This window comes from Achromobacter spanius, assembly GCF_002812705.1.
Taxonomy (GTDB): domain Bacteria; phylum Pseudomonadota; class Gammaproteobacteria; order Burkholderiales; family Burkholderiaceae_B; genus Achromobacter; species Achromobacter spanius.
In genome coordinates, this window is sequence record NZ_CP025030.1 from 4787489 (window position 1) to 4844739 (window position 57251).

The following is a 57251-nucleotide window of genomic DNA, read 5'->3' on the forward strand; positions in this document are numbered from 1 at the left end:
CAATCAAGTTCGCAAGCAAATTCCCTTAGCCAAACACAAGGTGCTGCAGTGAAAAAGTTTGATCTCAATCCTATGCCAGCCCCGCTGGACTCGAAATACGTCGACCTGCTTTCCGAGGTCGAAACAGCGACTGTCGGGCACTTTCGTCACTGGGGCTTTATGGCCCCCGATATCAAGCCGATCAACCACTCGCGCAAAATCATCGGCACAGCAGTGACCTTGTCCCTGCCGGGACAAGACTCGACCTTGCTGCATCACTCCTTGAGCCTGCTACGTCCCGGGGACATTCTGGTCATCGATCGCCTCGGCGACCAGAAACACGCGTGTTTGGGCGGTGGCGTAGCACTAGGCGCCGTGCTCGCCGGCGCACAGGGTGCAATCATCGACGGCATGTGCACCGACCCATCTGAACTCGAGGCCTACAACTTCCCCGTATGGGCGCGCGGCGTTTCACCCATCACCACTCGCATCTACAACATCGGCGGCCAACTGAACAAACCAGTGGCCTGCGGCGGGGCGGTTGTCAACGCCGGCGACATCATCCTGGCAGACGAAAACGGCGTGCTCGTGCTGCCTCCCGATGAAGTCGCGGAAGTCTCCAGAATGGCGCTGGAAAAACAAGCTCGCGGCAACTCGAACGGCGAACGGATGCGTGGCGGCGAGCGCCTCGGCGACCTGTCAGGCGCCAGCAAATACGTTTTAGAACAAGCTTAACAAGCGCTCTATAAGGGGAAAACGCATGAGACTCTGCAAGCTTATTGCTACCGGTATTGCCGCGGGTTATCTGGCTTTAATGGCTACCGTCGCGCACGCGGCGTGGCCAGAACGGCCGGTCAAGATCGTAGTGCCATTCCCACCTGGCAACTCTTCCGATGTCTCAATGCGTTTGCTAGCCGAATTGCTGGCGCCCCGTTTGGGGCAGGCAGTCGTTGTCGAGAATAAAGTTGGTGCAGGCGGCACGATCGGCACGGGTTTCGCCGCCAAACAGCCCGCGGACGGCTACACCTTGGCCATGGGATCAACAGGCCCTCTGTCGATCGGCCCGTGGCTGCGTCCAGATTCCATGACCTACGATCCGCTCAAAGATCTCGAGCCCATCGCTGCGGTAGCCTGGGCGCCGCAAGTCATGGTGGTGCGTACCGACGAACCCTACGACACGATCAACGGGCTAATCGAACAGACGAAAAAAAGCGGCAACCCCTTGACCTATGGAACACCCGGAGTCGGCACGACACCTCACCTAGTGATCTCGAAGTTTCTGCATGATGCCGGGATTCAAGGCCAACATATTCCCTACAAAGGCGGCATGCAAAGCCTTGCGGACCTCATCGGTGGTCAGGTCAATTTCATGTCCGATAACGTACCGGTTTTCAGTGCGGCCCTGGACGGCAAGCGCGTCAAACCTATTGGAGTGACCTCTGCGCAACGCATCCCCACGCTGCCCGACGTGCCCACCCTCGCCGAACAAGGCTTGAAAGATTTCAGCATGCAAGGCTGGATCCTGCTCATGGCACCCGCCGGGGTGCCCGCTGACGTCAAAAAGCGCCTGGAGACGGAGGTTGCTGCCGTCATGCAGGATAAAAACATGCAGGAACGTCTGTTGGGCTTCGGTCTGGTCCCGATGAACATGCCCCAATCGGAGATCCCGGCTTTCCTCAAAGACGAATCGCAAAAGTGGAAAGAGGTCGTCGATATTTCCGGCGCCAAAAACTAACGCATCCCGTCATGCGCCCGGTTGCTGCGAGCAGCCGGGTTGCACGCTCTTGAACCGGCGCCGAAAACTCTTTTACACCGCGCTTTAATGCATTGACCATCCGCGGTTAGGTCGCTGAGTTCGATACACCAGTGTCATAAGGCGGTACACGGCGACAGAAATCGGACGCACGCAGCCATTGTTCAATCGCCGTAGGTGACAACGGCTTGTAAGCGCCCGGCGAACACATATTGAGCGCGTGCGTTGTGCTCGATAGTGTCCACCACTTTTAGGTGGACACCATGTCGAAGACAGAGTTAGCACCGGTGCCTAAGCGCCGGTCGTATCCGAAGACGCTGAAGGCCCAGATTGTGGCCCAGTGCAGTCAGCCAGGAACATCTATTGCCGGCGTGGCGCTGTCGCACGGCGTGAACGCGAACCTGGTGCATAAGTGGATTCGCCAGGCCGAACGGCAGGCCCCTGTAGCGCCGGCGTTCGTGCCGGTCGCGTTGCCTGCGGTGCCCTCGTCAGGCCGTCACATCGAGATTCGCTTGTCGCGCGGCCCCGCGCAAGCGACGGTGCAATGGCCCGTGAGTGAAGCGGGCGCATGTGTGGCGTGGCTACGCGAGTGGCTGCGGTGATCCGTGTCGATGCGATCTGGCTGGCCACCGAGCCGCTGGACATGCGCGCCGGCACCGAGACGGCACTGGCCCGGGTGGTGGCCGTGTTTGGTTCGGCACGTCCGCACCATGCCTATTGCTTCGCAAACCGGCGCGCCAACCGCATGAAGGTGCTGGTACATGACGGAATCGGCGTGTGGCTGGCCGCGCGCCGGCTGAACCGCGGCAAGTTCGTGTGGGCCGATGCGCTGCGTGGCCCCCACATCGCGGTCGACAGTGAGCAGTGGCAGGCGCTGGTGCTGGGCCTGCCCTGGCAGCATGTGGGTGCGGCAGGCGTGATCTCGGTGTTGTAGCGCCCGACAATCCGGCAAGACGCCAATACCGCCGCGGGGAGCCCTGCGGCATACTGGCGGCCATGAGTAACGCATCCCTGGACCACCTCGACGCGCAGCAACTGCGCGCCTTGGCCGAACGCCTGATGGGCGAGGTGGCCGCGCGTGACGCCCAGATAGCGGCGCACGATGCGGTGGTTGCCGAGCGGGATCGCGTACTGCACTTCAAACAGACGCACATCGACCAGCTCATGCAGGAGCTGGCGCTATACAAGCGCTGGCGCTACGGCAAGCGCAGCGAGCAACTGAACCCGGCGCAGGCAAGCCTTCTGGAAGAGACGATGGATGCCGACATGGCGGCTATCGAAGCGGAAGTGAACGCGCTGCGCGAAGCGATCGCCACCAAGCCTGCGCCGTCGCAAGCGCCGCGTCGCATGCGGCTGCCGGCCGAGTTGCCGCGCACCGACATCCACCACGAACCGGCGTCCACGACGTGCCGCTGCGGCTGCGGCTTGAAACGCATCGGCGAGGACGTCAGTGAGAAGCTGGACTATCTGCCGGGCGTCTTTACGGTCGAACGTCACATCCGTGGCAAGTGGGTGTGCGAGCACTGCGAGACGCTCACGCAGGCGCCGGTCCCCGCGCAGGTCATCGACAAGGGCATCCCGACGGCGGGCCTTCTGGCGCAGGTGCTGGTGGCCAAGTTCGCTGATCACTTGCCGCTATACCGCCAGGAAGGCATCTTTGCGCGCGCCGGCCTGGCGCTGCCGCGCTCGACGCTGGGCGAGTGGGTCGGCGTGTGCGGGCTGCGGTTGCAGCCGCTGGTCGATGCGCTCAAGGCCGAAGTGCTGGGCAAATCCGTGCTGCATGCCGACGAGACGCCGGTGCAGATGCTCAAGCCGGGCGCGGGCAAGACGCATCGGGCCTACTTGTGGGCGTACACACCGACCTCTTATGAATCGCCCCGGTTTTGAACTGAGACGGGCCGAGCGCGACGCTTGGACAGAACTACCTCACGACCAGGTGCTCCTCGCTCACCGGGAAGACGACTGGTTTAAGTCTGACCCACGACCAGTAAAACGGTGGTTCCTCGGCGAGGTAGATCGACACGGCGAGCAGTTCCGCAGAGTTGTTCGCTATCTCAAGTCTTTTAGGGACTGGCAGTGGGTGCAGGGTGGCCCTTCATCGATCCTTCTTATGGCTGCGGCGGCTCCTTTATTCGAGTCTCGTGATCGCAGAGACGACCTTGCCTTGCTCGACCTGCTTGATAACCTGCCAAGGGCCCTGCGACAAGGCGTTCTTTGCCCGACAGACCCCAATGAGTCGCTAACGGATCGCCTCGGAGCGCCTGGAGTTGAGGATGCCGCCCAAAAGCTGGAGCAGCTTGAGAAGTCGCTGCGAGGCGCGATTCATGCCAGCTCGCCAAGCCAGGCGCTTATCTGGGCACGTGAGCAGTTCGGGCCAAGGTTCCCGAATACTCCTGAGCGCGTCAAAGTAAGCTCCGCTACAGCAGTGGTCCAAGCCACTCCGGCAGCAATCGTTTCAACGCCACTCGTAGGACGTACGCAGGCAGGCTGATGAACGACGAGACACAGCTTTCTAAGCTCACCCGCGCGATGAAATCGCGAGGGTTCACCTACATAGGACGGGATGCGGGCGATTGGCTAGCGTTCAAGGGCGCATTGACAGCAGCAGGCGCCACTCATGCAGCGCATGTAGCTGTTGATCCGACTGGGGTGGATCTTCCTAGGATTGGTGTAGAGCTGCCACTGGGAACACCGAATGTTTTGGCCCATGTCGGCGCTAACGGCCAAATCTGTTACGCCGCTCAAGGGAGCGTCGCACTGGATATTTTTGACATCGCTGGCCAGGCGCTGGGCTGCATTGATCGGGCCGAAGAAATCTTGGATCTTTCGTTGAGAGGCAAGATGGATCAGGGCCTAGAGGACGAGTTCTTCGCGTTCTGGCACGGTGATCTCTGCTTTCTCGACATCTACCCCGGCGATCCTGGGGCACTCGACATCCTGTTTGCCAAGCGCGGCAATGCTGGAACAAGCGTCGTATTTGTCACAAACGATGTAACCCTAACTCGAGAGAAGCTTCAGGCCATGTCGCTCCAAGAGCGAGAAGTACTGAAGGGAGCTGCTTTCAGGGTAAGCACTTCCGCCAAACCAAAACCGTCACAAGGTGTGTGGCCCCCTTCAACGGTAGCTGCGCTATTGAAATGGCAGGGACTGCTTGATCCGTCGGCAAAGCGCAACATAGAACGCCGACTGCTTCAATCGATTGCCTCCAGGCGAAACGCATCACTGTGCGTCATAGATTCGCCACTTACACAGTACGCTTTCTGGACGGATTTCGAAACCGTTGATGATCAGGTCAATCGATCACGGCAAGATCCAAGAGTAAAGCTCTATTCCTCGAAAGTGTATCCAATGATTTCGATCAGAATGGACGACAAATACGTCGCCGAACGCAACGTGCCAGAGAGTCCGACTCTCGCCGGCAAGCGTGTCGCCCTTATTGGGTGCGGAACCATAGGAGGCTTCCTGGCGGAATTGCTTGTAAAGGCTGGCGCCGGCCTGAATGATGGAGACTTGGCTCTCATTGATCCAGATATCCTGCTCCCTCAAAATGTCGGCAGACACCGTTTAGGCCTAAATCGGGCACTGCAGTACAAGTCCAATGCGCTTAAAGAAGAGCTTTCCCTCGCAGCTCCGACAGCCAAGGTACGAAGCTTACCCGTGAAAGCGGAGGAAGCCGACTTGAACTCCTTCGATTTGATCATCAATGCAACCGGAGAAGAGGCCTTAGGTCACTACCTCACACGTACGGCCACTGATTCGGGGAATTTTGTCCCGACTTTGTCGGTTTGGGTTGATGGTCCCGGAGTCGCAGTACGAGCACTGTTTCGGGACACTACTCAAGCAGCATGTACTCGCTGCCTTTCCGACACCCATCGAGCCTCGCTTTATCCCGTAGTGAACGAGCCAGTGCCTACTGAGTTGGCGGGGCACGGATGCGAAAGCTTGTACGTACCTTTCCCTGCCAGCGTCTCGGTTCAGGCCGCTTGCCTAGCGATCGAAATGGCAACCAGTTGGGTGGCGAACCAATCTAGCCCACGGCTGCGTACCCGAGTGACTCGACACGGATTCAGTCAAGCAGCACCAGATGGAGATCCAGTGAGGCAACCCACGTGTGCAGCATGCCATTCGTAACTGAATGGTCCACCACGGATCAACGAAACCTGGTGGTTTTTGCACCAGATGTTCTCAGGATTTTCAAACATTATCGGCAGCGGTTCTTTTGGCAACCGGAGGGCGGAGGCATTCTTTTAGGGCGCCGGCGCGGCAAGCATCTGGAGGTCACGCTTGCAACCGAACCAAGTCATAAAGACAACCGCTCAGCATTTTCCTTTGTGCGTGAAGCTGATGGGCATGCAGAACTTGCTGAACAAGCTTGGCGCCAGGGCGAAAAGCAGATCGACTATCTTGGAGAGTGGCACACTCATCCGCAGAGGGTACCTACTCCATCAATCGTCGACCGGCGCGAATGGAGAAAGCTGATACTTCAACGCCCTGACTCAACGCCCATTTTAGTCGTTGTGGTCGGTACTAAATCAATACACGCAGAGCTGATTAGTAGCATTCAGGACAAAGTGCTATTGCCGCTCGAGCGATATCCATAACTCCGCCTATCACTCCGCGACGTTCACGGGCACCATTGACGTTGTGATGTAGCCAGTGCCAAGCTGGCCCCAGTTGTTTGCTCCCCAGCACTTGGCTTCCGAGTTCTGCAATACGCACGTGGATGCCTGCCCCGCCGCCACGGCGGTCACGCCAGAACTCAACCCAGGCACAGCCCAGGGAGTCGCCGAATTCACCGTCGAGCCATCTCCCAACTGTCCAGAACTGTTGGAGCCCCAGCATTTCAGAGCCCCCGCTTGGATTGCGCAGTTGTGATTGGCGGTTCCCGAGAGGGCGGTCACTCCTGCCATTAGACCGATGACCGGGGTCGGCTCGGAGGCTGTGTCAACCATAAAGGCATCGCCCAGTTGTCCCACACTGTTGGCTCCCCAGCATAGAACGCCTTGGCCCGAATTCTGAAAGGTCTGCAATGAGCAAGTATGCGAGGTACCGCCAACCACGGAAATTACACCCGATCCCAGCCCAATGACGCCTACCGGCGTATTGCGGTGGGTGTTCGTGCCATCGCCAAGTTGACCATACGAATTGCGTCCCCAACATTTCAAAGCGCCGGCTTGGATTGCGCAGTTGTGGGTTCCGCCGGCAGACGCCAGATAGGTCACACCTGACCCCATCCCAGCCACAGCGACCGGAGTCGTGCGGTTCTCATTGGTCCCGTCACCAACCTGCCCGTATTCGTTGATCCCCCAGCACTTGACACCTCCCGACTGGAGAGCGCAGTTCGTGGTGTAACCCGTGGAGACCGCTGTCACCCCTGACCCGAGACCCGACACAACCGCGGGTGTCCTACGATCAGTGGTTGTACCATCGCCCAGCTGACCTTGAGCGTTTTGGCCCCAGCACTTCAACGCGCCGGCTTGAATAGCGCAGGTATGCGAGTACGCCGTCATCGCTCCTGCCGAAATCGCCGTCACCCCGGATTCCAGCCCTACCACCTGCACTGGCGTCAGGCTACGAAAGCCATTGGTGCCGTCCCCGAGCTGTCCGCTGGCATTCGAACCCCAGCACTTCGCAGCCCCTTCCGTGGTCACGGCACATGCATGATTGTGGCCCATGCTGATCTGCACCGCGTTCAACACCGCGCTGCCAACGCGGATCGTATAGACCTGCTGGCCGCTCTTGCTCTTGTAGGTCGCCACCACCTCGAAGCTCGAGCCTGAATCGCTCGTGAGCGCCGACGGAGTCCCCGTGATGGTGCCGTCAACACCAAGCGCCAGGCCCGCGGGCAGAGATCCATTAGCCAAGTGCCAACTTGCGACCGAGGGATCAAACGTCGCATCACCCGTGACCGACAGATACGTGCGCAAGCTCTCGCTATAAGCCTTGCCGAGCTTTGCCTTGGGCAGCGTGGCACCAGCCAGGGACACAGTGATTGCAGACTCCACGGGCGCTTTGGCAGCGGTAGGGATGGGCACCACAAGGAAAAAACTGGAAGCGGCGAACGCAGGTGCTACACCAGCAACCAAGGCTGCGGCGCACGAGAGGGAGAGAACTGTCTTCTTGAACATGAGCATACCTTTTGAACAAGGGTGTCCAAGGTATAGCTCCGGCGACTACCGATAAGGCGCCTCAATTTCGCTACGGCATGCCGCCTGGCTAGTTCTTATCGAGAACAGCGGAGTCGACTTTCGTGTCGATATCCACAGATTCGACCCCGATCGCCTTCATACACTGCAAAAAGAACACGAAGGAAAACTTGCCGCGTGCGATCTTGTTAGAGAGGTTGGCTTCACTTTCTTCGATGCCGAGCGCAGCCAGCCGGACAGCAAGAGTCTTGTATCCGACGCCGGCGCGCGCAAGCTCCGCTCTAAGTATACGGCGGGCCTCAACTTCCCAAGTAAGCATTGATCTAGGTATCTCGTAGGTATCCGACTCATTTTACAGCCCACGCATGTAGTGAGAAAGCGGCCCTATAGTTGCCAACGATCCACAAATAATGTATTTTCATCACAAATGATGATTACAGGTCTATTAGGGTTATTTTTCGATATACGTGATTACTACTTTACTTCTAGCAGTTAACACCGCTTAGCCGGCTCACAGATTTTCTTATACACGCTGGCTCGCATTGAGCGTACGGAATGAGGAGGTCAGTATGTCTCGGATTAAGTGGACCGAGAAGAAAATCGCAGAACGCCAAAAAGCGGGATATGGGGAAGGCTCGGGCTCAGCTTACAACCCGTGGCTTGAAGTGTTCGATCTCAGTAGCACCGGTCGCTCTCGCCGCGTCTGGAGCTCCAAGACCGGTCGCGCTCACCATCTCTTCTCCGACGTAGAGCACGACATCTTCATCGCGGCCGAGTGGTCGCGTTCCGTAATTGATATCCGCGAGCAGTATCCGCTCGATCGGGAGATCACCCAAACGGTCGCCCACGATCTCAAAATCCGCCACCCGCACTACCCAGGCACCCAGGTCCCGACAGTGATGACCGTTGATTTCCTACTGACGGTTCGCACCGCTGATGGGGAAGACTACATTGCGCTGAATGCCAAGCGAGACGAAGAGGCGGAGGACGAGACATCCCTGGAGAAGCTGGAAATTCAGCGCAGCTACTTCCAAGCACTTGGGATACTTCACCACCTCATCTATCACTCGCGCATACCCAAACAGAAGATCGCCAACATCTACTGGATCAGGGACGCGCAACTCAAAACTGGCGAGACCGAGCCACACGCTGGATTCTATGACCAGCTAAAAAGTCGCATGGCGGGCGAACTGGCTTCATATGACGCTTCGGAGGCCACTCCGCTGGCGGCGTACTGCGCCTCCTTTGATGCGCGATACGGCGTCGAGCCAGGCACAGGCCTTCGCATCGCACGCATGCTCATGCAAGAGCGCGCTCTTCTCGCCAACCTCAACTCTCCAAACTTGGCTAACGATCCCATTGGATCCTTCCTAATGACATCCAGCGCTGGTCGACTGCGTGCGGTAGGTGGCAAGAATGCTGTTTAGCAATGACCTTTTCATGCTGGACGGGATGCAAATGCGCCTGCTCCAAGCCGACACCTCCACGAATAAAGCCTGGGTCATAGCGCTGCACCCGCATGCCTGGCCTGAGTGCCTTCCGTATTCCGAGATTCGTGATCTTGAGCGCGTCTCCCCGCCGACGACGCCTATCCATGGCCACAGCCAAGCGCGCATTCGCAGATGCGAGGCGGCATGGAAACGCCTCGATCCGCTTCTGTCTGCGCATGGAATGGCGCTATTCGAGCCAAAGACCCGAAAGCACGCCATCGCGGAACATGCGAGGAAGACAGGTTGCGCGCCGACCACGCTTTACAAAGACCTGCGTCGCTACTGGCAAAGGGGGCAGACCAAGTACGCGCTGCTTCCGGATTACGACAAGTCTGGCCGCACCACGCCTGCTGCTGACGATGCGAGCGAGGCCTGCGCGATCACAGCTGGGCGAGGACGCAAAGCCAAGAATGGCTATGATACCTACCAGATCACCATGGCGGACAGTTCATTCTTCCGCAAAGTGATTGAAAAGGAATACCTGCCAAACGCACAGATCTCCGTCCCTGCGGCTTATCGATCATTGGTCGAGCAGTTCTACCGCCACCCTGACGGCAACGGCGAGCTACACGTCAATCCCTTGGGTGCTCGACCGAGTCTGCGCCAGTTTCGCCATTTTCTCCTCAAGGCCTACGACATTGAGACACGGCTGCGCGGCCGCCAGGGGAACTCAGACTTCGAGCGGGAGCATCGAAAGCGGCTCGGAACCATCATGGCGGACTGCCAAGGTGTCGGACACTATTATGAGATCGACGCCACCATCGCGGACATCTACCTGGTGTCAAGCGAAGACGTCACCAAGATTATCGGCAAGCCGACGCTCTACCTCATCATTGACCGCAAATCTCGTCTCATCGTCGGGTTTTACTTTGGCCTGGAGAATGCCAGTTGGAACGGAGCGATGCAGGCCATCCTGAGCATCGCCGAGGACAAACGCGCTCTCTGTGGTCGGTACGGCGTACCTTACGCGCCTGAAGACTGGCCGGCACACCAAGTATTCCCGTCTGAGTTTCTCGCTGACCGCGGAGACATGATATCGCACGCCAGCAGCAATATCGCCGAAGGTCTGCATGTCACCGTCACTAACCTGCCCAGCAAGCGGCCGGACTGGAAGCCACTGGTTGAATGCGGCTTCCGGCTGCTTCACAACAGTATCCAGCCCATCGCTCCCGCGTATGACCCGCCATCCAACGCCACTCGGCGCCGGGGAAAGCACTACGAAAAAGACGCCTGCCTCACGTTGAGAGATTTTGGCCATCTGATCCTTAACACGATCATTGCGTGCAACCAAAGGGAGATGCTTGGCTACGACATGGACACCAAGGAGCTTCTGGACAACGTCCGTCCAAGCCCGATTGAACTATGGAACCACGGCATCCAGTCCCGTGCGGGCCTGCTGACGCGCTACGAGGAATCCGTGGTCCGGTTTGCACTGCTGCGCAAGAAAAAGGCGATCGTCACCGACAAGGGAATCGAGTTTGAAGGCTGCTTCTACAGCTTCCCTGAGGCCATCGCACAAAAGTGGTTCGAGACCGCCCGCAAACGTCGATTCTCGGTGACGGTCTCCTACGACACTCGCCTTGCCGACTCAATCTATGTGCATCCCTTGGATGGCAAGCGCGAGCCCTACGTGGCGACGCTGACGGAGCGAAGCGCCAAGTACAAGGGAATGAGCTTTGATGAAATTGCGTACTACGAATGCCTGCGTGCAGTGCTTCGCATCGATGCCGAGCACTCTCGCCTGCAAAACAGCATTGATCTTTCCACCACAACCCGTCCGGTGATGAATGCCGCTCGAGAACGCCTGAAATCAGCGCCCAAAGTGTCGCGTTCAGCCCGCCGTGCCGACATCAAGGAGGTGCGCGAGGAGGAACGCAAGCTCGAACGCAAGACCTTGGCCAAGATTGAAGGGGGAAAGCGCAGCGAGGCGCCCGCTCTGCACCCAGAGCCGCAGAACTCCAGCCCGACAACGCCAACTCCAACGGCAGCTTCCGGCTCCCTTGCAGAGCGCATTGAAGCAGCACGCGCCCGGATGCGCTCATGACAGAACACAGCTTAGAACTACATATGCACGATACCTCTCACATCGTCTCGGCGAAGTACGCCCAGCAGTTGATTCCTCAGTTCCGCGGCAACCCGCTGATTGAAGCGCTGCCGCCAACCATGAGCGACGATGCGCTTATTGACGCCCTTACGCTGATGCCCGAATTTGATCCAAGCCAGCGTCAGTGGTCGACCGCTGACCGGTTCATGATGCTCAAGAGCTTGCAGAACTTCATGATCCCGATGCAAAACCATGTCGAGTTGAGCCGGGCCATGGATTCAATGATGCGGACCGGCTACGTCGGCCGCGCTCCAAGGACGCCGGGACACGCAAAGATATTCCAGTCGATCTACGAAAAGCAGCTTGCCGGCCTAGGATTCAGCCAGACCGCATCGTCCCGAACACCTCAGATCTCGACGTCCCTGGTCGGCATTTCAGGCATGGGAAAGACGACGACCGTAAATCGATGGTGCGCTCACCTACCTAAAGTGATCTACCACGAAGAGTACAACCTCTATCAGATCCCTTACCTGCACGTCGAGATGCCGAGCGACGGTTCATCGATCAAGGGCCTTGCTCACGGCATTCTGCAAAAGATCGATGAGCTAATCCCTGGCGCCGACTATTACAGCCAGTATGCGTTAAAGGGGAAGGCAGGCGCAGACACGATCATGCGAAGCGTTGCCCGCCTGATGAATCTGCACCTGGTTGGCCTGCTTATCTGCGATGAGGTACAGAACCTGACCAATGCGACTAAAGGTGGTCAGAAGGTCATGACAGAGCTCGTGTCAGCCAGCAACGACTTAAAGGTCCCGATTCTTTTCATTGGCACGAACAAGGCATCCAAGGTCTTGGGTATCGACTTTCGACAGGGTCGCCGCTCGAGCGGGCACGGCATCTCGACGTGGGATCGATTGCACCCAGGGACAGCGGGCCAAGAAAGCGAGTGGGATGCTTTCCTGGACATCCTTTGGCAGTATCAGTGGACACGCAATCCCGTCCCGCTGGATCCCATTCTCAGCAAACGCATGTACGACTGTAGCCAAGGCGTGATCGACCTGGCCATCAAGCTGTTCGCATCTGCGCAGGCACGGGCAATGCTCAATGGCACAGAACAACTGACGCCGGAGCTCATCCTCGATATCTTTGAGGACGAGTTCAAGTTGATGCATCCGATGGTAGAAGCCTTGAGCCGCGATGATTTGGAAATGCTTTGCCAGTATGACGATATCGCACCGTTGAATCTTCAGCAGCACATCGATAACGCCCACCGCAAGTTGAACCACCTGAAGTCTCCGCTTTTCAGTGTTCGGGCAACAGACAACACATTCACGCCTCGGCTTGCCGCCGGCCTGACCGCCCTGGGGTTCAGCGCTGAAGAATCCAGCGAGGTGGCTGATGCGGTAGCCCAAGCAGATTCAAGCATCAACCTTGCACAGGGCGTGAAGCAGGCGGTTTCCACCTTGACGAGCACCCCGTCAGCGAAGAGGAAGCGGCGGACGAAGATACAGGAGGAGCTTGCGCCAGACAGATTCGATGAACGGCTGGAGGACTACCGGCGAGCCATCTCACATGCCAGGTCGAGAGGAGTTCCAGTCTTGGAGCAGCTACAGGAGTTTGGAATGGCCCCGCTGCTCGAGGAAGTCATCGATATCTGACCATGCACCTCCTTCGCCCATACCCTGATGAGCTTTTAGGCAGCTTGTTGAGTCGGGCGATGAGGCAACTGGGCCTGTCGCAAAAGCGCTTAATGCGGCACCTGACCGGCCGAAACATCACCACGATTTCTACGGTAATAACGGGCCACGAAGGGATTGCGAAAGCTTTCGGGATGGACCTGGAGGAATTCATCCATAGCCACACCTTGCTGCCCTACGCGGTTGCATTCATGGCGCGACGGGACAAAGAACGTATCCTGACCTCGCTCTTGAGCGGTAGCTCGGATCTCTGCGTCGCGGCGGTCGCTCAAAACGCAACGAAGTCGACGAGCCTGCTCAAGCTTTGTGTGGCCTGCAAAGCGCAGGATCTGCTGCGATACGGTGAGACGTACTGGCGGCGATCGCATCAACTCCCTGGCGTTTTGCTGTGTGCCGTACATGAGCAACCTCTGCGCTTGAGCGATGTTGATATCCGTGCGAAGCGGTTCATGGTGCCGCCCAATGAGGTGCAGTCAGTTCGGGCCTGCGCTTACGAGGTTTCACGAGTTGTTTTGATGGATATTGCAAGGTTCTCGGACCAGGCATTGAGGCTTGGCCTTTCGTATGGTGATTGGGCGGAGCGCTACCGAGACCTTGCCGCGAGCCATGGATATTCTTTCACCAGTGGTCAGATATTCGGGGAGGTTCTTTCGGCGGACCTCCGTTCGTTCTACGGCGACGCCTACCTGTCCTCCCTGGGTGCCAATATCGACCTCGCTCGGCGCAACGCCTGGCCGGCACTATTGGTGCGCTCTTCAGGGGCCAGCACCACAGCGTTGAAGCACGTTTTGCTGAACATTTTCCTGCTGAACGCTCCGCGCCCATCTCGATCCCCTTCGGAGTACGAGCGCCGCAAGAAAGCAAAACCCAGGGATTGGGACCTCATCCAACGCAAGGCAATAGCGGTCATGGATAAAGAGGTCGCTCGGTGCAAATGGGAGGGTCGAAGGATCACCGTCAGGGGGCTGGCACAGAAGGCAGGGATTGTGTCGCTCCTGCATCACTTCCGCCATGAAATTCCAACGATCTTGCTGTGGATCGAGAGATTCAAAGCCACGCCGCAGTCCGAGCGGCAGGCAGGCAAACGGCCTCGAACTTACCCCAAAAAAAGATAGCTGAAGGCCCAACATGGGCCTGGTGTTTTTCCTATACGAATTCCTATTATTGGAGTCGTCTATGGAATGGGCACTCGGTGTTTCTCTGGACACCAGCAGCATTGAAGTTTTTACGTCGAACGAAGGTATTGAGCACAGGCGCATCGAGGAGATCGCGAGCGAGCGGCTCAAGGTGCCTCGCACTACGAAACCTTATCGCGTCCTGTACGAGGGCGGCCTATCGTCGTGGTCCCTTTCAGATCCTGATGAATACCTTGCAGGGATAGGTATTGAGCTACCCGAAGGATGTCTGAATCGCCACGAAGTCTTCAAATTCATGGGGAACGACGACCTGACGGTGCATGTGCCGGCGCTGGTATTGATGCGGGCCTTCTTTAAGCCCAGCGCGCTATTGTTTCCAGCAGCTTTCAAGATCACTGGCCCAGACCTCCTCGCTTACGTGGACTACGGCCAGACGCCACCTACTGTCGTCGTCGACAATCTGGCGTACACACGACACTATTCCCGCTGTAGGGAGAGCGCAGCGCCTAACAAACCCGTGGAATGGTTGCAGCTCTCAAAGTCAGCCAGAAAGGCGATGCACAGCGTCTATCTAGCCGCTTCAACTGGAGCACTACGACTGCATCTTCCACTTGGTGATTTTCGCATTGCCTTGCATGGACCAAGGCTTGGCAATCGGGTATTTGTGACGACTGCAGCGTTGATCGCGATGACCATACCAGCAGAGGACAGCGTCACGGGCATGAGCGAAACGATGATTTTTCACTCGATGGCGGACCCTCAACGAAAAGCCAAGGCATCAGTAGCTGGCATCAAGGTCCCGTTGCAGTTGGACGGTACCTCATCGGTCAGCGACCAGGAGTGGCAGCTGATCGAGCCGATTCTGACTCCAAGACGCAAAGCCCAAAGTGTCATCCACTCACGCAGGGATCTACTGGACGCCATCCTTCTAAAGCTTTCCTCAGGCATCTGGTGGGCGAAGGTGCCTACCAAGGGGTTCAAGACAACAGACTTGAGTTGGACATTCCGTCGCTGGAAGGCCGATGGCCTCTTTGATCAGGTTCTTGAAGTATTGAGGATCACAAGGGCCGACGGCCCACTAGTGGAGTCCGTCGCCCGAAGAGGACGAAAGCCAGTTATGGCTAACGAAAAGGTCTGATTGCAGCCAGTGCTCGCAGAGATGTCAGAGCAGGTTGCCGCGCGCAGAGGATTGAAGCGAAACGCTGTCTGTCAGTCTGCAAAGAGCCAAGGCCGCTATTCTCTGGCGCAGTTCAATTATCGCGAGCACTTGGAGCTATACCTTTGACATCCAAGTTCAAAAGGTATGCCCATGTTCAAGAAGACATTTCTCTCCCTCTCCTGCGCCCTCGCACTTAGTGCCGTTGCAGCGCCTGCGTTTGCATCCCCGAAGTTTTTCCTTGTGGTACCCATCCCTACCGCTGCCAAAGCGCCCGTGGAGTCTGCAATCACTGTGTCCCTGGCGGGCGCCGCGTTGTCCAAGGCGACGGTCAATCAGGCCTACAGTGAGTCTTTGCGTCCGTACTTGAGTGTGACGGGTGATGCGGACTTTGACCCAGCGGCCGCGCGCTGGAGCCTGGCCGGCGGAACCTTGCCTGCAGGCCTGGCGCTGGACAACGTCACGGGCCAGGTCGCGGGAACCCCATCCAGTCTGAATGAAGCCGGTGCCAGCTTTGATGTCGCTGTGACCTACAAGGACAAGAGCGCAAAACAGACGTACCCGGTACGAGTCGGCGCCTTCTCAGGGGGCTGTAATGCGTATCTCCAAGCTAACCCTGGAGCGCCCAGCGGCTGGTACATCTTGGCCGTAGACGGCGCGGGTCCAGCGCCAGCTCAGAGCTATTACTGCGACATGACCTCGGCCGGCGGCGGCTGGACGCGTATTGTTCGACAGACGGAAGCGAATCCGGTCACCAACTGGACGGGTGGTGTGAACGGTGATTCATACGTGCTGGCGGCGAATGCGATCCCGGCGCATACCCAGGTAGCTTTTGGCAAAGACGAAAATGCCACCTTTGTCACTTACGTGACTTGGCAGTACACCACCGGGGACATTGCCCCTATAACGACAAGTAATCCGACCACTGGCGCCCAGTACATGATCTACCGCTACAAAGACAAGTTCTACGGAAGCCACGATCCGCGCTCAACGCTCTACAACGCCATGGGCTACGGCGCCGAGGGAACATGGGCTAATAGCTTGTCGATTGTGGCCACCTCATCCCCTCTTGGAGGCTGGGCATTTTCTCCGCTGAACGAAACCGACTATCGCCGCGGTTTCCGTATGCAAACCGAAGTTGCCCCAACCTCCGAGTCGTACGCCTGGACGGTCTGGGTTCGCTAAGCGGCCGCGTAACCGGTATCGATTTGGTGGTGACCTGTGGCTACGGAAGCCTGAAACCGCTGATGGGCCTCCAGGTCGCTGCGAGTCGCAAACACCTTGGGGGGGTGGCTGGAAGTAAGTACTGCCCGGCGCCTGATCTTCATTACGCTCAATAAGCGGCTATGTAGGCCAGAACTTCCTGCTCCAAGGGAGTGAGTTCTTTCCCGATTTTCTCCCCGAGACGCTCTACTGCATACAAGCCCTTGAGTAGCGCTATCCCCTCCTTGGTTCGTGCTATTTCGTCAACGATGGTGAACGCTTCATCTTCCGTACTTGCTTTGAGAGGATTTCGTGCCGATTTCAAGGCTAGCACCCTGATTTCTTCGCCAGTGCTATTTAAGCTGCACTGGGCAATTTTGTAACCTTCGCTGGGGTTGTTGCAGTGCACTTTCGATCGTTCTTCATCTATTTCACGGCCCAGCGCAGCATCTATCAGATTCACTTTTGTTTTGGCTTGCTTTAGGTATACCAAGATGATTTGGTCCTCTGGATTTGTCTCGTCCAGTTTCGCAAGGCACTTAATCGCATCCTCTATTCTTAACTTTTGCCTTAAGCCGGAATCATCGATGAAGATGGCAAGGTCCCTTTTATCTATTTTTATTGCTTTGATTCCTGTTTGCTTTGCAAAAAATACCGTTGACATTTTGACTCTTACAATCTGGAAATTCGGGGATTTCTTAAAGCTCACGGCCCACGGAGGGCACGTCTCCAGGCCCAACTGCGCAGATCCGCTTCTGGCACCTTCCGTAGTTTAATTGCTACCTAGATGCCGTGGAGCATGACGTATACCAAGATATTGCATTTTTGCCGTATATGGTTGAGCTTCGAGTACTATCCGTCATGCCTGCCCCCAGGACCGAAACTGCTGGTCCCTGCTTCGGGTTTTCCTTTAGCTGCCCAGATGATCGCCCATGTCGCCCATCGCAGGTCCAGCTCCCTTGTGGGAGCTGAGGGTTTTGATGAGGGCCTCCAAGGGTACTTCGACCGTAGAGGTAGGTGCCCCTTGATGTCTGAAAACCACTCGATTACCCTGCGATGCTGGGTAAAACTGTCTGAAAAGTAGTCACTTACCGCATGTTTTGTCGGAAAAGCAGTCGATTACTGCCTGATCTGTCTGAAAACTAGACGATTGCTGCGTTGCGATAGCCCCTACGTTAAGACATAAGTCCTTTGACCTTCTCTGTCGCAGCCTTCAGGAATCGCGGCAAGTGCACGACAGCTTCCCAGGAGCCATCATTCTCAGCTCCGACCAAGAAGACAAAAGCGCCGGTCATCAAGAAGTTCTTTCCATCCGCTCGACTTGCTCCACTCAAGACCATGTCGTAGTACGGCGCCTCCCAAACCGACTGCAAATTCCCCTCGGCGGGGTCCTTCCACTGGATGCTTTCCCCGTGCATGATGCAGTTGCAAGCTTGGCGAAGACCAAAGTTCAGAGAGTCCTTGGGCGGGTTCTTTGCATAAAAACCAATGCTTTCTTCATCCGACAACGGAATCGTTCCATAGTGCTTGCGCTCCTGCGGAGACATCGCACTCCATTCTCGATCTTGAACCCGTCGAATCGCCGCAGCGATAGAAACCAAAAGGTGCCCGGCCTCATTCCGAAAGAATTCATCGTGTAGGCCGCCCAGCCAGCCAACATCGTCGAAGCGAGCGCTATGTCTGCTCGCTCCGAACTCCAGCATTAACGCAAGACGATAGACGTCTCTCAGAACCAGATTGTGATCGAACCAGTGCATTTAAACGTCCTGCTAACCTAAAGGAGCTTGCGCCATTTGAACCAAAATCAGCCGTAGGCTGGGTTTTTCATTACAGCTAGAGAATCACGATCAGATCGAGGTCTTGACGAGCTCTGGCCGTGCTTGAACTGGCCTCCATAGTGTTCAGCAAGTAAAATCTCAAGCATGGCATTGTCGAAAACTTATCATGCCATCTGACGTACGGAAGGCCCTCGACTAAGCGGCCACAAAGCCTGCCGGCCTCTCAGATGGACAGATTGGCCCCATCTCGTTCCGCTAATCAAATGAAAATAACACCTACTACCTTAAGCCTTCAGCAGTTTTTCTCAGTTAGCAACGAGCAATTTTTAATACCGGCATATCAACGCCGCTATGCGTGGGGCGTGAAGCAACAACGTGAGCTTTTCGATGACTTGCGCCTGCTGCCGGCTGGAGACACCCATCTTCTGGGTACAGTGCTATTCCTGTCTGACACCCATAAGCCGGGCGTTAACCAGTTGGAGCTCGTGGACGGTCAACAACGCGTCACTACGATCACGGTACTAATGCAGGTATTGGCACGCCGCTTTGCTCGCGAGGAGGATACTGACACCGCACAAGAACTCTCCAAGCTTCTGCGATGCAAGGGGCTAGATCGCAAGGAACAACCTAAGTTGCAGCTCGGCGATCTAGATCATGCAGATTATATGCGTGTGATGCAAGACGGAGACCTTTCAGAGGTAGAGAACGAGTTTTTACGCGCTGCCCATGAGAATTTTTGCAACTGGGTTGACGCCTTGTCGCTGGAGCAGGTACACGAGTTCGTTCATAAACTACTGAACAGCGCCTCCATCATTCGACTGGATGTAGGAGCAGCCAAGGACGCTTACAAACTGTTCGAGACAATCAACAACCGTGGCTTGCGGCTAAAGCCTACGGACATAATCAAGAACTTCCTACTTGGTCATGCATCGTCATTGCCGGCAGGTACGCTGGACAAGGTTAAGGAGGACTGGCGCAAGCTGATCATAGCGCTGGATGGTCTGGATAGTGATGCCTTCTTCCGCCAATGGCTTGCGGGCAAGCTACACCGTAAGGTGACCCAAACAAAGCTAGTGGCCGAATTCAAGTCCTACTATCTCCGTCATGTTAAAGAAGCAGAACGCATGACGGAGTTCCTGTCAGCCTCCATCAAAGGTGATGAAGATGACGAGGAAGACACTGAAGATGTAGCCATCACAGGTGAGGAAGAGGAAGCCATTGAGGCATCCCCTAAGGTCAAACTCACCTCATTTGCAAAGGCGTTGCGGCAATCCGCCGAGCTCTACGCTCGCCTGCTGTGGTGTGAAACTCCGTCTAGCAAGGTGAATCGTCACATCGCGAATCTCTGGCGCATTAAGGCATTTCAGGCGTTCACCTGGTTGCTGGATATGTTTGGCAGAGAACACCTGGATGAAAAAACTCATATCCGATTACTAAAGGCTTTGGAGGCTTTCATGATGCGCAGGCACATCTGCGAGAAGCGCTCCAATGAATTGGAAACCATCTTTGCGAGCCTGACTGGTTTGGCCAATGAAGGCTACGAAAAGGCTGTTTTCGCAATCTTAAGAGAGCACACACCTGAGGATGAGGAATTCGAGTCCTCCTTTGCTTCGTTCCCCTTCGTCCCTGCCGTGATAGATAGGGCCAGGTATGCGCTAGAGATGTTCGAGTACCAAGCAATCGGGCACAAAAACGAGTATTACCTTGCCGATCCAGACGAACTGGAGCTTGAGCACATCATCCCGAAGGCCGCTGACAAAGCTAGCACGAAGAAGGAATTCGGAGACTGGCCCAGCTATTTGGGTGAAGGCTGGAAGGTCAAACACACCAAGATGCTTCATCGCATCGGCAACATGACTCTGCTGGCCGATGAACTGAATGTAGTGGCATCGAACAACCCATTCAAAGCCAAATGCGTGGAATACGCTCAATCAAACATCCTGTTGACTCAGGAGCTGGCAAGCCTTCCCAACTTTAAGTTCAAACAGGTGGAAGATCGATCCAAGAGGTTCGCCGAGCAAGCAGTTGTGTTGTGGAAGGTTTAAAGCACCGAATCCAGCAAGAAGCTTAAGGATCTTCGCTACCTAGGCCCGAAGCGTTCGTAGCTTCGGGCCTAGCATTACACTTGGTCACTCACATCTAAACTCGGAACGTAAGGGAACAAGCCATACCGTCCACTGTGCGGATTCTTGCTGAACATCTCGACTTGCTCAAGGGTCTTGATGGCCTCGGGAGGATCTGTGTTCTCTACGACAATAACTTGCCGGTCCTCCGGTAGACCTTGCAAATAGCTGTAAAACTGCTCCTTCAGGTCAGTGCCGCGCAGATCATCCTCTTTCCCGTCAGGCTCACGATAGGCAAGCAGCGGTGAATCAAGAATGACAAACCCCGGATGTGGTGTGCTGCTTGCTCGACAATGGGCGAGCAAGCCGAGGGTAAAGGCGGCATGCGTAATCGCCCGTAGGCCTTTCCCGCGAGCTCCCCTTGGCTTACCAGCAATGACAAGATCGCGAGTATTGGGGTCAAAATGGACTCGACCAGCCTCTGGGAAGTGCCAATCGGTGAGAATGGTTTCCACACTTTGAGCAAATGCATCGGCAGCCGCAGTCGGGACAGCGCTCGTGACGGTCTGTGGTTTAGCGGTAGCATCCTGATCCTTCTCAAGATCAGCACGTCTGCGCTCCATATCCTGAACCGTCGCATAGAGGCCCAATGCTTCGCGCACCTGTGCCCGCTTGTCGTTAAGTTCCGAGTATGAAGCTCTCAGCTTGGCAAGTTTCGGTACTATCAGGCTATCAACCGAACCAGACAACTTCTCTAGCTCTTCCACTACCGATGGCATCCGGCGATCAAAGCTTGCGCCCTCGCGGGTCAGCTCGCGAACCGTAACGGCAAGCTCACTGCGGAGTATTTCGATCTTGCCGATTTCCTTCCTCGCCGCTTCAACAACAGCGTCGGTATTTCCTTCACAGACATCGCCATTTTGATGATGTGCAGGGTCTGACCCACATAAGGGGCAAGCGGACTTACCAAGGACGCCGAACAATGTTCCACCTTCTTCAATGGCTCGCAACCTCTCGATATCAGAGGCGTAATGCTGATCGAGAAGGCTGAACCTTTCCAGCAAGCCGGCGATGTCGCTTCGACGGTCTCGACCTTCCTCTAGCTTTTTGCGCAATTCGCGACGACGCGCCGCCTTCTCCTGAAACGAGGCTTCGGTGGCATTCAACTGCGCTGCATGCTGATTGAGTGAGGCTTCAATCTTCTCCAGCTGCGCTTCGAGCTCATTCGGATGCTTGGCTATTTCCTTGAGTCGGTCCTTGTAGTCATCTAATAGCTGATCCAGGAGTTGAAGCTGCGCCTCCCGAGATAGCTCTTCAGGTTCGCGAGCAGCAGTACTCACTAGGGCGGAATCGTCAACACCTGTCAGCAGGAGCTTGAACGTCGAGGTGTTAGCCGTATCCGCTGTGTAATTTCCGTCCAGTAAGGGCGACCGCTGCTGGGTAATCTCAGTTTCAGTGACGATCAGCAGGCGTGCAATATTTCGAAAGCTGAGGCTGTTGGTTTCACCACGCGCGTTCTTCCGAACCCGTTTTCCAGAGAGCCCTGACATTTCAAGCAGAAACGATGAAAGGTTCGCCTCGTTGCGTTCGCTATGGATTTCAGAGAGGGTTTTAGCCGCTACATCGCCCTCGGGGGGCTGCTCGTGCAAACCCTCGTACAGCATGAAACTGCCACCGTCCGTGCTGCGATGAATGGTGAACAGCTCTCCCGCTAGGGTTTCGATCCCTAGAAGAATGCGGTCATATCCGAGGCGCTCCGTGATTTCACGTAAAGGCGGCTTTCCACCCAACATGAAGTCGACGGTTTCTACAATAAAGGACTTACCGGTATCCGACGCACCATAGAGAACATTCAAGCCTGGGCCGAACGTAACCGTGGCAGGTTCTTTTTGCGGGCCGAAATAGCCGAGAAAGCGTAATCGAAAACCCTTGATTGGCATGGTCATCACGCGCCTCCCATGCTGCGTTCAATGCTTTGAAACTCTTCAACCCAGTCATCGAAGAATTGGCGAAGCACCGCCCGAAACTCTTGATCTGAATGATGACCGAAGGTCTCGACAAGCCAGGATGCGCGCTCTTTCATTGCCAAAAAATAGTTCGTAGATAATGAAGCCAAGAATGTTGCAGCGTTTTCTCCCGCACCGTACTTGATGCCATCTGGGGTGACCTCCCTTTGCACAAGGTCACGCGTCATCATCAATAGCAGCGCGTCCTCCACCAGCTTTCGCCGAACCAGCAACTCTGCCGAGCGATACGGCGTAGGCGGATGAAGGCTATCTGGCCCACCAACATCCCCTGTGTGGACAAGAAGGAAGTCGAACGCCACCAGCCGTTGTAAGTCGTAGGTTTTCGGAAACGATGTGCCCAGTAGTGCCACTGCTCGCATGCCGGCCTCGAGGGGGCTATTGAAGGTCGCGGGGTGCCCAGGTTGTTTCATGATTGGGTCCAGTTCAGGCGATCCTCATTTGCGAGCTGATGGCAGATGCCGTCGCGGTCCTTTGGCTTGACGCAGGCAATTAGCGCATTTGCTGTGATTTGAAGGTCGCGTGCTGCCTTGGTCACAGCGCAGACTCGGACATATCCATCAGGATGACCGGCGTCATGCACATCAACCACGCCATCATAAATATCCTCTTGAAGTGATTCGAAGACACCAACAGGCACCGAATCACGAGCAAACAACCGCAGCGCTTCTGCGTGGTAAAACGCTTCTCGCTGGCGATGAAAGTGATCTTTCAATCTTGCGGCCGTAGCCAAATCATCTGGGCTGCCCACAGGTTTTTTGAGATAGTCCGCATAGGCACCAAGCAACTGTGTGACGTATCTACTTTCTTCAGTGGCAATCGCCGCGGGCGGTTTGGCCGCTTCTGGACGCGGCTTTAAGCCTCCGCCAAAGCGCGCCGCATGAGCGGGTGAAGTTCGATGATCTGCCACCAGTTGCATCGATGTTTTGGCGTCAAAAATCGAGAAGTCAAAGGCTTTCACGTACGCAAGAAGTGGCGCGTCCAGCGGGATCTCTTGTGATTTCGTAATCGCCTTCTGAACATACTTCTCCCAGTTGGCAATCAACTCGGCGCGCAGTTTCACCGCATCTGCTAAGAGAGCTGTCAAGGATGTGCCGGCGCCCTTGGGTGCGACAAAGTAGTAGCGTCGAGGAGGTGTGTACTCTTTCTGGTACGAGTACCAAATCATCTTCCCGATTTCGACCCAGACATTAGTCGGGCGTAGCGCGTTATCGTAGTGCTTGCACTGATAGTTGTCCCAAACTCCTTGCAGCTTCTTGTCGTCTGTGAAGCCGGCGATATCGATACCGCGATCGCCAGATCCGGTAAAGCGCTGAACTTGACTGTATTGCTTCTTCAGGCAGTAGTGAGCCCACTCCTGAACGAAGTCTTCCCATTGATCAGGCGAGTACAGGAGTAGCTGTTGCTGTGGTGGAATAACTGGTCCTTGTGCAACGACGGCTGCGGTGACTGACGTCGATGCCGCTGGCACGGCGATTTCGCTCCAATCCGCAGTCATGCAACAATCCCTACCATGTCATCCGTCCCCTTACTGCCCACAGTTATTTTTATTCCCTTTGGTCCTGGAGGACCGGGCCCCTTGGTAGCGAGCTAATCGCTTCACCCGCTTCGGTTTCGGCAAGATCCAAGTCGTACTTGGCTTGCAGATTCAGCCAGAACACTGGTTCCGTTCTAAACCAATGAGCAAGTCTCAAGGCTGAGTCACCGGTAATCCGCCGTTTCCCGTTGATGATCTGGGTGAATCGATTTGCCGGAACATCAAGCTGACGAGCCAACTCAGTCGGCGAAATGCCTGTAGCTTCAAGCTGCTTGGCTAGCACCACACCAGGATGACAAACCGCAGTATTCACATAGGTTCCGTGTCTGTTGGACTTTGGTTTTTTGCAATCAGCATTATTTGCAAGCTTACAATTGGAGACGATGTACGTCAAACGTACATCTGGCGCTGCGGGGTAGTCGGGTCAGACTAGAACTTTAATGTCATGCGCTGAAACAGCGGTGCAAATCTGGACCAGAACTTTAATGGCACGGGATTTTCCGCTTTTTCCAAAAACCCTTTGAAATCAAAGGTCCGTCAGAACAAGACTTTATTGTCATTCACCAGTGCCACCCCCGCCTGATCCCCAATCGCCAACGCAATCAGCACCGGCGCATAGCGATGGTCCCCCAAGGCCTTGTGCATGCCCACGCGCACATGGTGCCGCGCCCGTTCAATGGCCACGCCCGCCGACGCCCAGGGCCGATCGTCCAACAACTGCGGCCGCCCGCGCACCGTGCCCACAGCCCGCAGGCCCCGCGCGAACATGCGCGCTTCCCCATCCGGCCCCGCCGGGTTCAGCACGCCATGCGGCCGACGCAAGACAAGTGCCATCCGCCAGATCTGGCCGGGCAACAATGCGGGCATGAGTGCAGTGGTGCCGGGCGGCGCTTGCCAGGTGACCTGGATGCGAGACGGAATGCCCGGGCGCGCGGGCTCGGCCAGTTCGGCGATGAAGCGATGGTGTCTGTCGTCGCCATCCGGTAATTCGGCCACGCGCAGGATCAGGCGCGAGACTTGGTCTTGATGCAAGTCCGCCAATGAGTCGTCTAGCCGATGGTGTGCTTGAAGGCAGGCGTTAAGCGTGCCGGCGCAAAGGCCCAGCACCAGGGCGGACGCGATGCGAGCAACATCGCCGCGGCATCGCATGCAGACAGCCGCCGCGACAAGGCCTGTAATTGCAACCACGGCCAAAACCATCGCCCCCGGCAATACCGCAAAGCACTGCACCCACGCCGCGCCACCCACAAAGGCCAGGCAAAAACAACGACCGGTGATGTCCCTCTCCTAAAACCAGGAGCGTAGGACGCGCGGGTAGTCTGCCCATCAACGAATGAACGGATTTATCCACCTCGGCATGCCGCAAGCGTGAAATCTCTGGACGGCTCGTCTCTGCAAGTACGACCCGCTGGCCTCAACCGCGGACTCGCTTACCCATCGCCTGGCGCTCCGACGGGATCCCAACCAAGTTGCGCGCCTTGCATACCGCAAATTAGGTATGTCCGAAGAAAACGAGGCCTTCCATAATTTCGCGACGATGATGGCGCAAGTCGGAACTAACACAACGACGTTCTTTGACTTCAAAAATTGGAGGCTGGCTCATGGGCAGCATCAAATTCATTCCAAGCGCCGACGCGTCGGTAGTCAGCGCGCGTTCCCGATCTATTCTGAGTTCGATCCTTGATTCTGCGGGCCTGGCATCCTGCGTCGTCACCAGCACGGTACGATCGCCAGCAAGCCAGGCCCGCGCCATGTTCGTGAACCTCGAGGCGACAAGCGTCCAGAAGCAGCTCGGTCTGTACGGCCAACCCGGAAAAAAGGTCATACGGGAGTACGAACGACTCAAATCTGCCGGCCACGGCAAGCAGACGATCCAGGACGCGATGGAAGCGAAAATTCTGGCGTTGGGGCCAGGCACAGTCAGCCGCCATTGCGCTGACCCCGCCCAGCTCAATGTTGTCGATATCGCGCCCTCGTCCATCGCGAACCGGGATGCCTTTATGAACGCGCTCGACGAAGCGCTAGCCGCGGGCGATATCTCCAAATACTTGTCGCCCATCAACGGCGACCCTGCGTTTCACGTTGAGATTCCACAAGGGTAGGACGCGTCGGGTCGCAATTGCAGCTTGGCTCAATTTGCCGCGGCATAAGCGCCAGCTTTGTCCGCGCCTCCTGACAAGAACCCTTCGCCTCTCTCCGCGTCCATCAACAAGCCGTCCAACATTCCGACTTCCCGTCCGCCACCTTGATCCAAGCACTCGTCAATCCTGCCGCTTTGGCTTTATTGGCCATGGCGGCTGGACCGAATTCTTCATACTGAATATGAAGTACGTCAACCGTTCGAATGCATCCGATACTTAACCCCATGGTCGCCCGATTCGGCCCCCGGAGGGGACAATGACAGATCAACAAGACATGCTGGATCAGCTCGTCTCTCACCGTCGTGAGCAGCTTCGAGAACTTGAGGCTGAGTCCATTGAGCAATCGTCCGGACGCCGCGACTTTCCCGATGGCAGCCAGCGAAAATGGGGATTGGCACTTTCCGGAGGCGGCATTCGTAGCGCCACGTTCAGTTTCGGAGTGCTGCGCTCGTTAGCCGCGAACCGACTGTTGCTGCACTTTGATCTACTTTCTACGGTATCGGGCGGCGGATACATCGGGGGCATGCTGGGCCGCCTGTTCGATCGCACCAACACGCCGGCCGACGCCCAGCACGTACAGACCGCCATGGCGCGCGGCGAGTCAACCTGGTTTGGCTGGTGGTTGCGTTCCAACGGAAACTATCTGGCGCCGGGAGGCGCGAAAGATCGCTTGTTCGCGATCGCGCTGTACCTGCGCAACCTCATCGGCGTGCATTTTGAGTTTGCCTTGATTGGCCTGCTGGTGGGCCTGGCCCTGGCCGCGTTCGACTTGCTGGTTTGGGAACGCCTGATGGTCCTGGGATACCGCAACCCGGAAGTGTTGGATCTAGTCGAGGTGATCCAGCCTTGGTTTGCCACGCCTTGGATTCTCGTCCCGTTGGTGCTGTTTTTTACAGCTAACTATGGTTTTGCATATTGGCAATTGCCTTGGGCAAGGTCTGCAAGTTTGGCAAAGGTCATCGTGCAGGCCGTCGTCACCGCGGCGATTCCTTGCGCTACGGCCTTGGTAATCTGGAATTTCAACGGCGACGTCACTCCGATCGGGCAGCCCGCACGGAATCTCGTGGCCATCGTGGCGGCGGCAATCGGCTTACTAGTCTTCACCTCAACGTGGACTGCAAGGCGCACAACGACAACAACGTCCTCGAAGAAAACCGCCCAAAGCGCCCCGACGGGATCGCATATCGATGAAGAAAGAAATCGACTAACGCGACGCTTGGCGACATCCCTACGTTGGCTGGCCGTGGTGTTGGTTGCTGGCGCAATAGATCGCATCGCCTGGTGGATCGCTTTTGAATCCTTTGCCACGCTGGATGTCGGCATCACCTTGGGCGTGACAGTCGCCGTGCTTCGGACCGTCTTATCTATCGGCGGAGCCGGTCAGATTCCCAATTCAAAAACGGCGGCAAAGCTCGTCGAAGCCGTAGCAAAGTGGACGGGCATCGCGCTGACGATCATCCTGATCATCTGGTGGGTCGCCGTGGTACAGAAAGTGGTGCTGGGTTCCATATTCATTCAACTGAAGACTTCTACCGGTCCAACCCCGCTCGTTCGAGAATTGTCATTTGACAATGGATGGGTATTCCTAGGGGGCCTGACGATCCCCATCATCATCTATGCCCTATGGACTGGGCGCAACCTGGAATTTCTTAACTTATCCTCGCTACATGCGTTCTATCGGGCAAGGCTGGTACGCGCGTACCTGGGGGCGGCGAACGGCCATCGAGTCGATCCCTGTGTCAATGCGCTAGACGATATTCCGCCTTCCGCGCACACAACGACGAAGATCCAGAACGTCGGAGCGGTGCACGCGGACGACGACGTGCTGCTTTCTGATTACCGGCCCCACAAACATGGAGGGCCCGTACACATCATCAACACATGCGTGAATCAAACCGCGGACCCCGAAGGCAGACTGTTCAATCGGGACAGGAAGGGGCTAATTCTCAGCGTCGTGGGCTCGGGAATTTCGCAACTTAGCCAAGAAGGCTGGCGAAGAATACCGGGTATCGGCAAGCGCAGCCTGGGCACATGGTTAGCCGCCTCGGGCGCCGCCGTGGCGCCCGGATTGGGCTATAGAACGCAGCGAGGCCTGTCCTCTCTGCTCACGTTTGCGGGCGTTCGCTTGGGATTCTGGCTGACCCGTTCGGCACGTGACGAAACACCCGGGCCGTTGATCAGCGTGGACAAGTCAAAAGGCCTTCTTGCCGAGACCCTAGGCTCTTTCAATGCAGACCGCCACAGCAATTGGTTCATCACCGACGGTGGGCATTTCGAGAATACAGGCGCTTACGCTCTGCTGGCGGCGCATTGTGAGTTTATCGTCCTGGTAGATTGCGGCGCAGACCCCAACTATGAATTCGGAGATATTGAGAACCTTGTGCGCAAGGCTAGAGTTGATTTGGGTGTCGAAATCCTATTTCAAAAGCCTCTCCGAGCGGCATGCGAGGTTTGGCACGGTGTATTGCAGTACGTTGGCACGCTTAATGAACTGGCCGCCTCAGACAGCAACGCTTGCATCGCCCTCGCCCGAGTACGCTACCCCGGTGAAACCCATGCCTCGGGTGTGTTGGTCATCATCAAGCCGAACGTGTGCAACGCACTGCCCATGGACATCAACAGCTATCGGCAGGAATATCCTGACTTCCCGCAGCAAAGCACCGCGAACCAGTTTTTTACCGAGGCGCAGTGGGAAAGCTACTTTCAGTTGGGTAAGTTCCTCGCGGACAAACTGGCGCCTGACTTTATCCGAGCGGTGTTGAAACGCCCCGAAAAGTACTTTGAAGCGGATACTCGCGCTTTCACATTCCCACCTGCTGCGGAGGCAATCCAATCAGCTCAGAAAAAACCGACACGCATTCCCGCACGAATAGGCGTCGCCGCGGTCGGGGCAACACTGGGTGCGGGTGCCGTCGCCACAGTCGGGGTAACCGTATGGCAAGCGGCTGACAGCGCTCGCGCGTCGGTGTCTGCCCGCCAAAACGGAGAGCGGAACGGTATGAAAGAACTTACCGATATCTGGGCCAAGATTCCCCACACCTTGGATACCGTGGAGATGAATCAACCCGGACAGCACGGCCAGGCACTTCAACCCATGCTTCCGGACGCGGCCAGGGATTCCGTGTCGACGCTCGCCGCTGCCCTGGTCCGTAACGCCGACAACCTTTGCGGTAATGGCGAGGCGCGATGGCTGCAAGAATCGCCGCTCGGCCTACGCATTGTTGGCGACACCGTAAAACTATGTCGATTGCAAGGTAAGGACCTCAGCTCGGCCTGCTTTGTGCTGCTCGCTTCCAATATCGGTCCCGTTCCAGCACCTTATATGTCGTGCCTTGCATCCCCTGGCAAACTGCAGAATGCCCGCTATTGGGGCTACGACTATTCATCTGACGGTACGTGGCACAACCTTCATCCCTGCTCAACAGGAAGGATAAGGATGCTCAACCAAGAGCGAGTGTTCTTAGCGACGGCAAAGCAACCGTCGCAAGCGACGATCAACGAATCTGCCCTACGGGATATTCGCGACATAGGCATGGGTTGTCACCCGCTCAGGGACGCCCGCCCCCCTATCTACGCCGACAGTCAAATGGGCGGTTCAACGCCGGTCAGCAGCGCCTCCGCGCCAACACAGATCCCCTCGATCGACTCTCCAGCTACTCCACCCGACGTTGCACGCGAACGACTGAGGGTAAACCAACACGTCGAAATCCGATCGACGGAGACAGCGGAAAAAGAAGACATATGCCGTGGCAAAACAGTCTTCATACAGGTCTACGATGGGGCCGACCGGGACATAGCACGCACCTTCCGCGCGGGATGGCGCAGTTTGGGTGCAAGTGTTCCGCCCATCGAAGACGTCATGGATACCGCGCGGCGATCAGGTCGTGCAACCCCGATTCCCGTCCGTTCAAGCGCAATCCGCTACCACGACCCAGGAAGCGAAGCTTGCGCGCATCGGTTAGCGGCAGGTATTACAAAGGAATACCGCGGCTCTTCCGATCAGGCTTGGAAAGTGCAACCGCTTGCGGCGGGCTTGCAAGGCACCCGCGGCACGATTGAGGTTTGGGTGAGTCCGTCGGATCCGCTGCTGAAAGAAACTAAAGCGAGGCGATCGAACCCGGCAGCCCCTGACGCTACAAACTCGACCCCCCATCCACCACCATCAAGCACCCCGTAACGTAAGCCGCCTCATCAGACGCCAGGAACAGCGCCGCATTGGCAATATCCCAAGGGCTGCCCTGGCGCCCCATCGGGCACCTTGCGTCCCGCGTCTTGTGCCCGGCTTCCGCCGCCTCTGCGTTTGCATACAGCGCATCCGCATGCGGCGTGCGGATCATGCCGGGGATGATGCAATTGCACCGCACCTGGTCCGGGGCATACTGCCGCGCGATGACCCGCGTCATGTGATTGACGGCCGCTTTGGCGGTGCTGTACGACAGAAATTGCATCGGACTCCATTTCAGGCTGGCCGTCGATGACACGTTGATGATGGACCCGCCACCGCGCGCTTTCATCTGCGGCAGGAAGGCGCGCGCCATCGCCATCGAGCCGCGCACGTTGACCGTCATGACGCGGTCCCACTCGTCGTCCTGCACGGCGAGCAGATCGCCCTGGATTTCGATGCCGACATTGTTGTGCAGGATATCGATGCCGCCAAGGCGCCTTGCCACGTCATGCGAGACCCGCTCGATCTGTGCCGAATCCGTGACGTCAAGCGCCAGTGCTTCCGCGACACCGCCTTCCGATCGAATCATCTGCACGGTCTCTTCCGCGGCCGCCAGGGACCGGTCGGTGCAGATAACGGTTGCGCCTTCGCGCGCGAACCGGATCGCACAGGCTGCGCCATTGCCCACCTGATCAGCGGCGGAAAAAGAATGTCTTAACGTGCCGGCGCCTGCTACCAGGGCCACTTTTGATGCCAAACGCATAGCCAGAACCCTCCCCGATCAGTCGCGCGTGAATTCGGCGCCGCCCTTGGGGCGGATGTAGCGGGGCACGGGCAGGCCGGCCTTCTTGGCCGCGTCAAGAATCGAATCTTCAATGGCGCCCGCGTCGCGGATATTGGCGAACTGGCCGTCGATGAAGTTGATGTTGGCGCCGAACACCACCATGAAGCCTTCGGCCGGCTCCGTAGCGTCTTCGGGCACCGAAAACGTATGGACCGAGCCGCCGGGTTCGTACAGATAGCTGCCGGCCTTCTGGACGTCATCCGGGTACTCCAGGTAGTTCCACTGGCCCTTGGTGGTGTAGAAGTGGACGACGCCGGTATGGAAGTGCGTGGGCAGGCGCGTGCCCGGGGCGAACTTGCCGTACAGCACCCACACACCGTTCTCCCGGTCCAGAAACAGGGGGATGATCGATGAGCCCGGGGCGGCGCCTGGCACTTCAACGCCGTCTTCAATGTTGACGGTCAGCAGGCGATCTTGATGGGTGATTGTGTACGGTAGTGTCATGAGCGTTCCTGATGTTGATGAAGGGTCAAGACGGCGCCGCGGGCGCGCACGATTCGCGCAATATCAGCTGCGTCTTGATGACAATGCGATCGCCTTGGGCAGACGCCGTCTGGCGATCCAGTTGCTTTAAAACCAGTTGTGCCGCACACGTGCCCACCGCCTCTAGATCCCAACTGAGCGAGGTGATGGCGGGGCTGAATAGCTGCGACAGATCGGTGTCGCCGATGCTGATCACGCTGATATCGTTGGGCACCGAGTCTCCGGTATGGCGCAGGGCTTGCAGCACGCCGGACAGGATTCTGGTTCCCAGGCAGACAAATGCCGTGGGGCGATTCGCGTGCGACAGCAGTGACATTGCCTCGGTGAAGGCGAACTGCATCGCGGAGCGTTCCGCCCGGATCAGCGCCGGGTCGGGAACAATGCCGCGCGCGTCGAATGCCTGGCGAAAGCCCGCGATACGTTCTTTACCGGTTCGTAGATCCGTGCCCGGCGTCAGCAGCGCAATGCGTGTGTGCCCCAGGTTCAGCAGATACTGAGTTGCCTGGAACGCGCCCGCCGCATGATCGACGTGGATACCGACGGACGATTCTCCGAACTCTCGATCCAGCGCCACCACGGGCAACTCTTGCGACAGCTTGTCGATGAGCTCGGCGGACTCCTTTTCGCAGGGGCCCAGAATCAAGGCATCAACGCGCCGGCCGCGAAAGATGTCGACCAAGGACGCTTCGCGCCGTCTTTCGTTGTGGGTGCTTGCCACAAGCAGTGAGTAGCCTTCGGCCTGTAGCGCGGTCTCCGTCGCGGTGATGATGCGCGCGTACAGCGGGTTGGCCAGATCGGATACCAGCAGCCCGATCACGCCGGATGACTTTGTGCGCAGGCTTCTTGCCACGGCGTCCGGCCGATAGTCCAGGCTGCGTACCGCCTGTTCGACCGCCGCGATGGCGGCTTCGCTGACTCGTCCGGTGCGGTTCAGCGCGCGCGAGGCCGTGCCCAGGGAAACCCCGGCTTTCTTGGCGACGTCGCGGATGGTGACTCGGGCGATTGGGTCTTTCATGATTGTGGTTTTGTCTGTGCCGAAAGTGGCTAACATACACCGTCTTCGGCACTCGGCCGGCTAGGCTCGCGGGCGTATCGGCGCGGATCCATCCCACGATGCGCAGGCTGCTCTGATCTCGTCGAAATACTCGCCTTTGCCGCCCTTCATTTCCGACACCTCGATCATGCCGCTGGGCAAGTCAGGATGAACGAAGTACGCAAAGCGGCCGCGCAAGCCCATTCGTCCGCCGTGCCCTTCCTCGTAGTCGTTGCGCAGCAGTCGGCCACAGAACTCGTCGAAATGGTCCAGCGTCCAGAACGCCACGTGCTGCGCGCACTCGCCACCTTTGCGCAGCGAGTCCAGATAGAGCGACGGCGCGTCATCGCGTTGCTGGATCAACTCGATTTGCAGATCGCCTGAATTCGCCAAGGCGATGGACAGGCGCGGCGGTTGCGACACTTGGCCGCGATATCGGAATTCCGTGGTGCCGACCTCTTCCTTGTAAAACCACGGGCCAACGCCAAGCACCTCGGACCAATGCTTCATGGCTTTTTCTATGTCGCGCACGACGTAGCCCACTTGCCGAACGCCACCAAAAATTCTGCTCATGAATGTTCCTTAGTTCATGTGGGCGCCGCCGTTGATATCCAACGTCGTGCCGGTGATGTAGCTGGAAAGGTCGCTGGCCAGGAACAGGCAGCCGCCGGCCACTTCGTGCGGGCGTCCGGCCCGGCGCAGCGGCCAGCCTTGGGCGGCGTCGTCCTTGCTTTCATCCGAGCGCCCGGTGCGCGAGAAATCGGTGGTGATCAGGCCCGGTGCAATCGCATTGGCCCGTATCTTGTGCTCACCGAATTCCTTGGCCATGGCGCGGGTAATGCCTTGCACGCCGGCCTTGGCCGCGCAGTAGTGCGCGCCGCCGAAGATGCCGCCGCCGTTCTGCGCCGACAGCGATGAAATCGAGATGATGCTTCCCGCCGCGCGCGGAATCATCAATGGGATGACGGCTTGGCTCAGGTTGAAGACGCCGGTCAGGTTCACCCGCAGGATGCGTTCGAAATCCGCAGGGGTGATGTCACGAAACGTGGCCTTCTGCGTGATCGCGGCATTGTTCACCAGCACGTCGACCACGCCTCCTGACCAGGCCGCGACCTGGTCGATGGCAGTACGACATTGCTGGTCACTACCGACGTCACAGGCCAGCGCAAGCAGTTGGGTGGGCGCAGCGCCCAGGTCCGCCGCGCTTTCCCGTATGCGGGCCTCGTCCAGGTCAAGAATGGCCACGCGCGCGCCATGTTCCAGAAAGAGCCTGGCGGTGGCTTTGCCTATGCCCTTGGGGTGCGCTGCCCCAGAAATGACGGCAACGCGGTCTTGTAGCAGTTTCATCAACGTCTCGTGTCGGGAAGTAGGCGACGAGATCACTCGCCGCCAAGATGGGGAAGCCGCCTACTGCGGCTGGATGCCGGCCTCTTGCGCAACCGCGCGCCAGGCTTCGATGTCGGCGATATTCGCCTTTTCATGAGCGGGGCCGGGCACGTAGTTGGCCGAGATACCCAGCCCAAGCAGCTTGGTGATCACTTCCTGCTCTTTAAGTACCTTTTCCAAGGTTCTGGACAAGCGTTCGACGATGGGCTTGGGTGTGCCCGCGGGCACGTACATGGCCCAGTTAAGGTCGCGATCAAAGTCGATGCCCTGTTCCTTGTAGCTGCGGATTTCCGGCACGCTGGGGGAACGCTTGGTACAGACGGCAAGCCCTTTCACCTTATGCTGCGTCACCATCGGGGTGGCGGTCGCCATGTCGACGAAACCAAGATCAATGTGACCGCCCATGACGTCAGTCATGATCTGCGTGGTTCCCTTGTAGGGCACGTGCTGCATCTTCAGCTTGCCCTTCTGCACCAGGATCTCGCCGCAGAAATGGCCGGTGGAGCCCACGCCCCAGCTTGCGTACTGCACGGGCGTTTTACGAGATTCCGCCAGCTTCCTGATCCCCTCGATGTCGTTCGCGGGAAAGTTGTTGTTGGCGACCACCATGATGGCGGAGTTGCCGATGGCGCCCAGCGACGTGAAACTCTTGATCGGGTCGTACGGCAGTTCCTTGTAGACCAGGGGCGAAAGAATGTGCGTGGTCATGCCGCCGATGGTGATCGTGTAGCCATCAGGCGCCGCGCGGGCAACCATCGCGATGCCGATTGTGCCCCCGGCGCCAGGCTTGTTCTCGACGATGACGGGCTGCTTCAGTTCTGCCGAAAAGCGCTCCGCCAAGATGCGGCCCAAGGTGTCGCCGCCCCCGCCTGCTGAGAACGGCAACAGCATGCGGATCGGACGATTCGGGTAGTCATCGGCGTGAGCAGCGCCCATGCCGAACACGGCAAGCATCGCGGCTGCAACGGACAGCTTTTTCATGGTTGTCTCCTGGTATTGATCTAATAGGTATTTTTGGGCTACCCGCCTCCTGAACGGGATCACCGGTACCGCTACAGCAACCCGAGCGAGCGCAGCTTGGCGTTCTGACAGGTGTACGGACGCTCGCAAATAATCTTGGCGGAGTCGGGCGCGAATTCGAATGTCGCGGCCATGCGGACGCGAAACTTGCGCCCCGTCGGCTCGTAGGTCTTGCCGTCGACGGTGAACGGCCCGGCATGCGTGCCGGACAGCCAGAACTCCACCAGGACGATGTCCGTCCCGTCGGCCGCGCCCACCGCAATGATCTCGTTCTTCAGGTCGGGGAACGAGGCGCGCGACGAATGGAAGTACCCCATCACTTCGCTTTCGCCGTCGAAGACGGCCCCGCTTGAGTGCATCTCGTACCGGGGGTGCTCAAAGGTATCGATGACCTTGTCCCATTCCTGGACACACTCCAAGGCCATGTGGTCTACGACGGTTTTCACCCGTTCAGCCTGTAACTCGGTGTTCATAACAATCCTATTTGTGGAAACGTTTCCGCAAATTATGGAAGCAAGAATTGCCTAGAAAAAGCTAGGGATTACGATAATTAGTGGAAACGATAACGCATGTAAAAAGGAAGCGGGCACCTAATTGCGAGGCGCCAGGGCTTTGCAAGGCAGGGTCTGCATGCGAGCCACAAAGCCCCTACACCGCCGTCCCCGCATTCGGCCTGACCACATCCACAAACCGTTGCAGCAACGGGGCCGCGTCATCGCGCCTGTAGGCCAGCAGCAAGCGGCTGGTGGCGTCGGGCGTATCCAGGCTGCGATACACCACGCCGGGGATACCGGTGCGTGCATAGGTGTCGGGAAGCACCGAAATGCCCATCCCGGCGGCCACCAACCCAACGATCGTCGCCCCTTCGCGGGCCTCCTGCATCAGGCGCGGCGCGAAGCCCGCGCGGCTGGCCAGCACCATCACGTGCTCGAACAAGCCGCAACCCAGCCCGCGCGGAAACAGAATGAAGGGCTCGTCCGCCAGCTCCGCCATGGGCAAGGGGCTTTGCGTGTCGGCCAGCGCATGCCAGGCCGGCAGCACCGCCACCAGGCGGTCGGTCCACAAGTCCAGCGTCTGAATGTTGGGCGGTGGGCAAAACAGCAGCGACGGGCGCAAGAAACCCACGTCGATGCTCTTGTCTGCCAGCGCCTGAAGCTGCTGCCCGGTGGACATATGGATCAGGTCGGCGCGCGCGGCGGGATGGCTGCTGCGAAACGTCTGCACCACGCGCGGGAACGCTTCGGCCATGGGGACCGAGGCCGTGAACGCGATGCGAATTTCACCGGCCTCGCCTTGCGAGGCCAGCCGTACCACTTCGGCGGCGCGGTCCAGGTTGCCCAGTGCGCGCCGCGCCTGTTCCAGGAACAAGGCGCCCGCCGTGGTCAGGGCAACGTTGCGTTTATCGCGTTCCAGCAGCACCGCGCCCAGTTCGGTTTCCAGAGCCTTGACCTGCAAGCTCAGGGGCGGTTGGCTCACGTGCAGGCGCCGGGCGGCGGCGCTGAAGCTCAGCTCCTCGGCCACGGCAACGAAATAGCGAAGTTGGCGGAAGTCCAATTTATTTGAAAACCAAATAAGTCGTTGGCGGAAAAAGTATTGGACGATATTAGTCCCGCCCCAGCACCATGTCGACACTAGAACAAGCACACAGGAGACATTGATGCAGAAGACATATCTCGCCCGTTTTGGCGTGGCCCTGGGAATGGTTGCGGGGCTGGCTGCGCCGTTGGGCGCGTATGCCGCCGACACCTTTCCCGACAAGCCGGTGCGCATCGTCGTGCCGTACGCGGCGGGTGGCGGCGTGGACATCGTGACGCGATTGATCACGCAGAAAATGGCCGAAGAACTCAAGCAGCCGGTCATCGTCGACAACCGCCCCGGCGCCGCCACCAACATCGGCATGGAGCACGTTGCGCGTGCCGACCCCGACGGCTACACGCTGCTGACCGCGTCTAACACGCTGGCCAGCAATGCGGCGTTGTTCCCGAAACTGAACTTCAATCCCGCCAAGGACTTCGCCCCCATCGGCGCCATCGGCTTCGCGCCGCTGGTCGTGGTGGTGCGCAGCGACGCCAGCGCCAAGACCTTGAAGGAGCTGGTTGCGCAAGGCCGCGCCAACCCCGACAAGCTGACCTACGGCTCGGCGGGCAACGGTAGTTCGGGGCATTTAGGCAGCGAACTTCTCAAGTCCGAGGGCGGTTTCAAGGCGCTGCACATTCCGTACAAGGGCGGCTCGCCCGCCGTGACCGACCTGTTGGGCGGCCGGCTGTCCTTCATGTCGATCAACCCGCTGGAAGTGGTCTCGCACGTCCAGGCCGGCAAGCTGCGCGCATTGGCCGTGCTGAACCCGCATCCGGCCAAACTGTTGCCCGACGTGCCCACCGCCGCATCCCAAGGTCTGTCGGGCGCGGATGCCACCGTGTGGTGGGGCTTGGTTGGCCCGGCCGGCATGCCCGAGCCCGTGGTCAAGCGCTTGAACAAGGCATTGCAGGCCGCGCTGGCGGACCCGGCCTTCCAGCAACGCATGAGCGAGATCGGCGCCGAAGTCACGCCGGGCAGCGCCGCGGACTTTGGTCGATTCGTGGCCGATGAATCGGTGAAGTGGACCAAGGTGATCCGCGAAGCCGGCATCAGCGCCGACTGAATGGTCTTTATTTTCAGGAAGAAAGCATGAGCAGCACTACCCAAAACGGCCTGATCGTCAGCGCCCATTCGGCGGATTTCGTCTGGCGCGCGGGCGGCGCCATTGCCCTGTACGCGCAGCGCGGCTTCAACATGACCGTGGTGTGCCTGTCGTTCGGCGAGCGCGGTGAATCGGCCAAGCTCTGGCGCGAGCCGGGCATGACGCTGGAACGCGTCAAGACGGCGCGGCGCGAAGAAGCCACGCTCGCCGCATCGATCCTGGGCGCTTCGGTGCGCTTTCTGGATTGCGGCGATTATCCGCTGCGCGTCAGCGACGACGCCTTGTTCCAACTGGCCGACATCTATCGTGAATTGCGGCCGGCCTTCGTGCTGACGCACTCGCTGAAAGACCCCTACAACTTCGACCACCCGCTTGCCACCCATGTGGCGCAAGAGGCACGCATCATCGCCCAGGCGCACGGGCATCGGCCGGACCAGCCCGTGCTGGGCGCGCCGCCCGTGTTTCTGTTCGAGCCGCATCAGCCCGAGCAATGCGAATGGAAGCCCGAGGTGCTGCTGGACATTTCGTCGGTGTGGGACGTGAAACGCCGCGCCTTTGAAACCATGGCCGCGCAGGAACACCTGTGGGAGTACTACACGCGCGTGGCCTTGCAGCGCGGCGTACAGGCGTCGCGCAATTCCGATCTGAAGATCACGCATGCCGAGGGCTATCAGCGGATTTTCCCGCAAGTGACGGGAGCCTTCGCATGAGCGCGCGCGCCATCGCAGTACGCAACATTCCCCGCGCCGACGCTGCCGTGATCGATCGCATGCAGGCGGCCGGCGTGTCGACGGTGCACGAAGCCCAGGGCCGCTCCGGGCTGCTGCAACCCTATCTGCGCCCTGTCTGGCGCGGCGCGGCCATCGCGGGCAGCGCCGTCACCGTGCTGGCCCAACCGGGTGACAACTGGATGCTGCACGTGGCGGTGGAACTTTGCCAACCCGGCGATGTACTGGTCGTGGCCTGCACCACCGAGAATCACGACGGCATGTTTGGCGAGCTGCTGGCCACGTCCTGCGCCACGCGCGGCGTGCGTGGGCTGGTCATCGATGCCGGCTGCCGCGACGTGATGGCCTTGGAAGCCATGCGCTTTCCGGTCTGGTCGCGCGCGGTGTCCGCCAAGGGCACGGTGAAGGCCACGCCGGGCAGCGTCAACGTGCCGGTGGTGTGCGCCGGCGCGCTGGTGCGGCCGGGCGACATCATCGTGGCGGATCAAGACGGCGTGGTGGTGGTGGAACGCCAGCACGCCTTGTCGGTGGCGGATGCCAGCGAGGCGCGCCTGAAGAAAGAAGACGCCACGCGCGCCAGGTTGGCCGCGGGTGAGCTGGGCCTGGACATCTACGGCATGCGAGACAAGCTGCGCGCGGCGGGGCTGGTGTATGTGGACGGGCCGGATCAGGCCCAATAGCGGGAACTTACATCCCGTCGAACCAGGATTTCCATTGAGGCACGGCGTGCGCGTACGTGCCTCGGTGCGTGGTGGCGCCGGTTGAAATCGCTTCGACCTTGGTGTTGCCCGCGCCCATGGCGTGCTGGTAGGTGGCCGCCAACTGGCCCAAGCCGGTGCTGATCGCTTCGTCGGTATCGCCGTAGTAATTGCGCACCGGCGTCTGGATCACCCAGCGATACGACTGCGCCTGGTCCACCAGCCGGCCATAGGCGGATGCCGCGAAGAACTTCGGGTTGAAGTACTCGGCCCGGATCAGCTTGCGCACGTCGGTCGGCACGTCGGCGGCATTGAACGGTTCGCGCGCGTAGGCCTTGCGCGACACCTCGTAATACGCCGGGTTGATCAGCGAACGCGCCAAGCCGGGTTCGCCGTAGTAGTTCTCGTAAGAGAACGACGACAGGATGAACAGGCTGGTCACCCAGCTTGCGTCATTGGCGCGCGGGAACTGCAAGAAGCCGTTCAGCGCCACGAACACGTCGACGGGCGCGCTGGCCGTGGCGGTGGCCTGCACCGCCACGCCGGCCGCTTCCAGTTTTTCCAGGAAGGCCATCGTCACGAAACCACCTTGCGACCATCCCGCCAGGAACAGCTTGTTGCTGCTGCGTTTCAAGTCGGCCAGCACGGCGCGCGCGGCAAGCAGCATGTCGTAGCTGGCTTGTTGATGGCTGCCCTTGACCATGTAGCCTTCGGACTCGGTCGAATCGCCAAGGCCGAAGTAATCAGCGCCGATCACCGCGTAGCCCTGCCCCGCGAACTGGGCAATCATCAGCTGCGTTTCAGGCGACTGTTCGGGATACGAGGGCACCTCGTGTTTGCCGTAAACGGTGCCGTGCTGGTAGGACACCATCGGCAACGATGCCTGGGTCGTGTCCGGCACGGCAACCAGGCCGGTGGCAACCGTGGGCAGGTTGCCGCGCTCGGGAATGACGGAGGCGTAGCTGACGCGGTATAGGTTCACCGCGTTACGCGCGGGTGTGTAGGTGGCGCGCGTGCCGGCAAAGCTTGGCGTATCGGTTTGCAGGATGCGATTGAGGCGTTCGGTGTCCCAGCGCGCAAGGAATTCATAGCGTACGCCCGAGGCCAGCACAGCGCCTTCGGTAATCTCCGCCTTGGCGCCAAGCTCGGCCGCGTGTGCTGCGCTGCCCGCTACGCTTGCCAAGGCAAACCCCAACGTCATGCAAAGGCTAGCCGCCAGACCGCTGACGCGGCTGCGAAAAACATGGCCCATCTGTGTCACCCCTTGGTGCTGCCGACCTGGCGCGCGGATGGCGCGCCGCATTGCTTCGTTTTTTGAAGGCGCGATTGTACTGCCGGGCCCTGGACACCTGGGTGTCGCTGTTCGCGCCGGTCGGGCAACGGCGCGCCAACTTGACAGCGCGCCTGGCGACGCCAGAACATACGCCGACCCATCGAAACGCGTTGCAAGGACCCTGAGGCATGGCTGAATCCCCCACTGACACCGCCGCCCTGGCACGGACGTGCCAGGACCTTTACACCGCGCTGCGGCAAGACGCGCCGCTGGTGCAATGCCTGACCAATTTCGTGTCCATGAACATCGCGGCCAACGTGCTGCTGGCGATGGGCGCGTCACCCGCCATGGTGCACGCCACCGACGAAGCGCCCGAATTCGCGCGCGTGGCGGGCGCCGTGGTCATCAACATCGGTACGCTGTCCGCGCCTTGGCTGGAAAGCATGCTGCTGACCGCCGCGTCGGCACGCCAAACCGGCATTCCCTGGGTGCTGGATCCCGTGGCCCATCACGCCACCGCCTTTCGGCGCGACGCCGTGCGGCAATTGCTGGCCTTGCAACCGACCATCGTGCGCGGCAACGCATCAGAGATCATCGCGTTGGCGGGCGGCCACAGCGCCGGCAAGGGCGTGGACGCGCGCGACGTCGTGGCGCAGGCGGAACAATCGGCGCGCGACATCGCCACTGCGCATCGCACCGTGGTGGCCGTGACCGGAGAAACCGATTACGTCACCGACGGCCAACGTTCGGTGCGCATCACGGGCGGGTCGCCGCTGATGCCGAGCGTCACCGCCACCGGCTGCGCGCTGACGGCGCTGGTCGGCGCCTTTGCGGCAGTATCCAAAAACGATCCGTACACGGCGGCGGTTGCCGCCCTGTCCTGCTTCGCCATCGCGGGGCGGCGTGCGGGTGAGCTGGCCGAAGGCCCCGGGTCTTTCGCCTGGCGCTTCCTGGATGCGTTGGCGTCGCTGGAAACTGACTGCCTGACACGGGAATCGCCGTTGCGCTGAACGCCGGTTGCGGCAGACGGTATGACCGCAGACATGTGGATGACAGCTTGGGCTGCTTACAATAGCGCTGTTGCGTTGCAACATTCCTCGAATCACCCCTAGCCATCCCCATGTCTCACCCTGCTTCCCCGCAGCACCGGCCCGCGCTGGTGCTGCTTGCCCTAGCTGTGGGCAGCTTCGCCATCGGAACCACCGAGTTCGCCACGATGAGCCTGCTGCCTTATTTTTCGCAGTCGCTGGGCATCGACGCGCCCACGGCCGGCCACGTCATCAGCGCCTATGCGCTGGGCGTGGTGGTCGGCGCGCCGATCCTGGCCGTGCTGGGCGCGAAGATGCCGCGCCGCCGCCTGCTGATCGCCCTGATGGGGCTGTTCGCCGTGGGCAACGGCCTGAGCGCCATCGCGCCCGACTATCACTGGATGCTGTTCTTCCGCTTTCTCAGCGGGCTGCCCCACGGCGCGTACTTCGGCATTGCGTCACTGGTGGCCAGTTCGCTGGTGCCGGCCAACCGCCGCACCATGGCCGTGGGCCGCGTGTTTCTGGGCTTGACCGTCGCCACCATCATCGGCGTGCCCATGGCCAACTGGCTGGGCCAGATGGTCGGCTGGCGCTGGAGCTTCGGCCTGGTATCGCTATTGGCGGTGCTGACCATGATCAGCGTGGCCGTCTACGCCCCGGACACGCCCGCCGACCACAAGGCCAGCCCGCTGCGCGAACTGAGCGCGCTGGGCCGGGGCCAGGTCTGGATCACGCTGGCGATCGGCGCGGTGGGCTTTGGCGGCTTGTTCTCGGTGTACACGTATCTGGCCGACACACTGACCGCCGTCACGCAAGTCGCGCCCAGCACCGTGCCCTTCGTGCTCAGCGCGTTTGGCGTGGGACTGACGGTGGGCAACATGGTGGTGCCGATCTTCGCGGACCGCGCCGTCATGCGCACGGCGGGCTTGCTGCTGGTGTGGTCGGCCGTGGTGCTGGCGCTGTTTCCGCTGATGGCGCACAACGTCTGGCTGATCACGCTGAACGTCTTCCTGGTGGGCGTGGGCGGTGCGCTGGGCACCGTGCTGCAAACCCGCTTGATGGATGTGGCGGGCGATGCCCAAGGCTTGGCCGCCGCGCTGAACCATTCCGCGTTCAACACCGCCAATGCGCTGGGCCCCCTTCTGGGCGGCCTGGCGATTGCCGCCGGCTATGGCTGGACGTCCACTGGCTGGGTGGGCAGCCTGCTGGCCCTGGGCAGCATGCCCTTGTGGCTGTGGGCCGTGATGCTGGAGCGGCGCCACCGCGCCGCGCGCCAGGCCCAACTGGTCGCCAACACGGAATCGGCATAACAGGCCCTGCACTGCCTAGCGGTAATACACGCAGATGCGCTTGCCACCGATGTCATGCACATCGATCGGCAGTTCATACAGGGGGCTCAGCACCTCGGGCCGGATCAATTCCGCCGGGGTGCCCTGGTGGGCCACGCGGCCCTGGCGCATCGCCACGATGCGGTCCGCATAGCTGGACGCGAAATTGATGTCGTGCAGCACCAGCACCACGGTCTTGCCCAGCTCATCCGCCGCGCGGCGCAAGGTGCCCATCATCGCCACCGCGTGCTTCATGTCCAGGCTGTTCAAGGGTTCGTCCAGCAACAAGTAGCGCGTGTCCTGGCACAGCACCATCGCCACAAAGGCGCGTTGCCGCTGCCCGCCCGACATCTCGTCCAGATAGCGGTCAGCCAGCGGCTCCAGGTTCAGGTACGACAGCGCGCGGTCGATGTGGGCCTTGTCGTCCAGCGTCAGCCGGCCGCCCGTGTGCGGATAGCGGCCGAACGCCACCAGGTCCCTGACGGTCAGGCGTAGCGGCAGGTGGTTGTCTTGCCGCAGGATGGCCAGGCGGCGCGCCAGCTCGCGGCTGTCCGCGCGCGTCACATCCAGCCCGTCCACCCTGATCTGTCCGGCCGACACGGGCAGCAGGCGGCTCACCATGGAAAGCAAGGTGGACTTGCCCGCGCCGTTGGGGCCGATGATGGCGGTTACGCCCTGGGCCGGCAGTTGCAGGGTGACGTCGTCCACCACCACGCTATCGCCGTACTGCTTGCTGACTTCTGCTATTTCAATCATCTGCGCCCCTTGCGCAAGATCAGGACGAGGAACATCACCCCGCCCACGAATTCAATGACCACGCTGACGGTGGTGTTCAAGCCCAGCACGCGCTCCAGCAAGGTCTGGCCGCCCACCAGGAAGATGACGCCCAACAGCGTCGCGGCGGGCACCGTGTACTTGTGCTTGTCGGACCCCATGGCCTGGTAGGCCAGGTTGCTGACCAACAAGCCGAAGAACGTCACCGGCCCGACCAGCGCCGTGGATACCGACACCAGCACCGCAATGGCCGCCAGCGTCAGCATCAGGCTGCGGCGATAATCCACGCCCAGATTCACGGCGATGTCGCGCCCCAGCGCCAGCACGTCGTAGCGATGGCGCAAGCGCCACACCACCAGCGTCGCCACGCAGACGGCGGCCAGCGCCATGGGCAAGAGCGACACGCGCACCGTATTGAAGCTGGCGAACATGCGGTCTTGCAGCACCAGGAATTCATTGGGATCGATCAGGCGCACCACAAAATTGGACAGGCTGCGAAACAGCAGCCCGAAGACAATGCCCACCAGCATCATCAGATGCAGGCTGCGCACCGCATCCGAAAACAGCCAGCGAAACAGCAGGCAGGCAAACGCCGTCATCGCGCAGACTTCCAGCAGGAACGCGGCCACGGGATGCTCGGCGGCCACCGCGGCCTGGCCGAAGCCAAACACCACCACCGCCTGAATCAACAGGTACAGCGCGTCAAAGCCCATGATGGCGGGCGTCAGGATGCGGTTGTGCGTGACGGTCTGGAACAGCACCGACGACACCGCCACCGCATACGCCACCAGCAGCATCGCCACCAGCTTGCCGCCGCGAAATGGAATCACGAACGACCACTGGCCGTTGGCGCCCAAGGTCATGAACGCCACCACGCAGAGCAGCGCGGCGGCGGCCAGCCACAGCAGGCGCGCGCGTTGCGGTGCGCGTGGCACGGCGCGGGTAGCGCCATAGAAAGCGGTATCAGCCAAGGCGATTCCTCCGCAGGCGCAGCAAGCCCAGGAACAGGATGCTGCCCACCACGCCGACCACGGTGCCGATCGGGATTTCGTAGGGGTGAATCACCAGGCGGCCGATGATGTCGCAGGCCAGCACGAACACGCCACCCAGCGCCGCCACCCACGGAATGGAACGCCGCATGTTGTCGCCCAGCACCAGGCTGACGGCGTTGGGCACGATCAGCCCCAGAAACGGAATGCCGCCCGCCGTCACCACCACCACCGCCGAAATGGCCGACACAATCAGCAGGCCCACGAAGGTCAGGCGCGCGTGGTTCAGGCCCAGGTTGGACGCGAATTCACGCCCCATGCCGGCCACGGTATAGCGGTCAGCGGCGGCATAGGCCGCGCACGCCAGCGCAAAGCCGATCCACAGCAATTCATAGCGGCCACGCAGCACGCCCGAGAAGTCGCCCGTGGTCCAGGCGTGCAGCGATTGCAGCAGGTCGAAGCGGAAGGCCAGAAAGGTGGTTGCCGCGTGGATGACGCCGCCCAGGATCAAACCGATCAACGGCACGATGAAGGGCGTGCGCAGCGGCACGCGGCGCAGCAGCGCCAGGAACAGCAAGGTGCCCGCCAGCGCAAAGCCCGTAGCGGTAAGCATCTTGCCGATCACCGGCGTATCAGGCGCCAGCAAGGTGATGACCAGGATGCCCAGCGTGGCTGATTCCACGGTGCCAGCGGTGGTGGGTTCCACGAAGCGGTTGCGCACCAGCATCTGCATGATCAGGCCCGCCACCGCCAGCGCCATGCCGGCCAGCAGCAAGGCCAGCGTGCGCGGCACGCGGCTGACCATCAGCAGGCGCCAGGCGCGCTCGGCCTCTTCGCCCCGCCCCATAGCGCCGTGAGCGACAGCGTGCCCGCGCCCAGGCTGACGCTGGCCACGCACAGCGCCGCCAGCAGCATCAACACCGCGGCCAGGCCGCCCCAACCGCTTAGCACCCGCCGCCAGTTCACAAACGCCCTTCTTGTACAGCCGCCATGTTGCTGACTTTCATACTGCTTACTTCCATGCTGCTTACTTGCCCGCCGCCAACGCCGCCGCGATGTCATCCACGTTCTGCTGCATGGCCGTCAAGCCGGCGCTGCCCAGCAAATACCAGTTGAAGCCGTTCAGATACACCACGCGCTTGTTCTTCCACGCCTTGGTGGGACGCATCAGTTCGTTGTCCAGCATGCGCTGGGCCGACACGCCTTCACGGCCAATCGCGGCATCGCGGTCAATCACGAAGAGCCAGTCCGGGTCCATCTCGGCAATGAATTCAAACGAGACGGCCTGGCCGTGGTTCGACACGTTCAAATCCTTGGAGGCCGGCTTGATGCCAAATGCATCGTGAATGACGCCAAAGCGCGAGCCCGGACCATAGGCGCTCATCTTGCCGCCGGTGGTCAGCACGATCAGCGCCGTGCCGGCCGTGGCGGCCTGGCTTTGCAGCGCGGAGATGGACGCGCGCAAGGCATCCAGCTGCTGCTTGGCCTGCGCCTCTTTGCCGTAGATGGCGGCCAGGGTTTCGGTGTTGCGCGTCACGCTGCCCACCAGGTCACGCGGGTTGACGGTCAGGTCTACGGTGGGCGCCAGCTTGGACAGTTCATCGTATTTGGGCGCCGACCGGCCGGCCACGAAGATCACCTGCGGCTGCGCGGCGTGGATCACCTCGTAGTTGGGTTCAAACAGCGAACCGACTTTCAGGTAGCGCTCGTCGGCGTATTGCGCCAATTGCGGCGGCAGCTTGGCCACCGTAGGCACACCCGCCACGTCCACGCCCAACGCGTGCATCGTATCCAGCACCGCCATGTCCATGACGATGGTCTTCTTCGGATTGGCCGGCACGTTGGTCTCGCCGCGCGCATGCTTGACGGGCACCGTGGCCTGCGCCACGCACACCCCGGCCGCCGCGCTCAGCGCCAACGCGGCGCCCGCCTGAAGCAACCAACGGCGGGCACAGCCCTTTTTTTCCAGCATCGTCATAGAACCCTCTGTGTATGGCGGGGGGACGAGAAGCGCCCCCCCTTACTCATTGCGATCAGAATTTCACGCCCACGCCCAGCCAGTAACGGCGGCCGTCTTCCACGTATTCGTAGTCGTCATACGTAACCTGCTTGTCGAACAGGTTGTAGATGCCGGCGTACACCGACACGGTCTTGTTCACCGCGTACGACGCGCCCATGTCCACGAAGGTATAGGACGGCGCCACTACGGATGACGACGACGCGCCCGTGATCGGCTGGCTTTCCTTGCCGCGGTAGTTCACGCGCGCCCAGGCTTCCAGCGCATCGGACGCCTGCCAGTTCACCGTGGTGGTGAACAAATGCTTGGGCAGTTGGTTCAGCGGTTCGCCCTTGTACTGGCCCGACTTCTGTTCCGACTTGGTGAACGTGTAGCTGCTGGTCATGGACCAGTCACGCGCCAACGGCAGCTTCATGCTGGCCTCGACCCCGCGCGACACGGCCTTGTCCACGTTCATGTAGGTGGTGGGATTGGAGCCGAACTGGTTGGGGCCTTCCGTGCATTGCGACAAGGGGCAAGCCACGCGAGTGATCTTGTCCTTGAAGTCGTTGTTGAACAGGGTCAGGCCGGCGTTGAAGCCTTCGCCGTCGTCATACAGGATGCCGATTTCCTCGGTGACCGACTTCTCGGGCGTCAGGTCCGGGTTGCCGTACATGTTGCCGCCCCGGCTAACCTGGCCCCAGCCCGCCACCGTCTGGCGCAGGTCCGGCGCGCGAAAGCCCGTGGATACGCCGCCCTTCAAGGTCCAGCGCTCGGCCATGTGCCACACGCCATACAGGCGCGGGCTGAAATGGGTGCCGAAGTTTTCGTCGTCGTCCATGCGCAGGCCGGTGGTGACGGCAAACGATTCGGTCAGGCGCCATTCGTCTTCGGCAAACAAGGCCCACTGATAGCGGTCGATCTTGCTGGGGCCACCCGACAGTTGGTTGCCCGTCTGGTCATTCAAGCGCTGGCTCAGGTAGGTGCCGCCCAGGGTCAGCATGTGCGAGCCCAGCGGCATGGTCCAGCTGGTTTGCAGGTTCAGGTTATTGACCTTCATCTGGCGCGAGCGGTTGTCGAATTCTTCCTGCTGCACATAGCTGTCCGACACGGCCCAGCCCCAGCGCCCGGTGTGCGACAGCGCCCACTTGTTGCTGCGGTAGTCGTTCTGGCCCGATGCCGGGCAGCCCGTACGCGGGCAGGCCACGCCCGGCGCCAGCGGGGCCACCGTCTTGCCCAGCGTTTCCTGCGTTTTCTGGCGCATCGTGGTGGCTTCCAGCACGATGTCGTGATCGCGGTTGGGCGTCAGCGCCAGCTTGGCGGTCACGCTGTCCGAATTGCGCTTGCGAAAGCCGTTGACGATGTCGTCTTCGTCGCGTTGCGAGGCCTGGCCATAGATCTGCAAGCCCAGCAAATCGCTCTTGATGGGACCCGCCAGGTAGAAGTTGCCCTGGTAGATGTCGCCCGATTTATTGCTTTCCTGAATGGTCGTGTCCATGCGGAACTCGCCGCCCCATTCATCGGGCACCTTGCGGGTGATGATGTTGATCACCCCGCCCATGGCGTCCGAGCCATACAGCGACGACATCGGGCCGCGCACCACTTCGATGCGCTCGATGGCCGCCAGCGGCGGCGTCCAGCCGCCTTCCACCCCGGCGGAATCCGAGTTGGTGCGGGTTTCACGAGAGCTCTGGCGCTTGCCGTCGATCAGGATCAGCGTGTATTGCGGGCCCATGCCACGCAGGCTGATGTCCTGGCGGTCACCGCCACCCGTGATGATGACGCCGGGCACTTCCAGCAAGGCGTCGTTCACGTCGCGGTAGAACTTCTTGTCCAGGTCTTCGCGGGTGATCACGCTGATGGACGCGGGTGCATCCTGAATCTGCTGTTCGTAGCCGCTGGCCGTCACCACGACGGTTTCCAGGGTCTTGGCTTCGCTGGCGTTCTGCGCCCACGCCGCCCCCGGGCCCATGCCCAAACCCGCTGCACATAGTGCCGCCGCCAACTGCGTGCGCGATGTCAAAACACGGCCGCCCAAGGCCAGATCGTTGCTGCTCATGATGGTCGCTTGCTCCCGTACCAGACCTTGCCGCGCCCCTTGCGCGGCCTTGGGTCTTCCTCTTATTTCTTAATGAAAACTATTCTCATATTAGAATTGAGGCCTTCGGAACCCGGCAAACACCTTTCCGCAACTTTTATCTTCTTCGCATTTCTTGACACTCCGGCAGGCGGCCTTCGGCCTCACTACCGGGTGCGGAACCCTCTACGAATGCTTTACTCCCAATCTCCGGTGCCGCGCCGCATCCTGCTTATCGACGACGACGTCGAACTGGCGCAGATGCTGCAGGAATACCTTGAACCCAATCATTGCCTGCTCAGCCTGGCTCACACGGGCACCCACGGGCTTGCCCTGTTGGCGCAGCACGACTACGACCTGATCCTGCTGGACCTGATGCTGCCCGACGGCAATGGCCTGGACCTGCTCAAGCAATACCGGCAACGGTCGCGGCGCCCGGTCATCATGTTCACGGCGCACGGCGGTGAAACCGACCGCGTGCTGGGGCTGGAGTTCGGCGCCGACGATTATCTGGCCAAGCCCTTCAGCCCGCGCGAACTCAAGGCCCGCATGACGGCGGTGCTGCGGCGCTTTGAAGAAATGCCCGAAACCACCCGACCCAACCTGACAGTGGGCGCCTTGTCGCTGGACCCCGCCACGGGCCGCGCGCGCCTGGACGCCGAAGACGTGCCGCTGACGGGCGCCGAGCAGCGCATCCTGGAACTGCTGATGCGCGCCCCCGGTCAGGTCGTGGCGCGCGAGCAGATTGGCCTGTACGCGCTGGGCCGACGGCCTGACCGCTACGACCGCAGCATCGACACCCACATCAGCGCCCTGCGCAAGAAGCTGCATCTGGATCAGGCCAATGGCACGCTGTCGATCCGCAACCTGCGCGGGCTGGGCTATGTGCTGGCGGGTTCGGCCTGATGCCCTGGTTGTTGCCCACGCGGTCGCTGTTCTGGCGCGCGTTCCTGACGTTCTGGTCCGCCATGGCCATCATCCTGGTATGCGGCATGCTGTTCACGGCGGCCGTCGCCTGGTATCGCATCAATTCCCTGGACGGCTTGAATCCCGCCAGCCTGACGCACGACGCGGAGCAGGTGGCGCGCATTCATGGCGAAGACGGCCTGCAACGCTGGGTTGAAGCGATGGACCAGCGCTATTCGGCGCTGAAGATCTACATCCTGGATGCGAACGACACCGAAATCCTGGGCCGCACGCTGCCCGCCCGCATGCACGATTGGCTCAGCGCCTATCGCGCCGCGTCGGACCGGCCCACGCAGGCGGAACTGCTGGCGCCCGAGACCTCGGGCCAGCGCGTGTCATGGTGGCAGCCCCAGCTTCTGGTGCTGCCTGATGGCTCCGAACGGCTGATGCTGTTTTTGCCGTTTGATTCCTCGCACTGGGAGGTGCTGGGGCTGTCGCCCGTGGCGCTGGCCTTGCTGCTGTTCGCGCTGGCGGTCACGGCGCCCTTCTGCTGGGCGCTGACGCGCCACGTCACCGCGCCCTTGACGCAGTTGCGCCACACCACGCATGCCTTGGCGGCGGGCGACCTGGACGCCCACACACCGGCCAAGCTGGCCGGGCGCAAGGACGAACTTGGTTTGCTTGCGCGCGACTTCAACGCCATGGCGGACCGCTTGAAGGCGGTGGTGGATACGCGCGAACAATTGCTGCACAACATCGCGCACGAGCTGCGTTCACCGCTGGCCCGCCTGCGTCTGGCCAGCGAACTGGCACGCCGCAAGGACGAACGCCAGGACGTGCAACTGGACCGCATCGAACGCGAATGCGAGCGGCTGGACGCGCTGGTCGGCAGCACGCTGCGGCTGGCCCGCCTGGGCGCCCTGCCGGAACCGCGCGACTTGCTGGACTTGACCGACATCGTCAGCGCGGTGGTCGACGATGCGCGTTTTGAAGCCGGCGAACAGCAAGTGCGCATCGTGTGGGATCCGCAAGCGCCCGCGCCCATCATCGGGGACCGCGACAGCCTGTCCAGCGCCATCGAAAACGTCATGCGCAACGCACTGCGCTTCGCGCCCGCCCATAGCGCCATCCGGGTGCGGCTGCTGGAAAGCGCCGACGTCGTTTGCGTGGAAATTGAAGACCGGGGTCCCGGGGTTGCGCAGGAAGATCTGGAATCCCTGTTCGAGCCTTTTTTCCGCGCCGCCTCGGGCGCGAACACGCCCGGTTCCGGCGCGGGCCTGGGCCTGTCCATCGCCCAGGCCGCGGTGGCCGCGCACAAGGGCCGCATCCGGGCGCGCAACGTCTCGCCGCAAGGCTTGAGTGTGCGCATCGAGCTGCCGCGCGAGGCGCGGCAGCCCGTGCCCGCCGGTATCAGAACGTGATGTTCGCCGATACCCACAAGCGGCGGCCTTCCAGCACCTGGCGGTACGAGTTGGTCCAGTTGGCGTTCGCGGCCGGCGTGGTGGAACCGACCTTCGTCGGGCCGTAGTTCACGAAGTTCTTGTCGAACAGGTTGAACACCGACGCCGACAAGGTCACGTTCTTGTTGACGATATACGACCCGCCCGTGCTGGCCAGCCAATACGGGTTGTAGAACACCTGCTCTTTTTCCCAGTTCATGTTGTTGAACTGCTTGGCGCGGTATTCGCCGCGCGCCCAGACATTGAACTGGTCGTTGATGCGCCAGTTCAGGCCCAGGTTCAGGGCGTGGCGCGGTTGCGAGCCCAGCGGTTGGCCTTCCTTGGCGCCCGAGGTCACTTCGCTGGCGGTCAGCGTGTAATTGCCGTTGAACGACACGCCGCCGCCCAGCGGCACGCGGCCGCCCAATTCAAAACCCTGGATGGTGGCGGTATCCACGTTCACGCGCTGCGAGAAGTCCTCCACGGGAGTGCCATTGCGTTCCCACACGCCCAAGTCCAGGCACCCGGCCACCGGGCCACCCCGGGCCAGGCAATTGGGAACGCTTTGGTTGTCAATTTTGTCCTTGAACTTGGTATGGAACGCCGTCAGGTTGCCCGACAGGCCCTCACCGTCGTCAAACAGCAGGCCCAGCTCAGACGAGGTGCTGCTTTCCGGCTTCAGTTGCGAATTGCCCAGCAAGGGCTTGGTACCCTGCGCGCCCAGGCCGATGATGCCGTCGGTCATCAGGTTGATGTCGGGCGTCTTGTAGCCCTTGCTGACGCCGCCCTTGACCGTCCACATCGGCGTGGCGTTCCACACCAGGTAGCCGCGCGGGCTCCACTTGCCGCCGAATTGCTCGTTGCGGTCGTAGCGGGCACCGGCCGTCAGCGCCAGGTCGTCGACAATGCGCCATTCGTCTTCGGCAAACAACGCCCATTGATACTGGCGCAGGTTCAGCGGCGCGGACACCAGCGTGTCCTTGAAATGCTGTTCGCGCCACTGTCCGCCCACGGTCAGGTTGTGGCGTTCGTTGTACAGCGGCGTCGTCCACTTGGTATCGAACACCCAGTTGTCGTATTCCAGGTCGCGCTTGTCGCCGTCGGCGGAGCGGCGCGGCCAGTTCATGGGGTTGGTGCGGCCGATGGTTTCGGTGGTGTCGTAAACAAGGCTGGTGTCGGAACTGACCGAACCGCTGTAGCGGCCCAGGTGCGTCAGCGCATAACGCTGGCGGTTGAACTTCATTTCGGGCTCATAGCCGCCGCCCTGGCGCTTGGGCGCGATGCTGCTGTTCAGCGTGCCCACTTCCTCGTTGGCGTTGTCAAAGGTTTGCCAGTTGCTGTCCACGTCGAAGAGCACGTCGTGGTTGCGGTTGGGCGTCAGCGCCAGGCGCACGCCCACGTTCTGTTGCGTGCTGTCGCCCAGGCCGCTGAAGGCGGCGATGTTGCCGGTGTACTTGCCGCTGTCGGCTTCCGCCTGGTTGGCGGGGTAGCTGCCGTGGGCGCTCAGGCGGCGGTAGTGGCCGCCGCGCAGGGTCAGGCCCAGCTTGTCGGTCTTGATGGGGCCGCTCAGGTAGAAGGCCGCGCCGTAATTGTTGCCGTAGGTGTTGTCACCTTGTGCGGTGCCGTCCAGCGTGATCTGGCCGATCCATTCATGGCTGGTCTTGCGCGTGATGATGTTGATCACGCCGCCCATGGCGTCCGAGCCGTACAGCGTGGACATCGGGCCGCGCACGACTTCAATGCGTTCAATGGCGGCCATGGGCGGAATGAAGTTGGTGTCCACGTCGCCAAAGCCGTTGGGCCGCGCGCCCGAACTGTTCTGGTTCAGCCGCTTGCCGTCAACCAGCACCAGCGTGTAGTCGCTGGGCAGGCCGCGAATGCTGATGTTCATGCCGCCGGCCTTGCCGCCGCGTTCAACCGTCACGCCTTCCACGTCGGCCACCGCATCGGCCAGGTTGTGGAACGGCTTGGTTTCAAGCTGTTCACGCGTGATCACGGAAATGGACGCGGGCGCGTTCTTGATTTCCTGCTCGAAGCCGGCAGCGGTGACCACCACGGTATCCAGTTGCGCAACGCCCAGGGTGTCTTCCATGGCGCGCTTGGCCGACTGCGCGTGGGCCGCGCCGGTCATGGCGATGGCCATGACCAGGGGCAGCAGGCGGAAGGATGGAAGGGTTGTGGGACGAACTGCCCCCAGGACGGTAACGCTTTTCTGAGTAGACATAAGGAATCGCAGGGAACCACCCGGGCCGGGTGGCGCGCATCGCGCTGATTGGGATTTTTAACGAACGCCAATGATAGGCATTCCCAATAAGCGATCCATCCTTTTGCCAGCTTTCATTCAGTTTTTAGAAAGCTTTCAGAAATTTCTTAGATCTGTGATGCATCCATACGACAACTGCTTTCATCTGCGTCAAACATTCAGGGACGGATTCAGTCGTCGTCAGTCAGGATTGCAGCCGGCAGGCGCGGCAATACCCGCATCGCATTGGCCGTGGTGGCATGCGCCACCTGCGCGGGCGTGATGCCACGCAGCTCCGCCAGAACGGCTGCGATACGCACCAATTCGCCCGGCCGGTTGCGGCGCTGGGGCGGGTGCAGCCAGGCAGGGGGAATATCCGGCGCATCGGTTTCCAGCACCAGGTGCGCCAGGTCCACGTCCACCGCATGGCGGCGGATCTGCAGGGCGCGTTCATACGTCATGGCGCCCCCCATGCCCAGCGCGAATCCGTGATCAATAAACGCCTGGGCTTGCTGCGCGCTGCCGTTGAAGGCGTGCGCGATGCCGCCAATGGGGCCATGGCGGCGCAGGTACTTCAGCAAGATGTCTTGCGACCGGCGCACATGCAGCAATACGGGCAGCTTGAATTCCGCGGCCATCGCCAATTGGGCGGCATAGAACCTTTCCTGGCGCTCGCGGGCTTCGCCGGTGGAAATCTCGGGCACGAAGAAGTCCAGGCCAATTTCGCCGATGGCGACAAAGCGGGGGTCGCCCAGGCACAGCTTGATGGTGTCGCACAGCACGTCCAGGTCAGAATCTTGCGCGCGCTGCACGTAAAGCGGATGGATGCCCAGCGCGTAGGCGCCGCCGGCGACCTGGCCGGCAAGCCGTTGCACCACGGAGAAATTGGCGCGTTCGATGGCGGGGATGACAATGGACCGGACGCCGGCTTCGCAAGCGTGGTCGGCCACCTGCTGGCGGTCGGCGTCGAATTCCGCGGCGTCCAGATGGCAGTGGGTGTCGATCAGCATGGGCATGGCCTCCTTGGCGGAATTATGCTCCCCTGCCCGGCTTATTCCGGTACCAGCCTGCCGTTTTCCATCAACAATTGGCGGTCGGCGCGAGCGGCCAGTTCAGGGTCGTGCGTGACGATGGCAAACGCCGTGCCCGACTCCTGGTTCACGCGGGTCAGCAGCTCAAACATCTTGTGCGCCGTGTTGCGGTCCAGGTTGCCAGTGGGTTCATCGGCCAGCACACACACCGGGCGCGTCACCAGCGCGCGCGCCAAGGCCACCCGCTGGCGTTCGCCGCCCGACAACTGACCCGGAAAATGGTCTTCGCGCGCGGCCAGGCCCACCAGCGCCAGCACCTCACGCGCGGCCTCGCGGGCCTTGTCGCGGTTTTCGCGACGCACGATCAGCGGCATCGCCACGTTATCCAACGCCGAAAATTCCGGCAGCAGATGGTGGAACTGGTACACAAAGCCCAGGCTGCTGTTGCGCACCGCGCTCTTCTTGGCTTCCGACAGGCCCACGGCCAATTTGCCGTCCACCGACACCGAGCCGCTGTTGGGCACGTCCAGCAGACCAAGAATGTGCAGCAAGGTGCTCTTGCCCGAGCCCGACGCGCCCACGATGGCGACCATTTCGCCGCGCGCCACCGTCAGGCTGACATCGCTCAGCACGTCGATGCGGGTAGCGCCATCGTCGTAGAACTTGACGATGTTGTCGGCTTGCAGCGCGGGGGTCAAAGCGTCTGCGTTGGGAATCTTAATCATGACGCAGCACCTGTGCCGGTTGCAGGCGCGAAGCGCGCCAACTGGGATACAGCGTGGCCAGCAGCGACAGCACCAAGGACGTCAAGCCAATGGTGACGATGTCGCCCACTTGCGGGTCGGACGGCAACGCGCTGATGAAATAGACCTCGCGCGGCAGGAAATGCACGCCCAGCATGCGTTCGATGAACGGCACGATCACGTCCACGTTGTAGGCGATGGCAATACCGCCCACCACGCCCAGCAAGGTGCCGATCACGCCGATCAAGGCGCCCTGCACCAGGAAGATGCGGGCCACTTCGCCCGGCCCGGCGCCCAGCGTGCGCAGAATGGCGATGTCCGACTGCTTGTCCTTCACGGCCATCACCAAGGACGACAGCAGGTTGAACGCGGCCACGGCGACGATCAGCGCCAGGATCAGGAACATCATGCGCTTTTCGGTCTGCACGGCGGCGAACCACGTGCGATTGTTGCGCGACCAGTCGCTGGCCATCACGTAGGGCGGCAAGACCTTCTTCAATTCGACCGCCACCTCGGGCGCTTTCTGCATGTCGGCAATGCGCAACCGCACCCCCGCCGTGCCGCTTTCGCGGAACACGCGCGCGGCGTCCTGGTTGTCCACGAACGCCAGCGACGAATCGTATTCATAGTGGCCCGACGAGAACACGCCCACCACGGTGAACTGGCGCATGCGCGGCGCGAAACCGGCCGGGCTGATCGAGCCCTGCGGCGCCATCATCAACAGCGTGTCGCCCACTTTCACGCCCAGGCCGTCGGCCAGCTCGTTGCCCAGCACCACACCGAAGCCGCCGGCTTTCAGGTCGGTCAGCTTGCCCGACACCATCTGGCGCGGCAGGTCAGACACGTTGCCTTCGGTGGCGGGGTCGATGCCCCGTACCTGCACGCCCCGCAGCGCCTGACCGCGCACCAGCATGCCCTGCGCCGCCACGAAGGGCGCGCCGGCCTTGACCTCGGGGTTCTGCTTGGCGGCGGTGGCAAACTGCTGCCACTGCTCAAGCACCCGCTCGGGCAAGGCGCCGGGGATGTAGAGTTCGATGTGCGGCAGCACCGACAGCATGCGATCGCGCACTTCTTTTTGAAACCCGTTCATCACGGATAGCACCACGATCAGGGCGGCAACGCCCAGCGCGATACCCGCCATGGAACTGGCGGCAATGAAGGAGATGAAGCGATCGCGGCGCCCGCGTCGCTGGCGGATTCGGGCCATCCCGGCATAGCGGGCGCCTATCCAGAGTTCGTAGGGTATTTTCAGCACGTGCGCATTATTGCATTAACGGCCCGGAAATCGCGCCGCGGATGTGCGGTTCCACGACCAGCCGTGTCAAGCTATGGCAGGCGCCACCACCCCTTAGTTCCCGCCGCCTTGCCAGACTACAATCCCGCCCATGCTGATCGTCATTCCGGGCGCCCTGCCCGCCCTTCCCGTTGCCGCCGAACTGGCCAAACTGCTACCCGAGCGCGCGCCCACGCTGCACCACTGGCTGCTGGCCGGCACCGCCCGCGCCACGCCGTTTGATGTCCGCGCCCACGGCTGTACCGCGTTCGAATCCTGGCAACTGAACCGCGCGGGCTATCAGCCCGAACCCGGCCTGCTGCAAGGCGCGGGGCTGGGGCCCTTGCTGGCGGGCGACCAAGCCCCTGCCAGCCAGCCCGTGTGGTTGGCCGAGTTGGTCCACCTGGCATTGGGGGCCGACCAGGCCAATTTGCTGGACCCCGGCCAAATGGAATTGCGCGCGCAGGAATCCGACGCCCTGCTGGACACGGCGCGCCCGCTGTTTGACGGCACGGGTTTCACCGTCCACGCGCTGTCACCCCAACGCTGGCGCTTGACGCTGCCCGAGGGCTTGCGTCCGCAGACCGCATCGCCGCAGGTGGTGGCCGGCCACCGGCTGAACGAGTGGTGGCGCCAAGACGCCGAAACCCGCCCCTGGCGCCGGCTGCTCAATGAAATTCAGATGGCGTGGCACGAGCACCCCGTCAACGACGAGCGCGCCGCGCGCGGCCTGCCCCCGGTCAACGCCTTGTGGCTGTACGGCGGCGGCTCGCCGTGGACGGTCACGCCTTCCGGTGCCGAGTACCTGTTGACCGGGCTGGACGCCCCGCAACGGACGGGCGACTGGTCCGGCTGGCTGGACGCCTTGGCCGAACTGGATGCGCAGCACCTGCGCCCGCTGGCAGGCAAGCATGGCCTGCCAGCCGCCCCCACCGAACTGCTGCTGCTGGGCGACGACCGCCAAGCCG

51 protein-coding genes and 2 pseudogenes (2 of these 53 running past the window's edge) are annotated in these 57251 nt (G+C 60.4%); 26 read left to right on the forward strand and 27 right to left on the reverse strand.

Annotated elements, in window-relative coordinates; translation table 11 throughout:
• The 9 genes and pseudogenes from CVS48_RS21540 to CVS48_RS21580 all read left to right on the forward strand — a co-directional run.
• Nucleotides 1–52, forward strand: partial view of a carbon-nitrogen hydrolase family protein gene (locus tag CVS48_RS21540; protein ID WP_006220099.1) — the final stretch only. The gene continues 767 nt to the left of window position 1, outside the view; only the last 52 of its 819 coding nucleotides appear in the window; its start codon lies beyond the left edge, outside the window; the stop codon is at nt 50–52.
• Entirely contained in the window at nt 49–714 is a 666-nt protein-coding gene (locus CVS48_RS21545) for an RraA family protein (protein WP_197723143.1), read from the forward strand. Before CVS48_RS21540 ends, CVS48_RS21545 begins: the two co-directional genes overlap by 4 nt.
• A gap of 25 nt (nt 715–739) precedes the next feature.
• Nucleotides 740–1714 (forward strand): Bug family tripartite tricarboxylate transporter substrate binding protein, encoded by a 975-nt coding sequence (locus tag CVS48_RS21550; RefSeq protein WP_039883320.1) that lies wholly within the window; start codon nt 740–742, stop codon nt 1712–1714.
• 281 nt (nt 1715–1995) lie between these two features.
• Nucleotides 1996–2334, forward strand: coding sequence for an IS66-like element accessory protein TnpA (gene tnpA / locus CVS48_RS21555; RefSeq protein WP_223283290.1), 339 nt, complete (start codon nt 1996–1998; stop codon nt 2332–2334).
• A complete protein-coding gene (gene tnpB / locus CVS48_RS21560) occupies nt 2310–2666 on the forward strand; it encodes an IS66 family insertion sequence element accessory protein TnpB (RefSeq protein ID WP_157814473.1) in 357 nt (118 codons plus the stop codon). Before tnpA ends, tnpB begins: the two co-directional genes overlap by 25 nt.
• A 62-nt stretch (nt 2667–2728) precedes the next feature.
• A pseudogene (gene tnpC, locus CVS48_RS21565) lies at nt 2729–3607 on the forward strand (IS66 family transposase); the annotation flags it as partial.
• A complete protein-coding gene (locus tag CVS48_RS29795; RefSeq protein WP_272868272.1) occupies nt 3600–4223 on the forward strand; it encodes a CBASS cGAMP synthase in 624 nt (207 codons plus the stop codon). The pseudogene tnpC and the gene CVS48_RS29795, both read left to right, overlap by 8 nt.
• Nucleotides 4223–5863 (forward strand): ThiF family adenylyltransferase, encoded by a 1641-nt coding sequence (locus CVS48_RS21575; RefSeq protein ID WP_100856219.1) that lies wholly within the window; start codon nt 4223–4225, stop codon nt 5861–5863. Before CVS48_RS29795 ends, CVS48_RS21575 begins: the two co-directional genes overlap by 1 nt.
• Entirely contained in the window at nt 5851–6333 is a 483-nt protein-coding gene (locus CVS48_RS21580) for a Mov34/MPN/PAD-1 family protein (protein WP_100856220.1), read from the forward strand. Before CVS48_RS21575 ends, CVS48_RS21580 begins: the two co-directional genes overlap by 13 nt.
• A 9-nt stretch (nt 6334–6342) precedes the next feature.
• Here the strand turns inward: CVS48_RS21580 and CVS48_RS21585 are convergent, their stop codons facing one another.
• Nucleotides 6343–7860: an RCC1 domain-containing protein gene (locus CVS48_RS21585; RefSeq protein WP_242001201.1), complete on the reverse strand. Its 1518-nt coding sequence runs from the start codon at nt 7858–7860 to the stop codon at nt 6343–6345.
• Nucleotides 7861–7948: 88 nt separating this feature from the next.
• Nucleotides 7949–8197: a DUF6471 domain-containing protein gene (locus CVS48_RS21590; RefSeq protein WP_100856222.1), complete on the reverse strand. Its 249-nt coding sequence runs from the start codon at nt 8195–8197 to the stop codon at nt 7949–7951.
• 250 nt (nt 8198–8447) lie between these two features.
• Between CVS48_RS21590 and CVS48_RS21595 the strand changes: the two genes are divergently transcribed.
• The 6 genes from CVS48_RS21595 (at nt 8448) to CVS48_RS21620 (ending at nt 16586) form a co-directional block, all read left to right on the forward strand.
• Complete coding sequence (locus tag CVS48_RS21595; RefSeq protein ID WP_100856223.1) at nt 8448–9305, forward strand: TnsA endonuclease N-terminal domain-containing protein; 858 nt, start codon at nt 8448–8450, stop codon at nt 9303–9305.
• Nucleotides 9295–11412, forward strand: coding sequence for a Mu transposase C-terminal domain-containing protein (locus CVS48_RS21600; RefSeq protein WP_100856224.1), 2118 nt, complete (start codon nt 9295–9297; stop codon nt 11410–11412). Before CVS48_RS21595 ends, CVS48_RS21600 begins: the two co-directional genes overlap by 11 nt.
• Nucleotides 11409–13070, forward strand: coding sequence for an ATP-binding protein (locus CVS48_RS21605; protein WP_100856225.1), 1662 nt, complete (start codon nt 11409–11411; stop codon nt 13068–13070). The genes CVS48_RS21600 and CVS48_RS21605 overlap by 4 nt, the downstream gene beginning before the upstream one ends.
• A 2-nt stretch (nt 13071–13072) precedes the next feature.
• Nucleotides 13073–14224 carry a TnsD family Tn7-like transposition protein gene (locus CVS48_RS21610; RefSeq protein WP_100856226.1) on the forward strand — a complete coding sequence of 384 codons (1152 nt, stop codon included), beginning with the start codon at nt 13073–13075 and terminating at the stop codon, nt 14222–14224.
• A gap of 61 nt (nt 14225–14285) precedes the next feature.
• Entirely contained in the window at nt 14286–15383 is a 1098-nt protein-coding gene (locus CVS48_RS21615) for a transposase (protein ID WP_157814474.1), read from the forward strand.
• Between the two features lie 171 nt (nt 15384–15554).
• Nucleotides 15555–16586 (forward strand): Ig domain-containing protein, encoded by a 1032-nt coding sequence (locus tag CVS48_RS21620; protein WP_242001200.1) that lies wholly within the window; start codon nt 15555–15557, stop codon nt 16584–16586.
• 148 nt (nt 16587–16734) lie between these two features.
• Here the strand turns inward: CVS48_RS21620 and CVS48_RS21625 are convergent, their stop codons facing one another.
• Together CVS48_RS21625 and CVS48_RS21630 are read right to left on the reverse strand one after the other, a co-directional pair.
• Nucleotides 16735–17268, reverse strand: coding sequence for a hypothetical protein (locus CVS48_RS21625; protein ID WP_126376303.1), 534 nt, complete (start codon nt 17266–17268; stop codon nt 16735–16737).
• A 511-nt stretch (nt 17269–17779) separates the two neighbouring features.
• On the reverse strand, nt 17780–18361 hold the full coding sequence (locus tag CVS48_RS21630) for a hypothetical protein (protein ID WP_100856230.1): 582 nt from the start codon (nt 18359–18361) through the stop codon (nt 17780–17782).
• Between the two features lie 284 nt (nt 18362–18645).
• On the opposite strand from CVS48_RS21630, the gene CVS48_RS21635 reads away from it, so the two are divergent.
• On the forward strand, nt 18646–20427 hold the full coding sequence (locus CVS48_RS21635; protein ID WP_100856231.1) for a DUF262 domain-containing protein: 1782 nt from the start codon (nt 18646–18648) through the stop codon (nt 20425–20427).
• A 74-nt stretch (nt 20428–20501) separates the two neighbouring features.
• Here CVS48_RS21635 and CVS48_RS21640 read toward each other — a convergent pair whose 3' ends face one another.
• From CVS48_RS21640 to CVS48_RS21660, 5 genes are all read right to left on the reverse strand, one after another.
• Nucleotides 20502–22391 carry an SMC family protein gene (locus CVS48_RS21640; RefSeq protein WP_100856232.1) on the reverse strand — a complete coding sequence of 630 codons (1890 nt, stop codon included), beginning with the start codon at nt 22389–22391 and terminating at the stop codon, nt 20502–20504.
• Entirely contained in the window at nt 22391–22882 is a 492-nt protein-coding gene (locus CVS48_RS21645; RefSeq protein ID WP_126376300.1) for an ABC-three component system middle component 2, read from the reverse strand. The genes CVS48_RS21640 and CVS48_RS21645 overlap by 1 nt, the downstream gene beginning before the upstream one ends.
• On the reverse strand, nt 22879–23967 hold the full coding sequence (locus tag CVS48_RS21650) for an ABC-three component system protein (protein WP_100856234.1): 1089 nt from the start codon (nt 23965–23967) through the stop codon (nt 22879–22881). The genes CVS48_RS21645 and CVS48_RS21650 overlap by 4 nt, the downstream gene beginning before the upstream one ends.
• Nucleotides 23968–24016: 49 nt before the next feature.
• A complete protein-coding gene (locus CVS48_RS21655; RefSeq protein ID WP_242001199.1) occupies nt 24017–24400 on the reverse strand; it encodes a HigA family addiction module antitoxin in 384 nt (127 codons plus the stop codon).
• Nucleotides 24401–24543: 143 nt separating this feature from the next.
• Nucleotides 24544–25206, reverse strand: a complete 663-nt coding sequence (locus tag CVS48_RS21660) for a ComEC/Rec2 family competence protein (protein ID WP_100856236.1) — start codon at nt 25204–25206, stop codon at nt 24544–24546.
• A gap of 401 nt (nt 25207–25607) precedes the next feature.
• Between CVS48_RS21660 and CVS48_RS21665 the strand changes: the two genes are divergently transcribed.
• Together CVS48_RS21665 and CVS48_RS21670 are read left to right on the forward strand one after the other, a co-directional pair.
• Nucleotides 25608–26108 carry a hypothetical protein gene (locus CVS48_RS21665; protein WP_100856237.1) on the forward strand — a complete coding sequence of 167 codons (501 nt, stop codon included), beginning with the start codon at nt 25608–25610 and terminating at the stop codon, nt 26106–26108.
• 295 nt (nt 26109–26403) lie between these two features.
• Complete coding sequence (locus tag CVS48_RS21670) at nt 26404–30324, forward strand: patatin-like phospholipase family protein (protein WP_100856238.1); 3921 nt, start codon at nt 26404–26406, stop codon at nt 30322–30324.
• Here the strand turns inward: CVS48_RS21670 and CVS48_RS21675 are convergent.
• From CVS48_RS21675 to CVS48_RS21710, 8 genes are all read right to left on the reverse strand, one after another.
• Nucleotides 30281–31075: an SDR family NAD(P)-dependent oxidoreductase gene (locus CVS48_RS21675; protein WP_100856239.1), complete on the reverse strand. Its 795-nt coding sequence runs from the start codon at nt 31073–31075 to the stop codon at nt 30281–30283. The two genes, CVS48_RS21670 and CVS48_RS21675, sit on opposite strands and share 44 nt — an antisense overlap.
• An 18-nt stretch (nt 31076–31093) precedes the next feature.
• Nucleotides 31094–31600: a 2,4'-dihydroxyacetophenone dioxygenase family protein gene (locus tag CVS48_RS21680; protein WP_100856240.1), complete on the reverse strand. Its 507-nt coding sequence runs from the start codon at nt 31598–31600 to the stop codon at nt 31094–31096.
• A gap of 25 nt (nt 31601–31625) precedes the next feature.
• Entirely contained in the window at nt 31626–32654 is a 1029-nt protein-coding gene (locus CVS48_RS21685; protein ID WP_242001197.1) for a LacI family DNA-binding transcriptional regulator, read from the reverse strand.
• Between the two features lie 60 nt (nt 32655–32714).
• Nucleotides 32715–33245: a VOC family protein gene (locus CVS48_RS21690; RefSeq protein WP_100856242.1), complete on the reverse strand. Its 531-nt coding sequence runs from the start codon at nt 33243–33245 to the stop codon at nt 32715–32717.
• Nucleotides 33246–33254: 9 nt separating this feature from the next.
• Nucleotides 33255–34019: an SDR family NAD(P)-dependent oxidoreductase gene (locus tag CVS48_RS21695; protein WP_100856243.1), complete on the reverse strand. Its 765-nt coding sequence runs from the start codon at nt 34017–34019 to the stop codon at nt 33255–33257.
• A gap of 60 nt (nt 34020–34079) precedes the next feature.
• The gene (locus CVS48_RS21700; RefSeq protein WP_100856244.1) at nt 34080–35039 is read right to left on the reverse strand and encodes a Bug family tripartite tricarboxylate transporter substrate binding protein; all 960 of its coding nucleotides are present in this window, start codon (nt 35037–35039) and stop codon (nt 34080–34082) included.
• A 71-nt stretch (nt 35040–35110) separates the two neighbouring features.
• A complete protein-coding gene (locus CVS48_RS21705) occupies nt 35111–35551 on the reverse strand; it encodes a nuclear transport factor 2 family protein (protein ID WP_100856245.1) in 441 nt (146 codons plus the stop codon).
• A 175-nt stretch (nt 35552–35726) separates the two neighbouring features.
• Nucleotides 35727–36632 carry a LysR substrate-binding domain-containing protein gene (locus CVS48_RS21710; RefSeq protein WP_100856246.1) on the reverse strand — a complete coding sequence of 302 codons (906 nt, stop codon included), beginning with the start codon at nt 36630–36632 and terminating at the stop codon, nt 35727–35729.
• Nucleotides 36633–36735: 103 nt separating this feature from the next.
• On the opposite strand from CVS48_RS21710, the gene CVS48_RS21715 reads away from it, so the two are divergent.
• The 3 genes from CVS48_RS21715 to CVS48_RS21725 are packed head-to-tail and all read left to right on the forward strand — an operon-like array spanning nt 36736 to nt 39166.
• Entirely contained in the window at nt 36736–37719 is a 984-nt protein-coding gene (locus CVS48_RS21715) for a Bug family tripartite tricarboxylate transporter substrate binding protein (protein ID WP_100856247.1), read from the forward strand.
• A gap of 26 nt (nt 37720–37745) precedes the next feature.
• Entirely contained in the window at nt 37746–38468 is a 723-nt protein-coding gene (locus tag CVS48_RS21720) for a PIG-L deacetylase family protein (RefSeq protein WP_100856248.1), read from the forward strand.
• Entirely contained in the window at nt 38465–39166 is a 702-nt protein-coding gene (locus tag CVS48_RS21725; RefSeq protein WP_100856249.1) for a 4-carboxy-4-hydroxy-2-oxoadipate aldolase/oxaloacetate decarboxylase, read from the forward strand. The genes CVS48_RS21720 and CVS48_RS21725 overlap by 4 nt, the downstream gene beginning before the upstream one ends.
• A gap of 7 nt (nt 39167–39173) precedes the next feature.
• Here CVS48_RS21725 and CVS48_RS21730 read toward each other — a convergent pair whose 3' ends face one another.
• A complete protein-coding gene (locus tag CVS48_RS21730) occupies nt 39174–40385 on the reverse strand; it encodes an alpha/beta hydrolase (protein WP_111886370.1) in 1212 nt (403 codons plus the stop codon).
• 260 nt (nt 40386–40645) lie between these two features.
• Here CVS48_RS21730 and thiM point away from each other — a divergent pair, with 260 nt between their 5' ends.
• Both thiM and CVS48_RS21740 read left to right on the forward strand, forming a co-directional pair.
• Nucleotides 40646–41467, forward strand: coding sequence for a hydroxyethylthiazole kinase (thiM, locus tag CVS48_RS21735; RefSeq protein ID WP_100856250.1), 822 nt, complete (start codon nt 40646–40648; stop codon nt 41465–41467).
• A 110-nt stretch (nt 41468–41577) separates the two neighbouring features.
• On the forward strand, nt 41578–42795 hold the full coding sequence (locus CVS48_RS21740) for an MFS transporter (protein ID WP_100856251.1): 1218 nt from the start codon (nt 41578–41580) through the stop codon (nt 42793–42795).
• Between the two features lie 15 nt (nt 42796–42810).
• Here CVS48_RS21740 and CVS48_RS21745 read toward each other — a convergent pair whose 3' ends face one another.
• The 5 genes and pseudogenes from CVS48_RS21745 to CVS48_RS21765 all read right to left on the reverse strand — a co-directional run bounded on the left by CVS48_RS21745 (nt 42811) and on the right by CVS48_RS21765 (nt 48631).
• Nucleotides 42811–43569 (reverse strand): iron ABC transporter ATP-binding protein, encoded by a 759-nt coding sequence (locus CVS48_RS21745; RefSeq protein WP_100856252.1) that lies wholly within the window; start codon nt 43567–43569, stop codon nt 42811–42813.
• On the reverse strand, nt 43566–44558 hold the full coding sequence (locus tag CVS48_RS21750; protein WP_482748876.1) for an iron chelate uptake ABC transporter family permease subunit: 993 nt from the start codon (nt 44556–44558) through the stop codon (nt 43566–43568). Before CVS48_RS21750 ends, CVS48_RS21745 begins: the two co-directional genes overlap by 4 nt.
• Nucleotides 44551–45491, reverse strand: a pseudogene (locus CVS48_RS21755) (ABC transporter permease). The gene CVS48_RS21750 and the pseudogene CVS48_RS21755 overlap by 8 nt, the downstream one beginning before the upstream one ends.
• A gap of 112 nt (nt 45492–45603) precedes the next feature.
• A complete protein-coding gene (locus tag CVS48_RS21760; protein ID WP_172616225.1) occupies nt 45604–46554 on the reverse strand; it encodes a siderophore ABC transporter substrate-binding protein in 951 nt (316 codons plus the stop codon).
• 55 nt (nt 46555–46609) lie between these two features.
• On the reverse strand, nt 46610–48631 hold the full coding sequence (locus tag CVS48_RS21765) for a ligand-gated channel protein (protein ID WP_100856253.1): 2022 nt from the start codon (nt 48629–48631) through the stop codon (nt 46610–46612).
• A gap of 210 nt (nt 48632–48841) precedes the next feature.
• Here CVS48_RS21765 and CVS48_RS21770 point away from each other — a divergent pair, with 210 nt between their 5' ends.
• Nucleotides 48842–49555 carry a response regulator transcription factor gene (locus tag CVS48_RS21770; protein ID WP_100856254.1) on the forward strand — a complete coding sequence of 238 codons (714 nt, stop codon included), beginning with the start codon at nt 48842–48844 and terminating at the stop codon, nt 49553–49555.
• Nucleotides 49555–50976, forward strand: coding sequence for a sensor histidine kinase (locus CVS48_RS21775; protein ID WP_100856255.1), 1422 nt, complete (start codon nt 49555–49557; stop codon nt 50974–50976). The genes CVS48_RS21770 and CVS48_RS21775 overlap by 1 nt, the downstream gene beginning before the upstream one ends.
• Here CVS48_RS21775 and CVS48_RS21780 read toward each other — a convergent pair.
• From CVS48_RS21780 to CVS48_RS21795, 4 genes are all read right to left on the reverse strand, one after another.
• Nucleotides 50966–53218, reverse strand: coding sequence for a TonB-dependent receptor domain-containing protein (locus tag CVS48_RS21780; protein WP_242001196.1), 2253 nt, complete (start codon nt 53216–53218; stop codon nt 50966–50968). The two genes, CVS48_RS21775 and CVS48_RS21780, sit on opposite strands and share 11 nt — an antisense overlap.
• A gap of 209 nt (nt 53219–53427) precedes the next feature.
• Nucleotides 53428–54246 (reverse strand): TatD family hydrolase, encoded by an 819-nt coding sequence (locus CVS48_RS21785; protein ID WP_100856256.1) that lies wholly within the window; start codon nt 54244–54246, stop codon nt 53428–53430.
• A gap of 41 nt (nt 54247–54287) precedes the next feature.
• Nucleotides 54288–54992, reverse strand: a complete 705-nt coding sequence (locus CVS48_RS21790) for an ABC transporter ATP-binding protein (protein ID WP_100856257.1) — start codon at nt 54990–54992, stop codon at nt 54288–54290.
• Nucleotides 54985–56217: a lipoprotein-releasing ABC transporter permease subunit gene (locus CVS48_RS21795; RefSeq protein WP_242001444.1), complete on the reverse strand. Its 1233-nt coding sequence runs from the start codon at nt 56215–56217 to the stop codon at nt 54985–54987. The genes CVS48_RS21790 and CVS48_RS21795 overlap by 8 nt, the downstream gene beginning before the upstream one ends.
• Nucleotides 56218–56395: 178 nt before the next feature.
• Here CVS48_RS21795 and CVS48_RS21800 point away from each other — a divergent pair, with 178 nt between their 5' ends.
• Nucleotides 56396–57251: the 5' portion of a hypothetical protein gene (locus tag CVS48_RS21800; RefSeq protein WP_100856259.1), read on the forward strand. It continues 89 nt past the right edge of the window; the window shows 856 of its 945 coding nt (coding positions 1–856); it begins with the start codon at nt 56396–56398; its stop codon lies beyond the right edge, outside the window.

Coding starts and splice junctions, on each gene's coding strand:
- CVS48_RS21790 (WP_100856257.1), bottom strand. CDS start 54,992: ATGATTAAGATTCCCAACGCAGACGCTTTGACCCCCGCGCTGCAAGCC.
- CVS48_RS21670 (WP_100856238.1), top strand. CDS start 26,404: ATGACAGATCAACAAGACATGCTGGATCAGCTCGTCTCTCACCGTCGT.
- CVS48_RS21720 (WP_100856248.1), top strand. CDS start 37,746: ATGAGCAGCACTACCCAAAACGGCCTGATCGTCAGCGCCCATTCGGCG.
- CVS48_RS21660 (WP_100856236.1), bottom strand. CDS start 25,206: ATGGTTTTGGCCGTGGTTGCAATTACAGGCCTTGTCGCGGCGGCTGTC.
- CVS48_RS21680 (WP_100856240.1), bottom strand. CDS start 31,600: ATGACACTACCGTACACAATCACCCATCAAGATCGCCTGCTGACCGTC.
- CVS48_RS21650 (WP_100856234.1), bottom strand. CDS start 23,967: ATGACTGCGGATTGGAGCGAAATCGCCGTGCCAGCGGCATCGACGTCA.
- CVS48_RS21745 (WP_100856252.1), bottom strand. CDS start 43,569: ATGATTGAAATAGCAGAAGTCAGCAAGCAGTACGGCGATAGCGTGGTG.
- CVS48_RS21645 (WP_126376300.1), bottom strand. CDS start 22,882: ATGAAACAACCTGGGCACCCCGCGACCTTCAATAGCCCCCTCGAGGCC.
- CVS48_RS21690 (WP_100856242.1), bottom strand. CDS start 33,245: ATGAGCAGAATTTTTGGTGGCGTTCGGCAAGTGGGCTACGTCGTGCGC.
- CVS48_RS21685 (WP_242001197.1), bottom strand. CDS start 32,654: ATGAAAGACCCAATCGCCCGAGTCACCATCCGCGACGTCGCCAAGAAA.
- CVS48_RS21770 (WP_100856254.1), top strand. CDS start 48,842: ATGCTTTACTCCCAATCTCCGGTGCCGCGCCGCATCCTGCTTATCGAC.
- CVS48_RS21785 (WP_100856256.1), bottom strand. CDS start 54,246: ATGCTGATCGACACCCACTGCCATCTGGACGCCGCGGAATTCGACGCC.
- CVS48_RS21760 (WP_172616225.1), bottom strand. CDS start 46,554: ATGACGATGCTGGAAAAAAAGGGCTGTGCCCGCCGTTGGTTGCTTCAG.
- CVS48_RS21700 (WP_100856244.1), bottom strand. CDS start 35,039: ATGAAAAAGCTGTCCGTTGCAGCCGCGATGCTTGCCGTGTTCGGCATG.
- CVS48_RS21625 (WP_126376303.1), bottom strand. CDS start 17,268: ATGTCAACGGTATTTTTTGCAAAGCAAACAGGAATCAAAGCAATAAAA.
- CVS48_RS21585 (WP_242001201.1), bottom strand. CDS start 7,860: ATGTTCAAGAAGACAGTTCTCTCCCTCTCGTGCGCCGCAGCCTTGGTT.
- CVS48_RS21620 (WP_242001200.1), top strand. CDS start 15,555: ATGTTCAAGAAGACATTTCTCTCCCTCTCCTGCGCCCTCGCACTTAGT.
- CVS48_RS21695 (WP_100856243.1), bottom strand. CDS start 34,019: ATGAAACTGCTACAAGACCGCGTTGCCGTCATTTCTGGGGCAGCGCAC.
- CVS48_RS21675 (WP_100856239.1), bottom strand. CDS start 31,075: ATGCGTTTGGCATCAAAAGTGGCCCTGGTAGCAGGCGCCGGCACGTTA.
- CVS48_RS21765 (WP_100856253.1), bottom strand. CDS start 48,631: ATGAGCAGCAACGATCTGGCCTTGGGCGGCCGTGTTTTGACATCGCGC.
- CVS48_RS21605 (WP_100856225.1), top strand. CDS start 11,409: ATGACAGAACACAGCTTAGAACTACATATGCACGATACCTCTCACATC.
- CVS48_RS21615 (WP_157814474.1), top strand. CDS start 14,286: ATGGAATGGGCACTCGGTGTTTCTCTGGACACCAGCAGCATTGAAGTT.
- CVS48_RS21590 (WP_100856222.1), bottom strand. CDS start 8,197: ATGCTTACTTGGGAAGTTGAGGCCCGCCGTATACTTAGAGCGGAGCTT.
- CVS48_RS21630 (WP_100856230.1), bottom strand. CDS start 18,361: ATGCACTGGTTCGATCACAATCTGGTTCTGAGAGACGTCTATCGTCTT.
- CVS48_RS21635 (WP_100856231.1), top strand. CDS start 18,646: ATGAAAATAACACCTACTACCTTAAGCCTTCAGCAGTTTTTCTCAGTT.
- CVS48_RS21740 (WP_100856251.1), top strand. CDS start 41,578: ATGTCTCACCCTGCTTCCCCGCAGCACCGGCCCGCGCTGGTGCTGCTT.
- CVS48_RS21610 (WP_100856226.1), top strand. CDS start 13,073: ATGCACCTCCTTCGCCCATACCCTGATGAGCTTTTAGGCAGCTTGTTG.
- CVS48_RS21575 (WP_100856219.1), top strand. CDS start 4,223: ATGAACGACGAGACACAGCTTTCTAAGCTCACCCGCGCGATGAAATCG.
- CVS48_RS21580 (WP_100856220.1), top strand. CDS start 5,851: ATGCCATTCGTAACTGAATGGTCCACCACGGATCAACGAAACCTGGTG.
- tnpA (WP_223283290.1), top strand. CDS start 1,996: ATGTCGAAGACAGAGTTAGCACCGGTGCCTAAGCGCCGGTCGTATCCG.
- CVS48_RS21730 (WP_111886370.1), bottom strand. CDS start 40,385: ATGACGTTGGGGTTTGCCTTGGCAAGCGTAGCGGGCAGCGCAGCACAC.
- CVS48_RS21595 (WP_100856223.1), top strand. CDS start 8,448: ATGTCTCGGATTAAGTGGACCGAGAAGAAAATCGCAGAACGCCAAAAA.
- CVS48_RS21600 (WP_100856224.1), top strand. CDS start 9,295: ATGCTGTTTAGCAATGACCTTTTCATGCTGGACGGGATGCAAATGCGC.
- CVS48_RS21725 (WP_100856249.1), top strand. CDS start 38,465: ATGAGCGCGCGCGCCATCGCAGTACGCAACATTCCCCGCGCCGACGCT.
- CVS48_RS29795 (WP_272868272.1), top strand. CDS start 3,600: ATGAATCGCCCCGGTTTTGAACTGAGACGGGCCGAGCGCGACGCTTGG.
- CVS48_RS21665 (WP_100856237.1), top strand. CDS start 25,608: ATGGGCAGCATCAAATTCATTCCAAGCGCCGACGCGTCGGTAGTCAGC.
- CVS48_RS21775 (WP_100856255.1), top strand. CDS start 49,555: ATGCCCTGGTTGTTGCCCACGCGGTCGCTGTTCTGGCGCGCGTTCCTG.
- CVS48_RS21795 (WP_242001444.1), bottom strand. CDS start 56,217: ATGGCCCGAATCCGCCAGCGACGCGGGCGCCGCGATCGCTTCATCTCC.
- CVS48_RS21640 (WP_100856232.1), bottom strand. CDS start 22,391: ATGACCATGCCAATCAAGGGTTTTCGATTACGCTTTCTCGGCTATTTC.
- CVS48_RS21715 (WP_100856247.1), top strand. CDS start 36,736: ATGCAGAAGACATATCTCGCCCGTTTTGGCGTGGCCCTGGGAATGGTT.
- CVS48_RS21550 (WP_039883320.1), top strand. CDS start 740: ATGAGACTCTGCAAGCTTATTGCTACCGGTATTGCCGCGGGTTATCTG.
- CVS48_RS21705 (WP_100856245.1), bottom strand. CDS start 35,551: ATGAACACCGAGTTACAGGCTGAACGGGTGAAAACCGTCGTAGACCAC.
- CVS48_RS21780 (WP_242001196.1), bottom strand. CDS start 53,218: ATGTCTACTCAGAAAAGCGTTACCGTCCTGGGGGCAGTTCGTCCCACA.
- thiM (WP_100856250.1), top strand. CDS start 40,646: ATGGCTGAATCCCCCACTGACACCGCCGCCCTGGCACGGACGTGCCAG.